Genomic DNA, 45,067 nt, shown 5'->3' with positions numbered 1-45,067 from the left:
CTCCCAGCGGGTGGCTGCTCCAGTGGAGTAAAAGCAGAATCCGGGCACCCCGAGCTGCTTCTACTCCACTGGGAATTCGGAGCCGGTAGATGCAAGCGCCGGGGCCGCGAGCGGCGTCGTCGTCAGGGCAGCGCGAGCCGGCACACCTTGCGCCACGCCTGGAAGACCTGCCGGGGCAGGGGGCCGGAGGTGTAGCGGATCCCGTACTTACGGCAGATCTCCCGCACGCGGGGTGCGATGCGCGCCAGGTGGTTGGACGGCATGTCCGGAAAGAGGTGGTGTTCGATCTGGAAGGAGAGGTGCCCGCTCATGAAGTGCATGAGGCGTGAACCGTCGATGTTCGCCGAGCCCATGGCCTGGCGGCGGTACCAGTGCCCCCGAGTCTCGTCGCGCACGTCCTCCTCCGTGAAGGTCTCCGCGCCGTCCGGGAAGTGGCCGCAGAAGATGACCGTGTGCGCCCAGACGTTGCGGATCACGTTCGCCGCCAGGAACCCCTTAAGCGACGCCTTCCCCGAACCCGTGAGGGACGCCAGCAGCGGAGAGACCACGAAGTCCTTGGCGGACTGGCGGCCCAGCTTCTTCATCACGCGCTTGAAGTCCTCGAACGTGGCCCGCCCGGACTTCTTGCCGGTCAGGAACTGGTCCAGTTCGATGTCGTAGATCGCGATGCCCCACTCGAATGCCGGTGCCAGGCCCAGGTTGATCACCGGGTTCAGCAGGTTCACGGGCTTCCACGGCTGATCGGGGTCCATGCGCAGCACGTTGTACCCCACGTCCCGATCCTTGCCGAGCACGTTGGTCCACGTGTGGTGCGTCTCGTTGTGGGTTCGCTGCCAGCCCGCCGACGGCGCCACGAAGTCCCACTCCCACGTGGTCGAGTGGATCTCCTTGTCGTTCATCCAGTCCCACTGCCCGTGGAGCACGTTGTGGCCGATCTCCATGTTGTTCAGGATCTTGCCCACGCTCAGGCACCCCACACCGGCCCACCACAGGGGTTTGTGACGGGAGAAGAGCAGACAGGCCCGCCCCGTCATCTCCAGGCTGCGCTGCAGTACCACCACGCGGCGGATGTACTGGGCGTCGGACTGGCCGCGGCGGGAGAAGACCTCGTCCCGCACGGCGTCGAAATCGGCCGCGAGTTCCGCGAGCTCGGCCTCCGTGAGGCGCAGCGGATCGCGGCGTGGGGAGCGGGTCGGGTCACGCACGTCTGGACGGGACCGGGTTCACGGTGCAGCTCACCGGTGCGGATGTTGGTCACGGCCCCGTCCGTCAAGGGAACCAGACAACTGTGGCAGATGCCCATACGGCATCCGTGGGGCAGCTGGTGTTGCGCGCGTTCGGCGGCCTCCAGGACGGTTTCGTCCGGGCCCACCCCCAGGGTCATCTCGGAACGGGTGAACCAAACTTCCCCGCGTTGGCCGCCGCTGAACTGCCTGGTGACATCGAAGCGTTCCACCACGGGGGGGGCCGCCGTGGCTGCGCGAGAGGTCCTCCACGGCGCTGACGAACGAGTCCGGGCCGCTCGCGTACGTCACCCGGTCCGCGTGATCGGGACACAGCTCGGCCAGGGCATCGGCGTCGGAGGCGTCGAGGCGGCCGCGTTCCTCGGTGAACCAGAAGACCGGCCGCAGACCCGGGAACTGGTCCGCGAGTTCCAGGATCTCGTCGTGGAAGATGCACGACTCCCGGCTCCGGGACACGTAGACCAGCACGACGTCGTGGTCCGGCCTGCGCGGCATGAGGGTCCGCAGCATGGACATCACCGGGGTGATCCCGGAACCGGCCACCATGAACAGCAATTCTGTGGGGGTGTCCGGGAGCAGGAACTGTCCTTCGGGGCGTTCCAGGTAGAGCACGTTGCCCGGGGCGGTGCGCTCAACGAGGTGTTCGGACACCAGGCCCTGCGCTTTGACGGTGATCGACGGGTCACCGTGTTCGGGGGCGCTGATGGAGTACGGACGCCAGATCCGCTTCCCGTCCACTTCCACGCCGATCCGCGCCCACTGCCCCGCCCGGTGCGGGATCCACCCCTCACCCGCGGTGAAGAACAGGGTCACGGTGTCGGGGGTCTCGCGCCGCACGTGCGTGATGCGGCCTCGTGTGTAATGTGCGCTCGTCAGGGAGCCGAAGACCTGCGCGAAGGACCGTGGGTCCTGGGGGTAGCTCAGGATTCCAGCGGCTGCACGAAAGAATCCCTTGATCCCGGGGTGGCCCATACCCCAGTTCTACCTATTAGTAAGTAAACGTGCAATATGCGTCCAGCATGTGGGCGCCCCCTGCACCCCTCTGCTTTTACTGAGTAGAAGCAGCATCCGAGCACCCCGAGCTGCTTTTGCTCCACTAGATATTCGAGGAGGGCGGATGTGGCGCGGAGCTGGCGTGATCTGGACAACACCCCCGCATTTGGGCACTGTGGCTACTACGCGCGCGGACCCGGGGAGCGCCGTCGTCCCCGGATCCGCGCCGACTCCGAGGACCCGACCATGAGGGGAACCCCGCCATGACCGATCCCGCACCACATACGCCGCCATCCACCGAGGACGAACCGCAGGGCGAGGCCCGCGCCGACACCGTGGGGGCTCTGCTGCAACGGGCCGTGTCGCGCAACGGCGGTGCCACCGCGTTGCTCTTCCAGGACCGGTGCTGGTCGTACCGGGAGCTGGGGGACGCGGTCCGGCGGGTCGCGCGCCGCCTGGCCGATGCGGGCCTGACCCCGGGGACGCGCGTCGCGGCGTTCGGCGTGAACTCGGACGTCTACGCGATCCTGTACCTCGCGTGCGCCCAAGCGGGGCTCGTGCACGTCCCCGTCAACTTCGCGCTGAAAGGGGACGAGCTCGCGTACGTCCTCGAGGACTCCGGGGCCACCACGGTGATTGCCGATCCCGAACTGTTGCCGCTCGTGGCGCAGGTCCGGGACTCCGGGAGAGCACGCGCCGTCGAACGCGTCCTGCCCATGCTGCCCGGCGGCGAGGACGACGACACCTCGTTTCAGGAGACCGCGTTCGATCCCCGGGCCAACGACGCTGCCGTCCGGGTGACGGTGCGCGGCCACGATCTGCTGCAGCTGCTTTACACCTCCGGCACCACGTCCGCGCCCAAGGGCGCTATGATGACGCACGCCGCTCTGTTGGCCGAGTACACGTCCGCGATCATCGCGCTGGACCTGACCGCGCAGGACCGTCCGCTCGTGGCCATGCCGCTCTACCACTCGGCGGGCATGCACGTGTTCCTGCTGCCCTACCTCGCTCTGGGGGCGGCGGTGCGATTGACCCGGAAACCGGATATCGCCGAGATCCTGCAGCTGGTCGAGGAGGAGCACGTGGGTTCGCTGTTCCTGGCGCCCACCGTATGGGTGCCGCTGAGCAATCACCCCGACCTCGAGACTCGGGACCTGTCGTCGTTGCGCAAGGCGCAGTACGGCGCGTCCATCATGCCCGTCACGGTGCTGCAACGGTTGCGCTCCCGCTATCCGGGCATCGGGTTCTACAACTGCTTCGGGCAGTCGGAACTCGGGCCCCTGTGCACCGTCCTGACACCCGCCGAGCACGACGCCCGTCCGGCGTCGTGTGGGCGTCCCGTGTTCAACGTGGAGGCGCGGGTGGTCACGTCCGAGGGTCGGGTCGCTCAACACGGGGAGCCAGGGGAGATCCAGTACCGCTCCCCGCAGCTGCTGACCGGCTACTGGAACAAGCCAGAGGCCACGGCGGACGCGTTCGTGGACGGCTGGTTCCGTTCCGGGGACCAGGTGGTGCAGGACGAACAGGGGTACATTCAGGTGGTGGACCGGATCAAGGACGTGATCAACACCGGGGGTGTCCTGGTGGCTCCTCGCGAGATCGAGGACTGCATCTACGAGCTGCCCGACGTCGCCGAGGTCGCGGTGGTGGGGCTCCCGGACGAACGGTGGATCGAGGCCGTCACGGCGGTGATCGTCCCCAAGGAGGGATCGGAGCTCACCGCGGAGTCGGTGCGCTCCCATGTGAAGGCCCGCCTGGCCGATTACAAGGTGCCCAAGCGTGTGGACTTCGTCGCGGAGCTGCCCCGCAACCAGTCCGGCAAGTTGCTCAAGCGCGAACTGCGGGCGGAACGGACGAACCCGGTATGAGGCAGGAGGACACCGTGGAACACCCCGATGCCGTCCGGGTGGAGCACAGAGCCGGCGTGGTGCGGATCGTGTGGGACCGCGCGGCCACCGGCAACGCCGTGGACCTGGACCTCGCGCGCGAGACACTGTCCGCCCTGCGACGGGCGGAAGCCGATCCCACCGTCCACGTGCTGACCCTCACGGGTTCGGGGCGGTTCTTCAGCGCGGGCGGTGACGTCAAGGGCATGGCCGGTCGTCCGGCCACCGAGCGTCCCGGGTTCCTGCGGGAACTCGCCTCCGCGGCCCGGGATCTGGCCCTGGCCATGGTGCGCTCGCGGCTGCTCATCATCGCCGGGGTCAATGGCACGGCGGCCGGGGCCGGACTGGGGCTGATCCTCAACTCCGACTGGGCGCTCATCCGGGAGGACGCCACCGTGCTCGCCGCCTACGCCGCGATCGGCCTGACGCCGGACACCGGTGTGTCCTATCTGCTGCCCCGCGCAGTGGGTCATCAACGTTCGGTGGAACTGACCCTCGGGGGTCGCCGGCTCACCGGGATGGAAGCGGTCGAGTGGGGGATTGCCGCTGAATCCGTTTCGGCGGAGGAGTTCGCCGAGCGATTGACGGAGGTGGAGGACCGTTTCGTCGCGGGAACCGCCGGTTCCTACGGGTCCACGAAGCGCTTGCTGCGCCGCGGCGTCGTCGCGGAGTACGAGACCCACCTGGCGGAGGAGATCAGCGTGATCGCCGAGCGCTCCGGGACTCCGGAGTCCGTGGCCCTCGTGGACGGCTTCGCGGGCCGGGGGTGAACCGGCTCCGGTCATGAACGAGGCCCCTGTTCCCCCGGAAATTCGGGGAGGCAGGGGCCTCGAAAATTGGCGGTGACGGTGGGATTTGAACCCACGTTGGCTTTGACACCAAACATCATTTCGAGTGATGCACCTTCGGCCGCTCGGACACGTCACCAACTCCCAGCACTTTACAGCCCGGGGCGCAACCCCTCCAAACCAGGGCTGGGCGCGGACCGGCTCAGGGGTTGCGGTGGCCCCGGAAGAACTCGTGCAGCAAGGCGGCGCACTCGGCCTCGCGAACCCCGCCCGTGACCTCCACCCAGTGGTTCAGGCGCGGATCACGCACGATGTCGAACACCGATCCGCACGCCCCCGCCTTGGGGTCCCATGCCCCGAACACCACGGTGGGCACCCGAGCCAGCACGATCGCCCCGGCGCACATGGCGCACGGTTCGAGCGTCACCACCAGGGTGCAGCCTTCCAGCCGCCAGGACCCCAGCGCGCGGGAAGCCTTCCGCAGGGCCAGGACCTCGGCGTGGGCGGTGGGATCGCCGTCGGCCTCGCGGCGGTTGTACCCGCGCCCGATGACCCGGCCGTCCGGGTCCAGGACGACGGCGCCGATCGGCACGTCCCCCGTGCCTTCCGTGGCGCGGGCCTCTGACAGAGCCAGGTCCATCCAGCCCGAGAGCTGGATGGACCTGGCGGTGTGCGGTAATGCCACGCTGTGTCAGCGCTGGACGCGGTTCTGGTTGAACCACGCGGAGGTAGGGGCGCGGAACGCGGTCACGATCCACAGGATGTCCACCACGACCTTCACGATCATCAGGATGGCCATGATGATGTTCCACGGCGCGGGGTAGATGAAGACACCGAACAGGCCGAAGATTCCGCTCAGGATGGCGATGGCCGCGAGGACGGTGCCCAGGATGCGAGCCCAGTTCTTGCCCTTCTTCAGGCCGTTGTAGACCAGGAAGTACAGCGCGAGTCCGATGATCAGGCTGATGATGCTGGCGACGGGGCCGGTGGTCATGGCCATCTGGCTCGCGCTCTGATCGGCCATTTCCGTGCTCAGGCCCATGTCGCGGTACATCTGGGTGTAGTCCACGCTGCTCGCCGCGATCAGGCCGATGATGCCGTTGAGGACGTAGAGCCCCAGGGACGCCAGGGTCAGCTTGAGCAGCTTGTCCACCGTGGAGGGGCGGTCCATGGTGCCGGTGTACTGGTTGGGGTTGTACTCCGAGGTGCCGTACTTGCCGCCGGTCATGCCGTACTGCTGGCCCTGGGGCGCGCCGTTGACTGCGCCCTGCCCGCGGGGCTGGGGCGGCACGGGCTGGGTCGCGCCCGGGTCACCGTACGGAGGGTTGTGCGGGTTGTTGTTGGGGGTGTCGTTGCTCATGAGGACTGTCCTTCCTGTGCATCGTGCGAGTGATACTGCGTGAGTGTGGGGGGATTACTCGTATCGAAGGGCATTGATGGGATCCTGCCGGGCCGCCCGCATGGCGGGGATGGTCCCGGCGAGGAACGCGATGAACATCACTGCGAGGATGATGATCACGATCTTGAGCGGGTCGAACAAGAACAGACTCAGCCCGGGCAGCGAGGAAAGCAACCCGTTGGAGAGGACCCCGCTGAGGATGCTGCCGGTGGCCATGCCCACGGCGGCTCCGATCGCGGAGCCCAGGAAACCGATGAAGATGGCCTCGAGGGAGAACAGGCCGAAGACCTTGCCCCCGCTCATCCCCATGGCCTTCATGAGCCCGATCTCGCGGGTGCGTTCCTGGACGGACATGAGCAGCGTGTTCACGATGCCGAATCCGGCCGCGAGCAGCGCGATGATCGCGAAGGAGTTGAGGATCCACACGATCCCGTTGATCACGGCCCGGAACATCCCGAGCTGGTCCTCGACCGTTACGCCCAGCATGTCGTCGTCCGCGAGCTGGGACTTGATGGGGCCCACCTCGGTGTTGTCGCTCAGGTTGGCCGTGGCGGTGAAGTACGTGTTGGGCATCTCCCGGGGTGAGCCCGAGGTCTGGTACTCGTACAGCTTCCTGTTCAGCTCCGACGAGGGAATGGGGCTGGTGGACGCGCCCGCGAGGGAGGCCTGGCTGATGCCGGAGACCCGGACGTCGAAGGCTCGGGTCTCGCCGGCGGCGTTGCGCATGGCGATCGTCACGGTTTTGCCCACGGCGTCCTCGTTGGAGTCGAAGCCCAGGGGCGCCACCCAGGAGGCGGGCAGCAGGATCTCGTCCGCGGACCGGTCCGGGGTCTCACCGGCCTCCAGCTGCAGCCCTTCCGCTTCCGCCGGGGAGCCCAGGCTCAGCTGGAACTTCTTGCCGTCGGGGGCCTCCAGGTAGGTGGGCGTGACCATGTACATGGGGTCCACGGACTCCACGCCGTCGATATCCCTGATCTTGTCGATGTCGGCGTCCGTGAGCCCTGCGATCGAACCGAACCCCGTCTGCACATTGGCCCGCTCGGGGTCGTACTCGGTGGGCCCGTCCTCCTGGCCGGAGCCGGGGGTGGAGCGCTCGGACACTTTCTGGACGTACAGGGCGTTCTGGTTACCGAACGCGGCCACGGTCTTGTCGATGTAGTCGTTGACGCCGGTGCCGATGCCCGAGGTCAGCGTGAGCGTGAAGGAACCGATGAAGATGGCGATCACGGTCAGGATGGTGCGGGCCTTGGACCGGAACGTGTTGGCGATCGCCGTGCGCAGCAGATCGAGGAATTTCACGCGGTGGCTCCTGGCTGGTCGGTCGGGCGGTGTGGGGTGTTGGTGGCCCAAGGGGCGGCGTGCTTGCCCGGCCGCACGGGTTCCTGGGCGGCGCGGGTGAGCTCGGCGGCGTCGGCCTCGCTGAGGGTGATCATCTCGCCGGTCGTGGGCTCGGTGATCCGGACGGTCCCGGTGGCGTCGTCGGCGCCCGCCGGGTGCGCGGCGCGGCGCGGCTGCCGATCGACGACGTCGTTCGTGGCCGCCTCCGGGGTCGGTACGATCTGCCCGTCCACGAGGTAGATCTGCCGGGAGCACCGCTGCGCGAGGTCCAGATCATGGGTCACGATCACCAGGGTGATGCCCTTGTCCCGGTTGAGCCCGAAGAGGATGTCCTCCACAACCCGGGACGTTGCCGAGTCCAGGTTCCCGGTGGGCTCGTCCGCGAAGATCACGGAGGGTTCGTTGATCAGGGCTCGCGCGATCACCACGCGCTGTTTCTGACCACCCGAAAGATCGGTGGCCTTGTTCTCGGCCTTGTCCGCCATGTCCAGTTGGTCGAGGACTTCCATGCCGCGGCGTTTGCGCTCACCGGCCGGAACACCCGCGATCTTCAGAGGGAGCGTGACGTTTTCCAACACGCTCTGATTGGGGGTCAGGAAGAACTGCTGGAACACGAAACCGAACGCGGAATTGCGCAGTTCGTTGAGTTCTTTGGCATTCAGATCCCCGGTGGGCTTGCCCTCCAGGGCCACGACGCCGTGCGTGGGGGCGTCCAGCAACGCCAGCAGGTGCATGAGAGTGGATTTGCCCGAACCGGATTTTCCCACCACCGCAACGGACTCGCCCTTGCCGATCTCCAGGTTGATGCCCTTGAGGGCGTCGAAGCGGGTTTCTCCTCTGCCGTAGATCTTGACCAAATTCTCCGTTTCGAGAACCGGAGCCGTCATATTCAGGTGTCCCTTCCGAGGATTGCCGTGCGCAGAACCATGTCGAGTCTCCCGTATGACCCTATGGCACGTCCTCGTCCCCTCGGCTGATCTTCCCCGGCGTGTGATGAATCCGTGACGTCCGCGGGCCCTGCGGCGGCTGCTAGATTCTGAGGTATGCGAGTCACTGTCTTGGATCACCCCCTGGTCGCCCACAAACTGAGTGTGCTGCGCGACAAGGACACCTCCTCCCCGGTGTTCCGGTTGTTGGTGGAGGAACTGGTCACCCTGCTGGCGTACGAGGCGACCCGGGACGTGCGCGTGGAGCCGGTCACGGTACGGACCCCGGTGGCCGAGACCCAGGGGATCGCGCTCGCGTACCCGCGGCCGCTCGTGGTGCCCATCCTGCGCGCGGGGCTGGGCATGCTCGAGGGGATGACCCGGTTGATCCCCACCGCGGAGGTCGGGTTCCTGGGGATGGCGCGTGACGACACCACGCTGGACATCATCACGTACGCCGAACGGCTGCCGGACGATCTCACGGGCCGTCAGGTGTACGTGCTCGATCCCATGCTCGCCACGGGTGGCACGCTGAGCGAGGCCATCAAGTTCCTCTACCGCCGCGGTGCCGAACAGATCACGTGCGTGTGCTTGCTGGCGGCGCCCGAGGGCCTCGACCGGTTGACCCGGGAACTGGACGACAGCGAGGTCAATGTGGTGCTGGCGTCCGTGGACGAACGACTGGACGAGAACGCGTACATCGTTCCCGGCCTCGGGGATGCGGGCGACCGCCTGTACGGCGTCGCGCACTGAGGCCCCGCTCGTCGGCTCTCGGAAAGCATCTCGAGCGGGGAAGTAGCCCCTCATCTCGGCGAGAATGCAATCCATTTCGCCATGGGATCGCGTGAATCAAGAGTAGGTCTCACTATGTGAGAAAAAAACCCATATATTACTTGCCAGTCCAGCCGCGCGTCGCAGAACATGATGATAATGCCGTTTTCCAGGGAATTCATGGGAGCGGGGGCATCACGAGGCAGGGGTTCGAATGTCAGGCGCACCGGGTTACGTCCACATCTCGCAGCGACACCGACTGGGTGGAGCCCAGTCCACGGCCCGACCCCGCGGGGCGCATCGCATGGTGGGGACCGCTGAGGATTTCCGACACCTGCGTTCCGTCGCCGCCGAACACGGTGCCGATTCACGCCTGGAACGTCAACCGGGCGCGGGGCAGCAGCCCACTGAGGCCCGCGGCTTCGTGATCTACGTGGGCGTGGACGAGCAAGCCGCCGCCGACCGCGGGATCAACCTCGTGCAGCTCGTGCAGGACGTCCGCCAGTTCATCAGCTCCGCGGTCCCCGAGTCCGATTCCTACGCCGCCGTGGCCCTCGCCCCGGTGCACGCGGAAGGCACGGATCTCGAAGTCGTGCGCAGCGCGTTGGGTGACCCCACGTTCTCGGACCCGGTGATCGAACCCATTGCGCCGCTGCCCGCGGCCGGTGCCGGGAGTGCGATTGACCGTCAGCGGGTGGGCGTGCTGATCGACCTCTCCCGCCGCGAAGTGTTCCTGGACGGGGAGCTGCTGAACCTGACCCACCGCGAGTTCGAACTGCTCAACTACCTCGTGGAGAACGGCACCCGCACCGTGGGTCGCACCGAGCTGCTCGACAGCCTGTGGGGTGACGCCGAGGAGGTCCCCTCCGAGCGCACGATCGACGTGCACGTGCGGCGGTTGCGTTCCAAGCTGGGTCGCTTGGCCAACACCGTGCGCACCGTTCGCGGTCAGGGGTACCGGTTCTACGACCACCCCGAGGTCGTCGTGTGGGCCGCGCCCGAGTACTCCATCTAATCCTCCTCAGTCGCGAGACCGCGCTCACCCGGGAGCGCGCCGTCGCGTTGCTTCCGTGACCGGGCTGCACCCCGCCGTGACACACTGGGGCCCATGGCACCCCACGACCTCAAGCACCTGGTGATCATGCGGCACGGGGAAGCGGACTTCCCGCGGGACGTCCCTGACCACGACCGCCCCCTGGCGCCGCGCGGTGCCCGTGAGGCCGCGGACGTGGGACGGTGGCTGGCCGAACATGCCGCGCCGGACATGATCCTGGTGTCCCCGGCGCTGCGCACCCGCCAGACCATCACGTGGGTATGCCATGAACTCGGGGAGAGGGCCCCCACGCCGCAGTTGTGGGACGGGCTCTACGACGCCACGGACGCGCAGATCATCGCGGCCGTGAACCACGCCCCGGAAACCGTGCGCACCCTCATGGTGGTCGCCCACATGCCCGGGGTGCTGGACACCGTCCTGCGCCTGGCCTCTCGTGACTCGGACCAGGACGCCATGATGGATGCCGCCACGGGTTTCCCGACCGGGGGCACCGCGGTGCTCGAGGTCCCCGGGGACTGGGCCGTGCTCGACGGCGCCGACGCCCGCCTCACGCGCTTCCACACCCCGGGGGTCTAGAACCCGCACGGTTCCATGCGCCGCGGGCATGGGGGTCATGCGGAGCCCCCTCGGGTGTGGAGTTCACCCCGAGCCGGTGCTCAGCTCCTGGACTCGCAGGCCACGCCGTCGCCGTCGCCGTCCAAGCCGGGACGGTACCCCGGCGTGCCGGCGTAGAGCGGGGCCATCCCCGCCGTGCGCGCCTCGGCGCACCGCGAGAAATAGACGTCCGCACCCGGAACGCCCGGAACGCCCGGAGCTCCCGCACCGGGCGCCTCGGCCTCCGCGACGGCAGCGTCCGCAGGATCGGATCCCGCGCCCGCACCGGGTGCGGCCGGAGCGGGTGCCACAGGGGCCGGTGCCTCCGCCTCCGGAGTCGAGGGCGCCTCGGCGGCTGCCGCTTGCGCAGCCGGCGCCTCGGTCACGGGAGCCACGGGTGAGTCCGCGGGATCCGGGATGGGACGCGCTTCGGGCAGCGACTGCTCGGGGCACGTGTCGAGCACGCGCACCATGGCGTTCTTCTCGGCGTCGGTGACCCACAACTCGTAGCGCTGCTTGACCGCGATCTGGGTGGCCACGTACTCGCAGCGCTCGCCGGTGCGCGGCGGCAGCCACGTGGCGGCGTCCGCGTCCGACTTGGTGTTGTTGCTCTGACCGTCCACGGCGAGCAGGTTGAGCGGGTCGTTCGCGAGTTCGGTGCGCCGCGCGGCGTCGAGCTGCTGCGCGCCCTTCTGCCACGCGTCCGACAGTGCGACCACGTGATCGATCTGCACCTGTGAGCTCGTGGCCTGCCCGGCCACGAAGTCGATCGTCTCTCCGATGTACGGGCTCTCGAGCGCCCCGGAGCTCACGTTGCACCCGTGCGTCCCCGGCTTGACGGCGATCCCCGTGAGGTCCCGGCGCAGGATGTCGTTGCGAGTGTCGCAGCCGTTGTGATCGGTGTCCGCCCAGCGCGGGCCGAACTGGTCCCGCGAGTAGTCGGTCTTGGGCGCGCGCCCCTTCACGGGCAGGTCCCCGAGCGCGGCCAGCGCGGTCCCGGCCGCCGCGTGATCGGTGGCGTCCTGCGGGGACGCCGCCGCCGCGGGGGACGTCGCGTCTTCCGTGCCCCGGGTGGGGGACGGTGACTGCGCGGCGGGCGTCGTCGTCGGGGCCGCAGCGCTCGTGGTCGCGGAGGCGGATGGGGAGGGTGCCGCCGAATCGGTGGGAGCCGCGCACCCCGTGAGAGCCAGCGCGAGCGCCGCGGCGCCCAGGGCGAGACGACGAACAGGGGTCGTGAGAGGGGACACGGCGGTACCTCGATCCTGGAGCCGATCCTGATACCGAGGCGCGGCGGTGAATGAGAAGGACCCCGCATCCTGGGGGATGCGGGGTCCGACAAGAAGTGCGCCCGATAGGATTCGAACCTACAACCTTCTGATCCGTAGTCAGATGCTCTATCCGTTGAGCTACAGGCGCTCCTGAAGCAACGGCCAAGGCCCTTGCAACGGGTAATAACTTACACCCGCCGGTGCCCGGCGACAAATCGCGCCGGAGCGGTGCCCTCGCGGTGCCGGGGCGGCTGGGCGGTGCGAGCCGTGTGGTCGGGGCCGCGATGTGGTGTAACTCGCGTTCCGGAAGGCCACCCCCGCGATAGACTCCAGGCACACCCGCGCGCAACCCCCTGCGAGGTCGGCCCCCGGAACCGTTCCACAGTGACGTGGCAAGCATGAACGGGCGGCGCACCTCGGCGGGAAGCGGCACGTACGACGGCCTCAACGAGGAGACATGTCAATGGCTGACAACGGCACAGCAACCACCGGGACCACCGCCCTAAACCGCGAGGTCCAGCAGTCCCTGGACAATCCCCCCACGGATTACCGGGAGCTCGTGGACTGGGTGCGTGGGATCGCCGAGCTGGCCCAGCCGGATCACATCCACTGGGCAGACGGTTCGGAAGCCGAGTGGACCCGGCTCACCGACCTCATGGTGGAGGCGGGCACCCTGGTCCGGCTCTCGGACGAGAAGCTCCCCAATTCCTTCGCGGCGTTCTCGGACCCCGAGGACGTGGCCCGCGTGGAGGAGCGCACGTTCATCTGCACCAAGACCGAGAAGGGTGCCGGTCCCACCAACAACTGGGAAGACCCCACGGCCATGAAGGAGACGCTGACCAAGCGTTTCAACGGGGCCATGCGCGGTCGCACCATGTACGTGATCCCGTTCGTGATGGGTTCCCTGGACGCCCAGAAGCCCCAGTACGGCGTGGAGATCACGGACTCGCCCTACGTGGTGTGCTCCATGCGGATCATGGCCACGATCGGCACGCCCGTCCTCGAGAGGATGTCCCGCGACAAGGCGGAGTTCGTGGAGTGCGTCCACTCCCTGGGTGCCCCGCTGCGGCCCGGCGAGCAGGACGTGCCGTGGCCGTGCAACCCCGCCAAGTACATCGTGCAGTTCCCCGAGGACCGGGCCATCTGGTCCTTCGGCTCCGGTTACGGCGGCAACGCACTGCTGGGCAAGAAGTGCTACGCGCTGCGCATCGCCTCGGCGATCGCCCATGACGAGGGCTGGCTGGCTGAGCACATGCTCATCCTCAAGATCACCGACCCGCAGGGGGAGTCCCACTACATCGCGGGGGCGTTCCCCTCCGCGTGCGGCAAGACCAACTTCGCGATGCTCGAGCCCACCATCGAGGGTTGGAAGGCCGAGATGGTCGGGGACGACATCGCCTGGATCCGCTTCGGCAAGGACCACACCCCGCGCGTGGTCAACCCCGAGGCCGGCCTGTTCGGTGTGGCACCCGGCACCGGGTGGTCCACCAACCCCAACGCCATGCGGGCGATCGAACGCGGCAACACCATCTTCACCAACGTGGCGCTGACCGACGACGGCGGCGTGTGGTGGGAGGGTATGACCGACGACATCCCCGAGCACCTCACGGACTGGAAGGGCAACGACTGGACCCCCGAGTCCGGCCGCCCCGCCGCGCACCCCAACTCCCGGTTCTGCACCCCCATCAAGCAGGTCGAGATCCTGGCCCCCGAGTACGACGACCCCGAAGGTGTGCCGCTGTCCGCGATCATCTTCGGTGGCCGCCGCAAGACGACCGTGCCCCTGGTCTCCGAGTCCTTCGGGTGGGAACACGGCGTCTTCCAGGGAGCCACGCTGTCCTCCGAGACCACCGCGGCCGCCAAGGGCGCCGTGGGCGTGGTGCGCCGTGACCCCATGGCCATGCTCCCGTTCATCGGCTACAACGCCAATGACTACCTGGAGCACTGGCTGGACACCGGAGCCCGCGTGGGCGAGGAGAACATGCCGCGGATCTACTACGTCAACTGGTTCCGCCGCACCCCGGAGGGCGGTTTCGCGTGGCCCGGCTTCGGGGAGAACTCCCGCGTGGTCAAGTGGATCGTCGAACGCCTCAAGGGCACCGCGGAGGGACACGAGACCCCCGTGGGTGTGGTCCCGGGCAAGGAGGACCTGGACCTGACCGGCCTGGACATCTCCGACGCCGATCTCGAGGCCGCGCTGCGCGTGGACAAGGACGAGTGGCTCAACGAACTGCCCGGGATCGACGAGTGGTTCGCGCGCCTCGGCGACGTGCCCGAGGTGATCCTCGAACAGCGCGCCGGGCTCGAGGACCGGTTGCGCAACAGCTGACGCCGGTCTCCCGATCCGCGTTGTCACGCGGTCGGGGCCATCCTGTATGATCACGCCGCGCGGCCAGACCGGCCGCGCGGCGTCGTCATCGGTGGGCTGAGGGCGGGCCGGTGACGAAGGGACAACTGTGCGGCTGACAGCTTTTTCTGACATCGCGCTGCGGGTGCTGCTGCTCATGGGGGGGCTGCCCCCGGACACCATGATGTCCACGCAGCGCATCGCGGACGGCGTGGGGGCGCCGTACAACCACGTGGCCAAGACGGTGGCCAAACTGCGCGGGATGTCCCTGTTGTGCTCGCAACGCGGGCGCGCTGGCGGGGTCATGCTCACGGACGAGGGCCGGGAGGCCAGTGTGGGCCAGGTGCTGCGGATCCTGGAGGCGGACACCGCGATCGTGGAGTGCGAGGCGGACGAGGCCGCGTGCCCGCTCAACCACGGCTGCCGGCTGCGCCGGGCCCTGGCCGGGGCGCGTGAGGCCTTCTACCGGGAACTGGACGGCATCACCATCGCGGACCTCGTGAACCCCCGCCAGGTGGGCCCCATCGCGGTGCAACTGGGGCTGCGTCCCCCGAGCGTGCGAACCCCCGCCACCAGGGGTGGAGCGTCGGTTCTTTAACGTGCATTTCAAATGCTAAATTGACTCTCGTCACACCGCGATGAGAGGAAATCATCATGCTGTCCCAGAAGTCCCGCCCGGTCATCGAGCAAACCATCGGCGTGATCGCCGAGCGGATCCCCGCGATCACCCCCGAGTTCTACAAGTCCATGTTCAACGCCCGCCCCGATCTGCTGGACGGCATGTTCAGCCGTTCCAACCAGAAGAACGGCACCCAGCCGCAGGCGCTTGCCGGTTCCATCGCGGCCTTCGCCTCGCACCTGCTCAACCACCCGGACTCCTACCCGGACGAGGTGCTCTCGCGCGTGGCCCACAAGCACGCGTCCCTGGGATTGCTGCCCGAGGAGTACCCCACCGTCCATGAGCACCTGTTCGGGGCCATCGCCGCGGACCTGGGTGACGCCGCGACCCCCGAGGTCGTGGCCGCATGGGACGAGGTCTACTGGCTCATGGCGGATGCGCTGATCAAGCTCGAGAAGGGCCTCTACGGTCAGCAGGCCAATGACGTCATGTTCGCGCCCTTCAAACTCGTGTCCAAGGAGGACATTGCCGAAGGCGTGGTGGCGTTCGAGTTCGAACCCGCGGACGACACCCCGCTGACCCGCTCCATCCCCGGTCAGTACGTGACCATCCAGGTCAAGGTCAAGGACGGGATCCGCCAGCCCCGCCAGTTCACACTGGTGCCCTCCCAGGAGGGCCACCGCCGCGTGGTGATCCGCAAGGATCCCCACGGCGAGGTCACGCCCATCCTGCACGAGGACATCAACGAGGGCGACGTCCTGGAGATCTCCAACCCCTACGGTGACGTGGTGTTGGACGAGGGCCACGGCTCGCTCGTGCTGGCCTCGGCCGGCATCGGCACCACACCCATCGTCGCGTTCCTGGACCGCCTGGCCAAGGAGGGTTCGCAGCGCAAGGTCACCGTGCTGCACGCGGATCATTCCAAGGAACGCTGGCCCGGCCGCCAGATCATGGAGCGTCTCGTGGACAGCCTGCCCAACGTCACGATGATCACCTGGATGGAGACCCCCGGTGAGGGCGACCACGAGGGCTTCATGAACATCGCGGACGTGGACCTGGACGTGGACGAGGACACCAACGCGTTCATGTGCGGCCCCCTGCCCTTCATGAAGGCGCTGCGCTCGCAGCTCATCGAGAAGGGTGTGCCGGGGCGCAACATTCACTACGAGATCTTCGGTCCCGACCAGTGGATGCTCCACGATGAGGCGCGCGCCGCGAACGCCTGAGCCTCCCTGACATGACGACGACGCCGCGTGGCCACCTGGGCCGCGCGGCGTCGTCGTGTTCTGCGGGCCGTCCCGGGCAGCCCGCGGCGGGTGCCCGGGGATGGCGTTTCGAGCGGGGGTGCCGCGGGTGGGACCCGCGGCGCCCGGGCGGGCTCAGTCCTGCCGGACGAGCTGCAGGACGGTGTCCCGCACCGACTCCATGGCGGCGGCGTCCGGGGCCTCCACGTTGAGCCGCAGGAACGGCTCGGTGTTGGACGGACGCAGGTTGAACCACCAGCCCTGCTCGGGGTGGGTGAACGTGGTGCCGTCCATGTCCTCGACCTGCACGGCGGGGTCCGTGGCTGCGAAGTGTGCCCGGACGCGGTCCACCGCGGCGGCCTTGTCCTCGATCTCGGAGTTGATCTCGCCGGAGGCCACGTAGGGGTCGTACATGCGCATGAGATCGCTCAGCGGCGCGTCCTGTTCACCCAGCGCGGCCAGCACGTGCATCGCGGCGAGCATGCCCGTGTCCGCGTTGAAGAAGTCCTTGAAGTAGTAGTGCGCGGAGTGCTCACCGCCGAAGACGGCGCGCTCGGAGGCCATGACCGCCTTGATGAAGGAGTGGCCCACGCGCGTGCGCACGGCACGCCCGCCCGAGGCCTCGATCCGCTCGGGGACCGCCTTGGACGTGATGAGGTTGTGGATCACCACGGGCCGGTCCTCACCCGCGGCGCGGGCCCGGGTGATCTCGCGCTCGGCGACGATCGCGGCCACCGCGGACGGGGAGACGGGATCACCGTTCTGGTCCACCACGAAGCAGCGGTCGGCGTCGCCGTCGAACGCGAGCCCGATGTCCGCACCGTGCTCGCGCACGGCCCGCTGCAGGTCCTCGAGGTTGGCGGGCTCGAGTGGGTTGGCGGGGTGGTTGGGGAACGTGCCGTCCAGCTCGAAGTACAGCGGGACGATCTCGAGCGGCAGCGGGTCCAACAGTGCGTCCCCGAGCACCGCCGGAGTGGTCAGCCCGGCCATCCCGTTGCCCGCGTCCACCACGACCTTGAGGGGGCGGATCCCGGAGAGGTCCACCAGGCTGCGCAGGTAATGGGCGTAGTCACCCAGTACGTCCCGGCGCGAGACCTGGCCGCGGTGCTCGGAGGCCGGGATCTCCCCGGCGTCCAGGTAGCGCTGTGCGACGTCGCGGATCTCGTACAGGCCGGTGTCCGAGGAGACGGGGACGGCCCCGGCCTTGGCCATCTTGATGCCGTTGTACTCGGCCGGGTTGTGGCTCGCGGTGAAGGTGACGCCGGCGCTGTCCAGGGTGCCGCACGCGAAGTACAGCTCGTCCGTGGAGATGCTGCCGATCACCGTGACGTCCGCACCGCGGCGGGTGGCGCCGGCCGCGAACGCCTCCACGAACTCGGGGGAAGAGGGGCGCATGTCGCCGCCCACGACCACCCCGGAGCCGACCAGGCCCAGGACGTCCACGAACGCGGCACCGGTGGCGCGCACGCTGTCCGCGGTGATGCTCTCGCCCACGATGCCGCGGACGTCGTACGCCTTGAATGATGAGGAAAGATCTGTGGTCACCGTCCCGATTCTACGTGAGCGGGATCGGTGAACCCCGGTAGTCCGGCGTTTTCCGGGGCGCTGTGGTTACATGTTCGACATGGCCGAGTTCTTGAGGATGACCAATCCGATCCAGCACTACGCGTGGGGATCGCGATCGGTCCTCGCCGGCATGCAGGGGCGCTCCGCACCCACCGAGGAACCCGAGGCCGAGCTGTGGATGGGTGCCCACGCGAGCGCTCCGTCCCGGGTGACCCTCGACGGGGTCCAGCGCGGCCTGGACGAAGTGGCCCCCGACCTGCCGTTCCTCCTGAAGATCCTCGCGATCGCGGCGCCGCTGTCCATCCAGGTGCACCCGTCCGAGGAACAGGCCCGTGAGGGGTTCGCGCGGGAGAACGCCGCGGGCGTCGCGCGGGACTCCGCGCACCGTAATTACAAGGACGAGCGCGCCAAACCGGAGACGGTCGTGGCGCTGTCACCCATGTGGTTGCTCGCGGGTCAGCAGGACCGGGCCGACCTGAAGCGCCTCGCCCGGGAACTGAACCTCCCGTGGCTCGCGGACGCCGCGGCGTCCGAGTGTCCCGTGCAGTATGCGCTCGAGCTCGACGACGACGCCGCTGCCGCCGCCGTGCGCGCGTGCGTCACCGCTGCGGATACCACCCCGGCCACCTCGCCCCGCGGCGAGGACGCGGACAAACCCCGGTTGTCCGCGGAGGCGGATCCCGTGGAACGCGCGACGCACCTGATCCGGTTGTTGACCCACCACTACCCGGGTGACCGGGGTCTACTCGTGGCCCTGTGTATGAACATGGTGCACCTGGCCCCCGGCCAGGCCCTGCTCACCCCGGACCGACAGGTGCACGCGTACCTCAGCGGCACCGCGGTGGAGATCATGGGGTGCTCGGACAACGTGCTGCGCGCTGGTCTGACCGCCAAGCACGTGGACGTCCCGGAACTGCTGAGGGTCATGGCCACCGCCCAGCAACCCGTGAGCGTCCTGGAACCGCGCGAGGCCGAGGACGGCATGGTGCGGTACCCGCTGTGGGACCCCGCCCTCTCCCTGGCCGCGGTACGCGTGAGCCCGCAGCGCCCCGTCACCCGGGAGCTCGCGGGGGTGTGCATGGTGCTCGTGACCGAGGGGGACGTGGAGGTCTCCGCGCGCTCTGCTGGTGACGCGGACGCGGAGGGTGCGCGAGCGACGTCGGGCGAGTCCCTGATCTGCTTGGAAACCCCGAGCACGGTGACCCTGAGCGGGGACGGGTGCGTGTTCCTCGTGGAGGCGGTTACGCCCGCGCGCTGAGGGTTTCAGGCCTCACCCTTTAGGTTGTCGCGTAATTTCCTGTTTAAGCGTTCAATGGATGGGCACCCTTTCTACGACCCTGACATTGGAGCGCACATGGACCGGCGGATCGAACGCACCCGTGCGGCCGTGGTGGAAGCCGCCGTCGAACTGGTCGCGCGTCGGGGCTCCCAGGTGGGGATGACCGAGATCGCGCAGGCCGCGGGGGTCAGCCGCAAGGCGGTGTACGAGAACTTCGGCTCGCGGGACCAGGTACTGCTCGACGCCACGCAATCCTTGCTGGCCCGCGTCCCCCTGGACCCGAGCGCCCTGCAGAACCGCGAGGCCAGTCCGCTGGACCTGGTCCTGCCCCCGCTCGTGGCGCACCTGGGCGAGCACCAGGAGTTCTACCGGGCCATGCTGTGCGGGCCCGGTCCCTCCCTGGCACGTGGGGCGGTCGCGGAACACGCCATGACGGGTCTGCGCAGCCTCCGGGAGGATCGCGAGAGCGGGGAGGACCGCGGCGTCGTCGAGATCCGGGACCGGTTCGTGGTCCACGGCCTACTGGGCGTGCTCGCGGACGCACTCGCCGAACAGCAGGACGCAGACCTGGTGACCCTCGCCCGGGTGCTCAACGCGAGCCTGGCCACCGGCGGCCTCGAGAACTGAGGTCCCGCAGGGTGTGACGGCCCCGTGAGGCCGGGGCGTTCCGGCCCCACCGGGCGCGGCGGACCCCCGTATCGCGCGGCGGCAGGGGTACCGGGTGGGCCCCGGGGGTTCGGAATAATCCGCCGCTGACGCATGCTGTACCGGATGTCGGGGGCACGCGCTGTCCCCGCGACACCCGTTCCGACAGGAAGGACCCGCAATGTCCGAGATCACGATCATCGGTGGCCACGGCAAGGTGGCGCTGCAGCTGAGCCGATTGCTGTCCACGCAGGGGGACACCGTCAACGCGGTGATCCGCAAGCGGGAGCAGAGCCAGGACGTGGAGAACACCGGGGCAACCCCGGTCGTCGCGGACGTCCAGGAGTTGGACGTTGAGGCCATGACGGAGATGTTCTCCGGCCAGGACGCCGTCGTGTGGTCCGCGGGCGCGGGCGGGGGCGACCCCGAGCGCACGTACGCCGTGGACCGGGACGCCGCGATCCGTTCCATGGATGCCGCACAGGCCGCCGGCGTCACGCACTACGTCATGGTGTCCTACATGGGCGCCGGTCAGGACCACGGGGTCCCCGAGGACAACGACTTCTACCCCTACGCGCAGTCCAAGGCGGACGCGGACGACCACCTGCGCGCGAGTTCCCTCGAATGGACCATCCTGGGCCCCGGGGCGCTCACCGACGACGACCCCTCGGGCGAGATCACGCTGGGCCGCGCCGGCAGCGACGACGAGCGGAAGACGGCGCGCGGCAACGTGGCCCTCGTGGCCGCCCGGGCGCTCGCCGATCCGCGTGGCACCGCGGGGAAGTTCATCGAGTTCTCCGACGGTGACACACCGATTGCACAGGCGCTCGAGAACCTGAGCTGACCTGCGGCGTTCGTCAGTCGTGATCGCCCGGTCCGTGGCGGGCCCCACCGGGGTCCGCGTGGACCGGGCGATTTTTCACGCCCGGTCGTGGCGGATCGGGCCCCGCGAATCAGGCCCGGATGGGTCGGGCTCCGGCGGCTGGCCCTAACAGCCGACCCCGGTAGCCGGTCCTGATAGCCGCCCCTGACCTGCGTGCCCTGTCTGCCGGGTCGCTCCGACCGGGGTCTTCCACGCTGGGGTCTTCTAGGGTGGGGTCATGGAGATGCCGTCGATTCATCCCGCCGCGTCAGCCGGCCGCAATCAGGACAAGCTGGACCTGAACGAGACCATCGCCCTCACCGCCGTGGTGCACGGGACCGTGCAGGGCGTGGGGTTCCGCTACTGGTGCTGGCGCCAGGCCGAGAAACTGGGACTCGTGGGGAGTGCCACCAACAACCCGGACGGCACCGTGACCGTCGTGGCCGAGGGGCCGCGCTGGGCCGTGGGTGAGCTGCTGCAGGCGCTCATCTCCCGGGATACCCCCGGTGCGGTGATCACCGTGGACGAGCACTTCGGCCCGCCCACGGGGTCGTTCACCGACTTCAGCACGCACTGACCCGCGGGCGGAGTTCACCTGCCGTTGATCTGCGCTTCGTACGGTGGAGGCCACGGAGCAGACCGCCGCAGCGGGAGGAACCATGAGCACCGGCCAGCAGGACAACCGCGAACGCAGCGAACGGGCGGGCGAGTGCCTGACCCGGGTGCTCGAGCTGTTCGAGCGGATGCGCGCCGCGCGTGAGGCCCGGCTCGAGGACATCAACGGGGTCAATCCTCGCCACCGCTTCTCCGCCGCGAACCTCGTGGACTACGCCGCCGTGCGCGCGCAGGACGTTCGTGATCTGCAGGCCGAGCTCTCGTCCCTGGGTCTGTCCTCGCTGGGCCGGATGGAGTCCGACGTCGCGCAGCACCTGAGCGCCGTGGCCCACACGCTCGCTGCGGTCGCGGGGCAGGAGCCGCCCCGGTTGCCGGACCTGGACGCCGGCATTCTCCCGGGGGAGGATCCCCGCCCCGGACCGCTCACGCTGGCTCGCAACACCGTGCGGTTGCTCGGTCAGGCACCCGAGGACCGTGACACCCGGATCATGGTCACCATGCCATCCGAGGCGGCGGACGATCCCGCTCTGGTCGCCCGCATGGTGGGCGCCGGGATGGACGTGGCACGGATCAACTGTGCGCACGACGGACCGGATGAGTGGTCCCGGATGATCGAGCACCTGCGTAATGCGGCCGCCGAGTTCGGTCGTGACCTGCGGATCGCGATGGACCTGGCCGGGCCCAAGGTCCGCACGGGTCCGCTGGCCCCCGGTCCGCGCGTGGAGAAGATCAAGCCGGACCGGGACGCGACCGGTCACGTCGTTCGTCCCGCGCGGCTGTGGCTCGGCGCGTCCCACTCGGACGACGACGTCCCCTCCGTTCCCGTGATGCCCGCGGCCTGGCTCGCCGAGCGCACCGAGGGGGAGCGGATCCATGTGCGGGACGCCCGCGATTCCGGCCGGACCCTGCGCGTGGTCGAGGCGCACGACGACGGCGTCCTGGTCGAGTTCTCCAAGACGGTCTACTTCGCCACGGGGATCGTGCTGCGCTCCCGCGACGGCGCCGAGGCCATCCTGGGGGAACTGCCCGAGACCGAGCAGTACCTGCGCATCGGGATCGGGGACACCCTGCGCCTGCTCGACTCCACCGAGCCCGTGGCCGTGACGGACGAGTCCCCGGCGCGGATCGGGTGCACCCTGCCGGAAGCGTTCCGGGACGTCCGCGAGGGCCAGCGGGTGTGGTTGGACGAGGGCAAACTGGGCGGCGTGATCCGCTCCACCGGACCCGAGCACATGGACCTCGAGATCACCCACGCGGGGCCCGCGGGGACCAAGCTCAAGGCGGAGAAGGGCATCAACTTTCCGGACACGGACCTCAGCATCCGCTCCCTGACCGAGCGGGACCGGGAGGACCTGCGCTTCGTGGCGCGGCACGCGGACATCGTGAACATGTCCTTCGTGCACAGCGCGGACGATGTCGCGGATCTGCTGGAACAGCTGTCCGAGCTCAATGCCACGTCCATGGACGTGACACTGAAGATCGAGACGGTGGGCGGTTTCGAGCAGCTGCCCATGATGTTGCTCGCGGCCATGCGGTGGCAGGACTCCGGTGTGATGATCGCCCGCGGGGACCTGGCCGTGGAGACCGGGTTCGAAAGGATGGCCGAGGTCCAACAGGAGATCCTGTGGTTGTGCGAGGCCGGCCACGTCCCGGTCATCTGGGCCACCCAGGTGCTCGAGGGTCTCGCCAAGAAGGGCGTTCCCTCACGGGCGGAGATCACCGACGCCGCCCAGGGCCAGCGCGCGGAGTGCGTGATGCTCAACAAGGGCCCGTTCGTGGTGGAGGCCATCCAAACCCTCTCGTCCGTGCTGCAGCGAATGGCCGGGCACGCTGCCAAGAAGACGGACCTCATGCGCAAGCTCCACGCGTGGTCCGAGTTCGTGCGCTGAGCCCGGGGGAGGGCCGGGCCTGGGCACGCGGTCCGTCATGCGGTACCGGGGTGAGCCGCGCGTGGGACGGGGCCGTGGCGGCGTCGTCGGCCGCGCGCATGATGCGCGGGGGGTCGGGCACACCGAAATCGCTGCGCGCTGTGGAATAGTGGTGCTGATGTCTTCGGCGGTACCCGCCGAACACCCCCAACCCGTTTCGAGGAGTGGTCGTTGATGGGCTTGAACCCCCTGAACAAGGCGTTCGACGAGAACGGCAAACCCAAGCCCGGTGTCAACAAGTTCCTGGACCATGTGCTGCGCATCCAGCAGCCGTGGGTGGTCAAGGCGCTCAAGCGGGAGCGTGCGCAGCACCCCAAGGAGACGCCCGCCCAGATCGCCAAGCGCGCCGAGAAGCTCTACCTGCGCTCCGTGACCGTGGGCGGCGGCACCGTGGGTGCCACCGCGGCGGTCCCCGGGATCGGAACCATCGCGTCCCTCGGGCTGTCCTCCGCCGCCGTGGCGGGCTACCTGGAGGCCACGGCCCTGTATGCGCAGGCCATGGCCGAACTGCACGGGGTGGAGCCCAAGGACGAGCAGCAGAACCGGACCATGATCATGGCACTCATGCTCGGCGAGGACGGGAGCGCGCTCATGGGCCAGTTGCTGTCCAGCTCGTCCGCGAGCAAGAGCCTCACGAGCAAGTGGGGCCTGATGCTCGGCAAGTCCCCGGACAGCTCCAAGCGCTTCGACGTGGGCCGCTCGATCCGCAACATGTTCGTCAAGCGGTTCCTGGCCCGCCAGTCCGGCGCGGTGCGGGGCCGCGCGCTGCCGTTCGGCCTGGGCGCCGTGGTGGGGGGCGGCGCCAACCTGGCCATGGCCCGCCAGGTCATCAAGGCCTCACGCGAGGCCTTCGGGGAGTTCCCGGAGGAGTTCCCGCCCAACCTGGCCCTGGGTGAGCGCGCGGAGAAGTTCGAGGACGGTTCCCCCAACGGTGATCGGAAGAAACTGGAGTCCGACACGAAGGGCCGGAAGAAGCGCAAGTAGGGAACATGACCCCGGGCGGGGACCGCTCCGGGCCCCCGTGAGACCCCCGAGAACATCTGTGTCCCGGAACAGCACGTGATCACGCATGAAGCGTGCTGTTCCGGGACACAGATGTTTGGTGCTGCGTCGGCCCTGCCCGGAGCCGCTCTGGGGGCAGGACCGGGCGGGGTCGGGCCGGGACCGGGTGGCCAGGTGGTGCCCGGGCGGGGACCGGCGGTTCAGTCCAGGTAACGGTCCACGAGCTGCTCGGCCAGGCCCGTGTACTGCCCGGGGCCCAGGTCGCTCAAGCGCCGGGCGGTGTCCTTGGAGAGACCGAGGCCCGCGATGAACTCGCGCATCCGGTCGGCGTCCACGCGGTGGCCGCGGGTGAGTTCCTTGAGCCGCTCGTAGGGGTTGTCCATGCCCTCGCGGCCCGCAATGGCCTCGGCGCGCATGGCGGTCTGCACGGCCTCGCCCAGGACCTCCCAGTTCTGGTCCAGGTCCTCGGCCAGCACCTCCTGCGCCACGTCCAGGCGGTCGAGGCCCTTGAGCACGTTGGACACCGCCAGCAACGAGTGGCCGAACGCCACCCCGATGTTGCGCTGGGACGAGGAGTCCGTGAGGTCCCGCTGCCACCGCGAGGTCACGAGGGTTGCGGCGAGCGTGTCCAACAGCGAGCACGAGATCTCCGCGTTGGCCTCCGCGTTCTCGAAACGGATGGGGTTGACCTTGTGCGGCATGGTCGAGGAGCCTGTGGCACCTTCCACCGGGATCTGGTGGAAGTACCCGATCGAGATGTAGGACCACACGTCCGTGCAGAGGTTGTGCAGGATCCGGTTGAACCGGGCCATGTCCGCGTAGAGCTCGGCCTGCCAGTCGTGGGACTCGATCTGGGTGGTCAGCGGGTTCCACGTGAGCCCCAGGTGGCTCACGAAGGACCGGGAGATCTCGGGCCAGTCCGTGTCCGGGGCCGCGGCGGTGTGCGCTGCGAACGTCCCGGTGGCGCCGTTGAGCTTGCCCAGGAACTCGGTGTCCGCCACGCGCTGCACCTGGCGGCCCAGGCGGTGCGCGAACACCGCGAGTTCCTTGCCCAGGGTCGTGGGCGTGGCCGGCTGGCCGTGGGTGTGGGACAGCATGGGGGTGGCCTTCGCGTCCCGCGCCATCGTGGCCACCGCCGCGACCAGTTCGCGCGCCGCGGGCAACCACACGTGGTTGATCGCATCGCGGATGCCGAGCGCGTAGGAGAGGTTGTTGATGTCCTCGGACGTGCACGCGAAGTGCACGAGCGGCGTCAGGTGCTCGAGGCCGAGCTCCGGCAACCTGCGCCCGATGTAGTACTCCACCGCCTTGACATCGTGCACCGTGACGGCCTCGATCTCGGCCAGTTCCGCAACCGACGCGGCGTCGAAGTCCGCGACGATCGCGCGCAGACCGCTCTTTTGCTCATCCGAGAGGGGTTCCAGACCCGTGAGCGCTCGCTGCTCGCACAGGTGGATGAACCACTCGACCTCCACGTGCACCCGTTCGCGGTTCAGCGCCGCTTCCGAGAGGTAGTCCACCAGCACGGCGGTCTGGGGGCGGTAACGGCCGTCCAGCGGTCCCAGCGCGATGGCGGGTGACTGCTGGCTCAGGGCCACACGTCCGGAGGGGAGGGTCTGCGCGGTGTTCGACATGGCCCTCATTCTTTCACGCGCCGGGCCGCCCCTCGCCGCGGTGAACGTCCTGCACCGCGGTCCTCGGGATGGCCGAACAGGGCGCGGACACACATGCTTCCGGGGCCGCCCGAGCACAGGATCGCCGCTCCCTAGCCTGGTCGCGTGGCGCCCGCGTGGTGGGGCGCGGGAAGGAACCGGTCATGTCACAACTCGCGAGCTCGGTGTTCCCGGGAACGTCCCCGTCGGCGGTCTCGGCGCTGGTCCACGAACGGCTCTGCCTCCTGGCACGTCATTACGACGACGCCGCGGAGCACCTCGCGGGGCTCGCCTCCCGGATCGCGTCCCTCGCGGAGACCCACGGATCGTGGGAGGGCCCGGGCGCCAGGTCCTTCCGGGCCCGCGCCGATCGCCACGAACAGGAACTGCGAGACGCTTCGCACCGCTGTCGTGAAACCGCTCAGCTCGTGCGAACGGGGGCGGCCGCGCTCGCGGAACGGGTCGCGGCGGTGGAGAGCATCGCCCAGGTGGGGGCTCCCATGGCCGCGGCACTGAGCACGGTGCTGGGCGTGGGACTCGCGGTGGGCCATGCTGCGAGCGCGTCGTGGGGCGGGACGCCGTGACCGCGGCGGCGCGGACGGTGCTGGGCTCGAGCACCGGATCCTCGGAGGACGCAGCTGTGCCGGCCGCGGGTGAGGAACAGGCCGGGAGGCCGACCGTGCCGGTGGAGGGAAGTGGCCCCGCCGCCGTACCGGACGCGGAAGATGTGGGCGCCTCGTCCCCGCGGGACACCGCCGTGAGCATGGAACACGGCGTGACCGAGGTCCACGGGCGGGCCGAGGACCTCCAGAGCGAGCTGTTCACCCCGGGTTCCGGGGAGCGCCCCGCGCCGGACGGGTACGGGGATCCCGAGCGGGTCGCGGCCGCTGCGGAGGGCGCGAGAACCAGCATGGAGGTCTCGGGTGGCGTCCCGGGCGGCGGCGCGTTCAGCGTGAACACGGACGTCATCTCGGGGATCGAGGGCTCGCTCACCGCGGTGGCCGAGACCGTGGGCGGCGCCCTCGCCGGGCTCGTCCCGGTCACCGCCGAACTGCACCTGTGGTCCCTCACGGGTCAACCGTCCCTGGCGGGTGCGGGGGCGCTCGCCGATCTCGTGAGCCGCGACCTACTCGGGCAGATGGCCGGGCTGAAGGCCTCTGCCGCACGACTGGTTCTCGCGCGGCAGAACTACGAGACCGTGGAGAGGGCGTTGATGTCCCTGCTGGCGGGGCCGGTGTGGGGCTCACGCCTGTACGGTGTGACCCGCCCTCTGGCCCGGGATTGCGGTCGGGCCCTGGGGGACTTGGACGTCGCACTGGCTCGCGCGGGGATCGACTCACCGCACGAATTCCTCCAGAGGGTCCAGCCGTGGCAGTACGGGGTCATCATCCGGGGAGGTGGTCCGCGCGGGACCGACGCCCTCATCCGTGGGCCTGGCCTGGACGATCTCATGGAGGGGCTGCTTCAGTACCCCGTCGTGCCCGGCCGGAATGCCTCCGGGTCCCACACCGCCCCGGGAGCCGGTGCGGACGCACCAGTGCCCGGTGCCGTCGCGGCGGAGCCGGGCGGGAGAACCGGCGGTGCGGCGTCGTCGGCGCCGAGGCCCTTAACGCTGGGCCAGCACGCGCGAGCGCTGGCCGTGGGGTTGCTCACCGCGTACGGCAGGTCCGAGAAGACCACTGGGGGCGCGGGCGACCCGTGGCGGGATGCAGCGGGGGAGGAACCCGGGGTGCTCGGGGCCATGCTCGCGCCCGCCTCGGCCGCCGTGCTGTCGGTTTCTCTGGCGGGCATCGCGTGGTACACGCCGTATCGCAAGGGGCGCCGGTTGACCCCGGCAGAGGCCTTCGACCGCGGTGTACCGGCTGCCCTGCGACCGGTGCTCGCCCCGCGCGCGTTACGCGAGGCACGCCGGGAGGTGTTCACCGGGGTGACCGCCGCGAACGCGGCCCGCCACCACATGACGGGCATGCCCGAGCGACCGCTTCCGGCGGGGGTGCGGCACGCGGGAGCCGTGCCCACCACGATCGCGGGGACCGCCGCGGCGCTCAAGGACGCCAAGAACATCGTCTCGGGCGCGGGCCCGGACGGGGCGCAGGTCGAGAACAGCACGGTCATGGTGCAGAAGGCCACGGACGGGAACGGGAGGACGGCGTACTCCGTGGTGCTGACCGGGACCGAGAAGTGGGAGGACAGTCCCGGCGTGCATGATCTGAAGGGGATCGGGCAGGGCATCACGGCGCAACCGGACGCTGCACTCACCGAGCTGCCCCAGGCGCAGCGCATGGCCGTGCAGGCGCTGCAGGACGCGGGCATCCGCTCCGGGGACACCGTGGTGCTCACGGGCCACAGCCTGGGCGGGATCGACGCCGCTGGGCTGGCTGCCAACCGTGCGTTCCGTGAGCGTTATGACGTCGCCGCGGTCACCACGTTCGGTTCGCCCGTGGGGGACTTCGAGATCCCCGAGGGCACGTCCGTGATGGCGGTGGAACACGTGGACGACGTCGTGCCCACCCTGGACGGCGTGCCCAACCCGGATGCCGACCACCGATCCACGGTGCGCGTGAACACCCCCTATCAGGATGCGCTGACCCTGAAGCAGGGGTTCAGGGGGATCGGGGCGCATGAGATGTACGTGTACACGGTGGGCGCCCAGGGGATCACCGATTCGCGGCACCCGGTCGTGGTGGCCCATGAGCAGCGGCTCGCGGACGCGGTGCCCCATGGGCCCGGGACGCGCACCGAAACGTACGTCTACGAGGGACGGGAGGAACACTGAGGCACCGACGAAGTGGGGCGGTCCCTGGCGTTAGCATGGCAGCTATGGAAACTTCCACGCCCGCTCCCGGATCGCAGGGGTCACCGCAGCGGACCACGCGCGTTACGCCGCGGGCGGTACTCGGCAAGCTCCCCGCGTACGCCGCGGGCAAGTCGGCCGCCGGGATCCCCGGTCTCGTGGCCTACAAGTTGGCATCCAACGAGAACCCCTTCGGTCCCGTTCCGGCCGTGCGGGAGGCGCTCGCGTCCTTCGACGCCTACAACCGCTATCCGGATCCCGCCGCGAGCGCCCTGCGTGAGGCCCTGGCGCAGTACCTGGACGTCCCCGCGCAGGACGTCGTGGCCGGTGCGGGCAGCCTGGGCGCACTCAACCAACTGCTCGCGGCCTTCGCCGGTTCCGGGGAGGACGGTCGCCCGGACGAGGTGATCCACGCGTGGCGCTCGTTCGAGGCGTATCCGATCTCGGTGGGTCTGGCCGGCGCGCTCGGCGTGCAGGTGCCCAACCTCCCGGACGGCTCGCACGATCTCGACGCGATGGCCCGCGCCGTCACCGACCGCACGCGGGTCATCCTGCTGTGCACCCCCAACAACCCCACGGGCCCCAGCCTGCGTGACGACGCCGTGCGCGAGTTCCTGAAGCGGGTCCCGTCCCACGTGGTGGTCGTCGTGGACGAGGCGTACTGGGAGTTCCAGCGCGCCGAGGGCCTGGCCGACGGCATCGAGCTCTACCGTGATCACCCCAATGTGGTCTCCCTGCGCACGTTCTCCAAGGCCCACGGTCTGGCCGGGCTGCGGGTGGGTTACACCGTGGCCCAGCAAGAGGTCACGCAGTACCTGCGCCAGAGCGCGCCGGTGTTCAGTGTCACAGAGGTGGCCCAGCTCGCTGCGATCGCGTCCCTCACGAACATCGACCAGGTCGAGGAACGGGTCCAGCGGGTCGTGGACGAACGGGAGCGCGTGCTGCGCGGACTCGACGACCTGGGGTGGCAGTACCCGCCCACCCAGGCGAACTTCGTGTGGCTGCCCCTCGGGGAGCACGGCGAAGCGTTCTCCCAGCTGTGCGATCAGCACGCCCTGTCCGTGCGGCGTTTCGGTGCGGAAGGGGTGCGCGTGAGTTTCGGGGAGCCCGAGGCGAACACCCGGTTCCTGGAACTGTGCGCCGCGTTCCCGCACCCCAGCACCATGCCCTTGCCTGGGCAGCCCTGAGACCGTTACGAGTACCGAGACCCCCGCGCACGCCCGGATCGCCGTGACGGTGGCGAGACGGCAGGCGAGGACAGCGGAAGGACCGACACCACCCATGGCATCACGCACCCACGCAGGCGCCGTGCCCAGCACGCTCCCGCGTCACCAGATCCTGGACGAACAGGGGGCGATCGCGGACGATGCCCTGTTGTCCCCGTACGTCGCGGACGTCACGGTCGAACAGTTGCAGCACCTCTACCGTTCCATGACCGGGGCGCGGCGCGTGGACGAGGAGGGTACCTCGCTGCAGCGTCAGGGCCAGCTCGTGCTGTGGGTGCCCCTGCGGGGTCAGGAGGCCGCCCAGGTCGGTTCTGTGTGGCCCACGCTGCCCACCGACCGGATCTTCCCGTCCTACCGCGAACACGCCGTGGCCTTAGAACGCGGTGTGGCGCCGTCCGATCTGATGCGGTTGTTCCGCGGCATCACGGCCGGGGGCTGGGACCCGGAGAAACACAACCTGAACCTCTACACCATGGTGCTCGCCTCCCAGGTCCCGCACGCGGTGGGTTACGCCATGGGAACCGCCCTGGACCGTAAGGCTGCCCAGGATGCGGGCACTCCGCCGGAAACCGACCCGGAGGCCGTCATCGCGTACTTCGGGGACGGTGCGAGCACCGAGGGTGAGATCCACGAGTCTATGGTCTTCGCGGCGTCCTACGACGCCCCTGTGCTGTTCTTCATCCAGAACAACCAGTGGGCCATCTCGGTCCCGTTCGCGACCCAGTCCCGCGTGCCCCTGGCCACGCGCGCGGCCGGTTACGGCTTCGAGGGGTTGCGCGTGGACGGCAACGACATCCTGGGCGTCGTCGCGGCCACGCGGTACGCGCTCGAGAAGATCCGCGCGGGAGAGGGTCCCGTGCTGATCGAGGCGGAGACCTACCGCATGGGGGCCCACACCACGGCGGACGATCCCACCAAGTACCGCGAACGGGACGAGGAAGAGCAGTGGGGCCACCTGGATCCCGTGGACCGGCTGCGGGCCCACTTGCGGGACGCCCACGGGGTCGAGGACGAGTTCTTCGAGGCCGTGGCGCGCGAGAACGACGAGATCGCGCAGCGCATGCGCGCGGACGTCCTGGCCATGACCCCGCCCCGGTTCGAGGACTCCTTCGCCAAGGCGTACGCCGAGCAGCATTCACTGGTGGACGCCGAACGCGCCGAGTACTTGGACTACCAGGCGGGCTTCGCGCCCCAGGACGAGATGGACGACCACGACACCCGAGGAGCCGGCGCGTGACACAGCTGACCGTGGCCAAGGCCATCAATGCCGGGCTCGCACGGGCCATGGAGGAGAACCCCAAGGTCATGCTCATGGGGGAAGACATCGGCTCCCTGGGCGGCGTGTACCGCGTGACCGAGGGGCTAAAATCCAGGTTCGGTGCGCACCGCGTGCTGGACACACCCCTCGGTGAGGCGGGGATCGTGGGCACCGCGGTGGGCCTCGCCGAACGCGGGTACCGGCCCGTGTGCGAGATCCAATTCGACGGGTTCACGTTCCCGGCGTTCAACCAGATCACGACCCAGCTGGCCAAGATCCACGCCCGCTCGGACGGGCAGCTCACGGTTCCCGTGACGATCCGCATCCCGTACGGAGGTGTGATCGGCTCCGTGGAACACCACTCGGAATCCCCGGAGGCGCTGTTCGCCCACACGGCGGGACTGCGCTTGCTCGCGCCGTCGAACGCGCAGGACGCCTACTGGATGTCGCAGCAGGCCATCGCGTGCGACGACCCCGTCATCATCTTCGAACCCAAGCGCCGGTACTGGCTCAAGGGCGAGGTGGACGAGAAGACTTCCCCGGGGGACCCGTTCAAGGCCTCCGTGATCCGCGAGGGTGAGGAAGCCACGATCGTGGCGTGGGGACCGCTCGTGCCGGTGGCGCTCGCCGCCGCCGAGGCCGCCCGGGAGGACGGGCGCAGCGTGGAGGTCATCGACCTGCGCAGCCTGTCACCCATTGACTTCGACACCGTCACGGCGTCCGTGCGCAAGACGGGTCGCCTGGTGATCGCCCACGAGGCCCCCACGTTCGGTGGTCTGGGCGGGGAGATCGCCGCGCGCGTCACCGAGCGTGCGTTCTACTCGCTCGAGGCTCCCGTGCTGCGCGTGGGCGCCTACCATCTGCCCTATCCTCCCGCAGCCGTGGAGGAGAACTACGTCCCGGATCTGGACCGGGTGCTCGAAGCACTCGACCGGTCCTTCGCCTACTAGAGCATCCACCCCACCGTGATCCGGCGCGGACACGGTGGCCCGGAGGGAGAAGTCATGTCCCAGGTATTCACACTGCCCGACGTGGGTGAGGGTCTGACCGAGGCCGACATCGTGGCCTGGAAGGTGTCCGAGGGGGACACCGTGTCCGTCAACCAGGTGCTCGTGGAGATCGAGACCGCCAAGTCCGTGGTGGAGCTGCCCTCGCCGTTCGAGGGCACGGTCCAGGAGATCCTCGTCGCGGAGGGGGACACCGTGGAGGTGGGCACGCCCATCATCTCCGTGAGCTCCGCCGACGACGCTCCCGCCGGTGCCACTGACCCCGGCTACACGGGTTCCGCCCCGGAGGACGGTCTGGCCGACGCCACCGCGCCCGACACCGCCGCGTCGACCGGTGAGGACGCCACGTCCGGTTCGGGGCGCAGCATGGACTCCGCCCAGGGCAAGGCCCTCGTGGGCTCGGGGCCCAAGGCGGACCCGGTGCGTCGGCGGCGTCGTACCCGCGTGGGCATGCGCACGGACGCCGAGGCGCCCCAGGGTCTGAGCGCCTCGACCTCCCGCGCCGACGACGCCGCGGGGCCGGCCGACGAGCGCAAGCACGGTTGGGCGGACCGGTTGTCCCGCACGGGACTGGGAAGTGCCGCCGTGGACCTCGCGGAGAAGGCCGGGAAGATTCGGGACCGCGGGGAGTCCTGGTTGAAGTCTCGGGACGAGGGTGCCGAACAGGGGCCCGCCTCGGCGTCGATCCCGCGCCGTCCGAACCTGGCCAAGCCCCCGGTGCGCAAGGCGGCCAAGGAGATGGGCATCGATCTCGCGGACGTGCAGGCCACCGGCGACGGCGGCCAGGTCACCAAACGCGACCTGCTCGCCTACGCGGCACACCTGCGCGAGGTGGAGGACGGCCCGGACACGTTCTGGACCCACACCGGCCAGCCGGCCAACGTGCGGGAGGAACGCATCCGCGTCAAGGGCGTGCGCAAGGCCACCGCCCAGAACATGGTCAAGTCCGCCTTCAGCGCGCCCCACGTGTCGATCTTCGTGGAGGTGGACGCCTCACGGACCATGGAGTTCGTCAAGCGGCTCAAGCAGTCCCCGCACTTCGAGGGTGTGAAGGTCACGCCGCTGTTGATCCTGGCCAAGGCCGTGATCTGGGCGGCCGCCCGCAACCCGCAGGTCAACGCCACGTGGACCGACACCGAGATCATCATCAAGCGCTACATGAACCTGGGTATCGCCGCGGCCACGCCCCGGGGTCTGCTGGTTCCCAACATCAAGGACGCGCAGGACCTCAGCCTCCGGGAGCTGGCGATCGCGCTGCACGAGCTGACGCAGACCGCGCGCGCCGGGCGCACCCAGCCGGGGGACATGCAGGGTGGGACGCTGTCCATCACGAACATCGGTGCGCTGGGCATCGACACGGGAACCCCCATCATCAACCCCGGTGAAGCCGCCATCGTGGCCTTCGGGACCATCAAGCAGAAGCCGTGGGTCGTGGACGGGGACGTCATCCCGCGGTGGATCACGACCCTGGGGGGTTCCTTCGATCACCGCGTGGTGGACGGTGACCTCTCCGCGCGGTTCATGGCGGACGTGGCCCGCATCCTCGAGGAACCCGCTCTGCTGCTTGACTGATGCTCAGCCGCCGTCGCCCGGCTCCGTGCGGAAGCACCCGGCGAGGTGGCCCGGTGCCCGGCCGATGCGCTGCAACCATCGGTAGGCGGTGACCGGGCCCACCAGCACGATGCCGTGGGATCGCAGCACCTGGGACAGTCGGCGGGACTCCGTGGAACTGTCCGGGAGTTCCAGCGCGTTGTCCGGCGCCGCTTCCGGGGCGTCACCCGGGAAGGGCACCCCGGCCTCCTCGAGCAGCGCGAGCCACCGGTCCATGTCCCAGTCCCGGCACACCTCCGCGTTGTGGATCACGGCCTCGATCTTGGCGCGGTTGCGGATGAGTTCGGCGTTGACGAGGAGGTCGTCCACGTCGTCCTCGTCGAACAGGGACACGCGGGCGGGTTCGAGATCGGCCATGTGGAGGTACCACGAACCGTGGCGCGCGGACTGCGACCACCGGGCCAGCCCCGAGTCCACGAGTTCCAGGGTGAGCGTGGCGAAGTACTCGTCCGCGCTCGAGGGGGCCGTCCCCCAGTCGTGATCGTGATCCGCGAGCGCCCCGGGTGTGCTCACGGCCCACGGGCAGCGCCCCAACCCGTCCCCGCAGTGCACCACCCGGAAGGCGGTGTGGGGCGTGGAATGTGAGGTGTCCTGGGCATCTGCCGAGGTGGTCTCCGATGAAGTCGTCATGGCAGCACGCTAGGGCGGGTGGTGTCCTGTGATCCGCGCTCGCGGGCCCCCGGGTATCACCGGCGTGTGAACCCGCCCGGCGGGCGCGCTGTGCAGGGCGATTGCCGCGGGGCGGGACCGTCGTGGATGAGGCGGGTACATGGGTGTCTCGGTCCGGCCGGTGCGGGGGGGTGCTACAACTACAGCTTTTCCCAATTCGCGGTGGGTACGGACGCGAACGGGCTGACGGGCACAGCCATCTCGCAGGTGAACGCGCCGTCCGTCACGGTCACCACGAGAGTTGTCCGTGGCGGCAAAGCTGAGGCGGTGAATCCGCGCAGTGTCGGCCCGTCAACTGGGATGTACAGTTCGAAGTTCAACGGCAAGTTCGATTACCAAGGCGAGCAGAACGGCTACCCGACGAGCACAGCCCCTTATCCCATCTCCGGGCTCACCCAGGCATCTCCCGGGCTCGTGCTGAACATCGGGTACAACACGACCACCAGGGTGACGTTCGAATTCCCGGTCCCACTGACGTCGGCGAGCATCACCATCCTGGACATCACCCGGTTAAACAGCACCCTGTCGAGTGGCGCATACCAGTACACAGACACCGTGACGATCGATCAACCCTGGGTCATGACGGGGGACTTGACGTCCGCCAACGCGACGAGGGGTGCTGCGGGGGCCACCTTTTTTCGTTCGGCGGAGTACGTGAGTTCACAGACGAAAACGGTACGGAACGTCATGAGCACGAACACGACATCGCGGTTCTCGTCCCTGACCTTCACCTATACGGCGCCGGTCGCGGGCGGGTGGGAATTCCTCGCCATTCCCAGCATCAGCTTCTGCGTGGCCTGACCGGGAGACGCAGCGCCGCGGCGTCGTCATGCGGAATGCATGCTCGAGGCATCCGGGGTCAGAAAACGGAAACGGCCCCCGTGCCGTCTGCGATCTCCACGGCCACGGGATCGGCGTCCGGGTCCTGGGAGTCGTGGACGATGAACACCGCGGTGGGGTCACCCGGGGGCAGAGCCCGCACGGTCACGGCGCCGGAGCGGGCGTTCGCGAGGATCGCCGAGAGCTGCTGTGTGGTGGCTTCCAGAACCTCGGGCGACGGAGCACTGCCGCGCTCGTCCAGGATGTCCACGGTGATCCCCCGGGCACGTGCCGCGCGGGTGAGCTCCAGGATGTAGGGCGTCGCGATGGAGCGACCGCGGATACTGTCCCGCAGTTGGGCCTCGGTGAGGCGGAACTGCTGGACGTCGTAGTCGGTCACCTCGGAGGAATCCTTGGCGATCTGCTCCAGCAGCCCACCGGCCAACCGGCGGACCTCGTCCACCCGCCGGTTGGAGGCATAGCGCATCCCCTTCTCGGCCTCGTCGCGGCTGCGCGCGGTGGCCAGTAGGCGCTGGGTGTCCTGTCTGCCCCGCATGAAGAAGTCGTACTGCCGCTCGACCATCCACGTCACGAGCACCACGGCGATGCCCACCACGTGATATGCCTCGATGGGCATGATCACCCCGTTGACCACGGGCCACCGGCTCACGGACAACACCGTGACACCGAGCCACACCGCGAAGGCCCAGCCGGGGCGGCGTCGCATCCCCAGGCCGAACAACAGGGCGATAAACCCGAGATGGAACCACGGGGTCTGTCCCGCCTGCAGCGTCACGGGGGTCGCGGCGTAGCCCTGCTGGGCGGCCACCAGGAACAGGACGGACGTCAACGCGGTGGGGATCAGGGGGAATTGGGAACCGTCCCAGCGGGGTAGCGCGATGATGGACCCGGCCAGCGCGTAGTTCACCACGGACACGGCCAACTGCTCGGGTCGGATGGAATCCTGGAGGTAGCCCACGGCGGCCACGAAGGGTGCGCAGAATGCCGCCAGCAGGGTGAGGCGCATGTGGCGGTGGGCGAAGACCGCGCGCGTGGACCCGCTCATGCCGTCACGTCCTTGGGCCACACCAGCGTCACACGCGTCCCACGCCCCGGTGCGGTGTCCAGGGACACTCGTCCGCCGATGGACTCAAGGTTCTCCACGATGGACACGCGCACCCCGAGCCGCCGGTTGGGGACGTCGTAGTAGTTGAAGCCCCGGCCGTCGTCACTGATCGTGAACCGCAGGAAGAAGCCCTCGGGATTGGTCCCGCTGGCGGGGCACAGCTCACCCTCCATCGACACGGTCGTGTACTCACTGCCCGAGTGCCGGGCGCTGTTGGACACCGCTTCCGTCACGGCCTGGGTCAAACCGTGCGCCACGTCCGCGGGGACGAACACCCGCGGTTCGCCCACGGGCCGCATGGGTGCCCGCAGGTTGGTGAATCGCACACGTGCGCGCCACGGGGCGAGGGCCTCCATGAGCTCGTCCATGAGCACGTGGACCATCACGGTGTGGTTCGCGGAGGGGCGGTCGGACTCCTCGGCCAGGATGTCCAGGGCCCGTGCGGCGAGCTGGCGCGTGCGCTTGGGTAGGACACCCCGGGTGCGGGAGGCGTCCAACAGGGCGGCCATCACGTTGTCGTGGATCAACCGGTCGATTCGCTCCTGGTCGGCGGTCTCCGAACGGCTGCGCCGCAGCGCGAGCGTCTGCGACAAGGCCTCGGCGTAGGCGATGTCCATGCGCTCGACACCGTGCTTGCCGGCGGTGAGGACCACCACGAGCATGAGGCTGAACACCATGCGGGAGAGTCCCGCCGTGAGCCATGACTCCGGGATGGGCTCCGCGGTGATGAGCAGGGCGGAGATCAGGGCGTACACGCCCTCGTTCATGATCATGTACAGGATGGCGGCCGTGGGGCTCCACAGCACCGCCGCCGCTCCCACCGCCAGGATGATGAACCCCGAGATCCAGGGGTTCTGGGGCATGGGCTCACCCGTCCACGCGAGCGGCAGGGCCAGGATGGCCGCGGAGACCACGGCCGTGTAGGCCAGGAACACCCAGGGGCGCACGGAATGACGCAACCCATAGAACAGGGTGAGGCCGGTGAGCACCGCGAGCGCCAACAGGAAGATCGTGTACCACCCGTGGAGGGAGTGCTGCTGTTGCGCGAAGATGGGCAGCACCTCGATCAGGTGGGTCACTGCGAACACGCCGAAGCCGATCATCGCGAACCAGTGGGCGCGGTAGGTGTTCAGCCCGAGCTCGTCCGGGGCGGTGGTCGCGAAGAAGCGCTTCCACCGCAACCGCGTGTTGACCGTCCGGTAGGAGCGGGCCCGGCCCTCCGGTGGCCTCCCCAGCAGGATCACGGGGTGTCCGGTGGGGGAATCACAGCTTCTTCTCGGCGCTCGTCACGTCGTCCTCGGGGTCCACGAGACCGTCCTCGATCGCGCGGATCCGCAGGTCGATCTTGGTGGGGGCCGGGCGCCCGATCCGCGCGTACTTCTCACGGATCCGGTCGATGTTGGTCTTCACCGCGGACTGCTTGATCCCCATGCGGCGGGCGACCTGCACCTGGGCGAACCCGGAGGCGTACAGGCGCAGGGTCTCGCGTTCGCGCGGGGACAGGGCGGCGCGGGAGAACTCGACGTCCCCGTCGATGGCCGCGGCCAGTTCCTTGGTGATCACGGGTTTGCCGTCCGCGATCGCCCGCGCCTCCTCGATGGCGTGCTCGAGCGGGTCCGATTTGCGCACCAACCCCAGGGCGCCGGCGCGCAGCGCCTCGCGGATCAACCCGGCGTTCTCGCCGATGCTGAAGATCAGCACCTTCATCCCGGCGCTGCGCAACCGTTCCACGTTGCCCGCCGGGCGTGACTTGTCCGCCAGGGACAGGTCCAGCAGGACGACGTCGCACTCGATGCGTTTCGAGCCCTGCGCGGTGAGGGCGGGATTCTCCGGGTCCCGGCCCAACTGGTCCAACAGGGTGGACACGGAATCTGATGACCCCACGAGCTTGACGTCCGCGAGCGATGTCATGGACACCAGACGCACGCCTTCACGGACCACTTCATGATCGTCGACTACGGCGACGAGTGTTGAAGGCATAGAAATTTCCTCCGTACTCCCCAGTGAGGACCCAGCCCAGACCCTCGACAGAACGGAAGTCTACTAGCTTATTGCATTCGAAACCGTCCAGGCGTCCACTTTACGGTGGTAGCGCATGCCCCACACCCCGCCCAGGACCGCGCCCGCGAGTCCCAGCAGCACGAGACCCGCGAGCGCGATGAGACCCATTCCCACATCGCTCCCGATCAGCTCCTGCGCGACCCAGCGGGGACCGGCCGCCGTGGCGGCGTCGGCCCACAGCAACACCGCGACCGAGGCGACGGCGCGCGCCAGCAGGGACCACAGCCACACGCTCACGCCCTGGGCGACCCCCGAGAAGCGCGCCATGCGCCCGGCCACGTACCCTCCCGCGATCATCGAGAGCAGTTCCACGACGCCCAGGACGGCGACGGCGATCCACGACTGCGCCGCCCCCGGCGCCTGCCATGCCCGGGCCAGGGTGTCGCCCGCTCCCCGGGTCACGTCGAGGCCCAGCTGGGGTCCCAGCAGCCCGGCGAGCGTGAGCAACAGGCCACCCAGTGAGATGGCCGTGAGCAGTCCCAACACCCCGGGGATCAGTTGCATACCGCCGAAGTGCTGGCGCTGCCGCCGCCGCAGTTCCTCCACTGTGGGCCGGGCCGCGGCGGTGGAGCCCTCCGGGCGCACCGCGGGGCGCATGGAGTCCCACGCGGCCTCGGCCGAGATCCGCTCGCTCGGGGGTGTGAGGTGGTCGTCGCCCACGGGGTCCGTGTTGCCGGAGCGCTCGTCCCGCGGGTGCAGGCGTCCGGAGGCGACGCCGGTGCGTCCCGTGCGCGGTGCCGTGTCCCGGGCGGGGGAGCGGACGTCGTCGTACGGGGAGACCGACGGCAGGGTGGCGGTGTCGCCGGCCGCGGCGTCGTCGTGCCGGACCCCGGGACGGGGGAGGGGGCGCGTGGCCTGGGCATCGCCGGCGGGGCTCACCCGGGAGGTCGGCTCGGTCCAGGGTGCGTTGCCGTCATCGAGAGGATCGCGAGCGGTGGAGGGGGACATGGAGGGCCTCGATTCGGCGGGGATTCCGGTGGCGGGTCCCCAGAAGTCTATCGAGACCGGGACCGTGGGACGGGTCCGGGACGCCGGGTGCGACGTCGTCGTGGGACGCGGGCGAATGTCCCACGGCGGGACGGGCGGGACGGTAGCCTCGCTGACATGGCTGAGACGAATTCCCGAGACTTCCTGGCGACCCGCCCGTGGACGGCGAGCTACGACCCCGGCGTTCCCCGAGACCTGGAGCTGCCCGAGACCTCCCTGGTGCACATGCTCGAGAAATCGGTGGCCCGCCACGGCGCGAAGACGGCGGTCGAGTTCTTCGGCGCGGGAATGACGTACGCGCAGCTCGGTGACCAGGTGCGACGGGTCGCGGAAGGACTGCGGCTGCTGGGCGTGCAGGCCGGGGACCGCGTGGCCATCGTGCTGCCCAACTGCCCCCAGCACATCGTGGCCTTCTACGCCGCCCTGCGGCTCGGGGCCATCGTGGTGGAACACAACCCGCTGTACACGACCCCGGAACTGCGCCACCAGTTCGAGGACCACGGTGCGCGCGTGGTGATCGCGTGGGACAAGATCGCCGCGAGGATCACCGGGATGCCCAAGGACCTGGCCGTCGAGCACGTCGTGGCCGTGGACATCACCGCGAGCATGCCCACGATGATGCGCGTGGGACTGCGCCTGCCCCTCAAGAAGCTCGCCGAGCAGCGCCGAGAGCTCACCCAGCCGGCCCCGGGGACCATCGCGTGGAAGTCCCTCGTGGACTCCGACCCGATCCGTGAGGACCACCCCCGGCCCGCGGCCACGGACATCGCCCTGCTGCAGTACACGTCCGGGACCACGGGCCTGCCCAAGGGCGCCATGCTGAGCCACCGCAATCTGGAGTCCAACGCCGTGATGGGCCAGCACTGGTTGGACAGCTCGTCCGACGAGGTCGTCTACGGCGTGCTGCCCCTGTTCCACGCCTTCGGGCTGACCCTGGGTGTCACGTTCGCGATGTCCCTGGGCGCTAAGCTCGTCCTGTTCCCCACCGTGCGCGCGGACCTCATCCTGCGGGCCATGAAGAAGAGCATGCCCACGGTGCTGCCGGCCGTCCCGCCCGTGTACCAGAAGGTGCTCGACGCCGCCGCTGAGCAGGGGAAGGATCTCACCGGCATCCGGGTGGCGGTGTCCGGAGCCATGACCTTGCCCGTGCCCCTGGTCGAGACGTGGGAGGACGCCACGGGCGGGGTGCTGATTGAAGGCTACGGCCTCACCGAGTGCTCCCCGTTGGTCGCGTGCAACCCCCTCAACGAGCACCGCCGTTCGGGTTCGATCGGCATCCCCTTCCCCAGCACGGACGTGCGCATGGTGGATCCGGAGACAGGTGAGGACGTTCCCGTGGACGCGGAGGGTGAGCTGCTGGTCAAGGGCCCCCAGGTCACGCAGGGCTACTGGAAGCGCCCCGAGGAGACCGCGAAACTGTTCACGGAGGACGGCTGGTTGCGCACCGGTGACATCGTGACGGTGGACCAGGACGGCTTCCTGCGCGTGGTGGACCGGATCAAGGAAGTGGTGATCACGGGCGGCTTCAACGTGGCCCCCTCCGAGGTGGAGACCGCCCTGAAACTGCACGACAGTGTCGCGGACGCGGCCGTGGTGGGCATCCCCAACGACGACGGCAACGAGACCGTGGTTGCGGCGGTCGTGCTGGAACCCGGGGTCACCCTAGATGAGGACGCCCTGCGCAAGCACTGCTACGACAAGGTCACCCGCTACAAGGTGCCGCGCCGGATCGTGGCCATGGACGACCTGCCCCGCACGATGCTCGGTAAGACCCTGCGGCGAGCGGTCAAGCAGGACATCATCAAGAACAACCTGTTGGACTCCTGACACCTCATCGGCCGGGATCAGCTCGGTCGGAACAACTCCTGCCGAACGGGCGTGCGCCACGGGGGCCGGGGGGCCTACATGGGGCTCAACCACCCCGCCCTGCTGGAGACGTTCTTCGCCGCGGGGTCGATCGGGGCGGCCGCAGTCCTGGTGAACCCCCAACTGCGGCAGGCGGAAGTGGAGTACATTCTGGGCGACTGCGGTGCCACCACCGTGGTCTTCGGGCAGGACCAACGCGAGAATGCTGCGGGTCTGGAGGCCGAACTGACCGGCGTGCGCTCCTGGGTGAGTGTGGACGGCGGCGGACCCGGGGAGGAGTACGAGCGGTTCCTGGCCTCCGGTTCCGAGGAGCTCGTGGACGAACCGGTGGAGCAGGACGACCTGGCCCTGATCATGTACACGTCCGGGACCACGGGCCGGCCCGAGGGTGCCACGCTCACGCACCAGGCAACCTCTTCTACCAGTACGTCAACACCCTGATCGGTCAGGACCCGCGCCAGGACGAGGACCACCTGGCCGTGGCGCCCCTGTTCCACATTGCCGGGCTGACCATGATGACGCTGCCCACATTCATGCTGGGCGGGACCATTATCATCCACCGTCAGTTCCGCACCCCGGACGTGGTGACTCCGGGGACATCGCCGTGGAGGACGAGGACGGGTACCTCTACACCAAGGACCGCATGAAGGACATGTACATCTCGGGCGGGGAGAACGTGTACCCCGCGGAGGTGGAGAAAGCCCTGCCGGGTCTCGAGGAGATCCAGGAAGCGGCCGTGATCGGTGTGCCGGACGGGCGTTGGGGCGAGACCGGCCGCGCGTTCGTCGTGCTGTTCGAGGACGCCCCCGAGCTGAGCGGGAACGAGATCCTCACCCGGCTGCGCGAGGGGCTGGCCACCTACAAGCTTCCCACCCGGGTGGAGGTCGTGGCCGAACTGCCGCGCACCACCACGGGCAAGATCCAGAAGAACGTCTTGCGCGAACGTGCCTGATCCCGAGGAATCACCATGTCATCAACCACCGCCCCGGGGACCGAGCTGCGGTCCATGGATCGCAGGCCGCAGGACAGGGAAGCGCACCGCGTGATCCTCTCCAGGTACCTGGGCTCCACCATCGAATACTACGACTTCCTGCTCTACGCCTCCGCCTCCGCGCTGGTGTTCCCGCACGTGTTCTTCCAGGACCTGGACCCGGTGGCCGGTGTGATCGCCTCCTGCGGGACGTTCGCCGCGGGCTACCTCGCGCGGCCCCTGGGCGGTGCGATCTTCGGTCACTTCGGGGACAAACTGGGCCGGAAGAAGATGTTCATCCTGCCCATGTTCGTCATGGGTATCGGCTCCACGCTGATCGGGCTGATCCCGTCCTCCGCGAGCATCGGTTCGTGGGGTGCGATCCTGCTCATCCTGCTGCGCGTATTTCAGGGCATCCCGGCTTCCGCCGGTGTGCACTTCGACGACGACGACGCCCGCTCGGGCCCGCGCGCACCCACCCTGCCCGGGGAGGTGCGTACGGAGCTGGGCGGGCGTCGTCGAATTCTGACAATATCTATTTCTAATCCCTGTGATTATGGCTAAAATCCATATCAAGGTGGCGGACGCGGACCGGGGAGAACCATGGAGCTTCGACAACTCAACTACTTCATCGCAGTGGCGGAGGAGCGGCACTTCGGCCGTGCCGCCAAACGCTTGCACATGGCGCAACCGCCGTTGTCGCAACAGATCCGTCAGCTCGAGGAACAGCTCGGCGTCAAACTGCTGGACCGCACGACCCGGCGCGTGGACCTGACTCCGGCCGGACAGGAGCTGCTGGACCGCGGACGTCAGATCATCAACGAGGTGGAGACGCTCAAGGCGGACGTCTACCAGGTGGGCAACGGCGCCACCGGGGTGCTGCGCGTGGGCTTCTCGGGCTCGGCCACCTACAGCGTCATGCCGCGGCTCGTGCGCCACGCCAAGGAGCAGCTGCCCGGGGTCTCCCTCACCCTGCAGGGCGAGATGCTGACGCCAGCCATGGAGGCAGGACTGCGGGACCACACGCTCGACGCCGCGATCCTGCGCCCTCCCGTGGCATCCCAGGACATCGAGTACCGGATCGTGGGCCGGGAGAAGCTCGTGGTGGCCATGCCCAGCGACAGCCCCCTGGCGTCCGGGCGGCCCGTGGCGGCGAACGAACTGCAGGAGCAGAACTTCGTGTCCTACCCGCCGGAATCGGCCGTGTACCGCACCGTGTCCGAGATGTGCCGCCGGGCGGGCTTCCAGCTGCGCATCGCGCAGGTCACCCACGAGACCTCCACCATGCTCTCGTTTGTCGCGGCCAGCAGCGGGATCGCCGTGGTCCCCGAGTCCGTGCGAGCGCTGCAGCTCGAGGGCGTGCTCTACGCGGGCCTTGAGGATTCCCCCGTGACCGAGATGGCCGTGGCCTGGCGGCGGGACGACCGCTCGGCCCTGCTGGGCAATTTCCTGAACCTCGTCATGGACGTCACCGACCACGACTGACCCGAGCACCACCCGCTCAAGAAAGGCGACCATGAACATCACCCGCATCGAGGCGATCCCCTACTCGATCCCCTACGTGCACCCCCTGCACTTCGCCTCGGGTTCCGTGACGGAAGCGGACCACGTCCTCGTGCGGGTGCACACGGACGAGGGCATCGTGGGCACCGCGGACACCCCGCCCCGGCCGTACACCTACGGTGAGACCCAGAAGTCCATCGTGGCGGTGATCGAGGACATCTTCTCCCCGCAGCTCAGCGGTCTGGACGCCTTCGCCCGGGAGCGGATGCAGACCGTCATGGACCGCACCTTCCACAACCAGACCGCCAAGGGCGCGGTGGACATCGCCGTGTGGGACGCGATCGGCCAGCTGCTCGGACAACCCGTGTCCACGCTGCTGGGCGGGTACACCGACCACATGAGCGTCTCCCACATGCTGGGGTTCAAGCCCGCGGAACAGCTGCTCGAGATCGCCCTGGAGTTCCGGGAGACCTACGGGATCACCACCTTCAAGCTCAAGACGGGGCGCCACCCCGTCTCGCTCGACGTCGAGGCCGCCCGCGTGCTGCGCGAGGGCCTGGGTCCCGAGGCGCGGATCTACATGGATGCCAACCGCGGGTGGAGCGCCAACGAGGCCTCCGAGGTCCTGCGCCTCACCGCGGACCTCGGCATGGAGTTCCTCGAGGAGCCCGACGACGCTCGGGAAGTCATGGGCCGACGTCGCCTCGTGAGCACCTCGCCCATCCCGATTGCCGCGGACGAGTCCGCCCCAAACCTGGGCACGGCGGCCAAGGAGCTGCTGAGCGGGGGAGCGAACCTGCTCGCGATCAAGACCGCGCGCTCGGGCTTCACTGAGGCCACCAAGATAGTGGGTCTCGCGGAGGGCCTGGGCGTGGACGTCTACGTGGGCAACCAGATCGACACCCAGGTGGGGACCATCGCGTCCGTGACCTTCGGCGCGGCCTTCTCCCACACGTCCAAGCGCGCGGGGGAGCTGTCCAACTTCCTGGACATGGCGGACGACCTGTTGGCCGAGCCCCTGCGGATCGTGGACGGGAAGATCCACGTGCGGGACGTCCCCGGGGTCGGCACCGTGATCGACGAGGACAAACTCGCCTACTACCGGGCCCGCTGAGGCGGGCCCACCCCGTCCCTCGCGCGGGGCGGGGTG

Annotated in this window: 39 protein-coding genes, 2 tRNA genes and 3 pseudogenes; 27 read left to right on the top strand and 17 right to left on the bottom strand. The window is 69.0% G+C overall.

What is annotated here, in order from left to right; translation table 11 throughout:
- Nucleotides 1-122: 122 nt before the first annotated feature.
- From J1M36_RS08585 to J1M36_RS12800, 3 genes and pseudogenes are all read right to left on the bottom strand, one after another.
- A complete protein-coding gene (locus J1M36_RS08585) occupies nt 123-1,205 on the bottom strand; it encodes an acyl-CoA desaturase (RefSeq protein ID WP_064845184.1) in 1,083 nt (360 codons plus the stop codon).
- Nucleotides 1,206-1,249: 44 nt separating this feature from the next.
- Nucleotides 1,250-1,384 (bottom strand): annotated as a pseudogene (locus tag J1M36_RS12805) (2Fe-2S iron-sulfur cluster-binding protein); the annotation flags it as partial.
- Nucleotides 1,385-1,553: 169 nt separating this feature from the next.
- Nucleotides 1,554-2,216 (bottom strand): annotated as a pseudogene (locus tag J1M36_RS12800) (FAD-binding oxidoreductase); the annotation flags it as partial.
- A gap of 284 nt (nt 2,217-2,500) precedes the next feature.
- Here J1M36_RS12800 and J1M36_RS08575 point away from each other — a divergent pair.
- Nucleotides 2,501-4,105 (top strand): fatty acyl-CoA synthetase, encoded by a 1,605-nt coding sequence (locus J1M36_RS08575; protein WP_206479048.1) that lies wholly within the window; start codon nt 2,501-2,503, stop codon nt 4,103-4,105.
- Nucleotides 4,106-4,119: 14 nt separating this feature from the next.
- Nucleotides 4,120-4,893, top strand: a complete 774-nt coding sequence (locus J1M36_RS08570) for an enoyl-CoA hydratase/isomerase family protein (protein WP_286738771.1) — start codon at nt 4,120-4,122, stop codon at nt 4,891-4,893.
- Nucleotides 4,894-4,960: 67 nt separating this feature from the next.
- Here J1M36_RS08570 and J1M36_RS08565 read toward each other — a convergent pair.
- From J1M36_RS08565 to J1M36_RS08545, 5 genes are all read right to left on the bottom strand, one after another.
- Nucleotides 4,961-5,050 (bottom strand) — tRNA-Ser (locus tag J1M36_RS08565).
- Between the two features lie 63 nt (nt 5,051-5,113).
- A complete protein-coding gene (gene tadA / locus J1M36_RS08560; protein WP_064845140.1) occupies nt 5,114-5,551 on the bottom strand; it encodes a tRNA adenosine(34) deaminase TadA in 438 nt (145 codons plus the stop codon).
- 51 nt (nt 5,552-5,602) lie between these two features.
- On the bottom strand, nt 5,603-6,271 hold the full coding sequence (locus tag J1M36_RS08555) for a hypothetical protein (RefSeq protein ID WP_131332260.1): 669 nt from the start codon (nt 6,269-6,271) through the stop codon (nt 5,603-5,605).
- Between the two features lie 54 nt (nt 6,272-6,325).
- On the bottom strand, nt 6,326-7,609 hold the full coding sequence (locus tag J1M36_RS08550; RefSeq protein ID WP_206479046.1) for an ABC transporter permease: 1,284 nt from the start codon (nt 7,607-7,609) through the stop codon (nt 6,326-6,328).
- Complete coding sequence (locus tag J1M36_RS08545) at nt 7,606-8,535, bottom strand: ABC transporter ATP-binding protein (protein WP_064845137.1); 930 nt, start codon at nt 8,533-8,535, stop codon at nt 7,606-7,608. The genes J1M36_RS08550 and J1M36_RS08545 overlap by 4 nt, the downstream gene beginning before the upstream one ends.
- 156 nt (nt 8,536-8,691) lie before the next feature.
- Between J1M36_RS08545 and upp the strand changes: the two genes are divergently transcribed.
- The 3 genes from upp (at nt 8,692) to J1M36_RS08530 (ending at nt 10,975) form a co-directional block, all read left to right on the top strand.
- Entirely contained in the window at nt 8,692-9,327 is a 636-nt protein-coding gene (gene upp, locus J1M36_RS08540) for a uracil phosphoribosyltransferase (RefSeq protein ID WP_064845136.1), read from the top strand.
- A 232-nt stretch (nt 9,328-9,559) separates the two neighbouring features.
- Nucleotides 9,560-10,360: a winged helix-turn-helix domain-containing protein gene (locus tag J1M36_RS08535; protein ID WP_085106103.1), complete on the top strand. Its 801-nt coding sequence runs from the start codon at nt 9,560-9,562 to the stop codon at nt 10,358-10,360.
- 93 nt (nt 10,361-10,453) lie between these two features.
- Nucleotides 10,454-10,975 (top strand): histidine phosphatase family protein, encoded by a 522-nt coding sequence (locus tag J1M36_RS08530; RefSeq protein WP_085106104.1) that lies wholly within the window; start codon nt 10,454-10,456, stop codon nt 10,973-10,975.
- 80 nt (nt 10,976-11,055) lie between these two features.
- Here J1M36_RS08530 and J1M36_RS08525 read toward each other — a convergent pair whose 3' ends face one another.
- Entirely contained in the window at nt 11,056-12,240 is a 1,185-nt protein-coding gene (locus tag J1M36_RS08525; RefSeq protein WP_206479045.1) for a DUF1524 domain-containing protein, read from the bottom strand.
- 96 nt (nt 12,241-12,336) lie between these two features.
- Nucleotides 12,337-12,409, bottom strand: a tRNA-Arg gene (locus J1M36_RS08520).
- A 315-nt stretch (nt 12,410-12,724) separates the two neighbouring features.
- On the opposite strand from J1M36_RS08520, the gene J1M36_RS08515 reads away from it, so the two are divergent.
- From J1M36_RS08515 to J1M36_RS08505, 3 genes are all read left to right on the top strand, one after another.
- A complete protein-coding gene (locus J1M36_RS08515; protein ID WP_206479081.1) occupies nt 12,725-14,590 on the top strand; it encodes a phosphoenolpyruvate carboxykinase (GTP) in 1,866 nt (621 codons plus the stop codon).
- 127 nt (nt 14,591-14,717) lie between these two features.
- A complete protein-coding gene (locus tag J1M36_RS08510) occupies nt 14,718-15,206 on the top strand; it encodes an Rrf2 family transcriptional regulator (RefSeq protein ID WP_064845131.1) in 489 nt (162 codons plus the stop codon).
- A 56-nt stretch (nt 15,207-15,262) separates the two neighbouring features.
- Complete coding sequence (locus J1M36_RS08505) at nt 15,263-16,453, top strand: globin domain-containing protein (RefSeq protein ID WP_206479044.1); 1,191 nt, start codon at nt 15,263-15,265, stop codon at nt 16,451-16,453.
- A gap of 153 nt (nt 16,454-16,606) precedes the next feature.
- On the opposite strand, the gene J1M36_RS08500 is transcribed toward J1M36_RS08505, so the two are convergent.
- Nucleotides 16,607-18,016 (bottom strand): phosphomannomutase/phosphoglucomutase, encoded by a 1,410-nt coding sequence (locus J1M36_RS08500; protein ID WP_064847432.1) that lies wholly within the window; start codon nt 18,014-18,016, stop codon nt 16,607-16,609.
- Between the two features lie 79 nt (nt 18,017-18,095).
- On the opposite strand from J1M36_RS08500, the gene manA reads away from it, so the two are divergent.
- The 6 genes from manA to J1M36_RS08470 all read left to right on the top strand — a co-directional run bounded on the left by manA (nt 18,096) and on the right by J1M36_RS08470 (nt 24,350).
- Nucleotides 18,096-19,295, top strand: coding sequence for a mannose-6-phosphate isomerase, class I (manA, locus tag J1M36_RS08495; RefSeq protein ID WP_206479043.1), 1,200 nt, complete (start codon nt 18,096-18,098; stop codon nt 19,293-19,295).
- Between the two features lie 96 nt (nt 19,296-19,391).
- Nucleotides 19,392-19,943, top strand: coding sequence for a TetR/AcrR family transcriptional regulator (locus J1M36_RS08490; protein WP_145003562.1), 552 nt, complete (start codon nt 19,392-19,394; stop codon nt 19,941-19,943).
- A 199-nt stretch (nt 19,944-20,142) separates the two neighbouring features.
- Nucleotides 20,143-20,805, top strand: coding sequence for an SDR family oxidoreductase (locus J1M36_RS08485; RefSeq protein WP_193519038.1), 663 nt, complete (start codon nt 20,143-20,145; stop codon nt 20,803-20,805).
- Between the two features lie 256 nt (nt 20,806-21,061).
- The gene (locus J1M36_RS08480; RefSeq protein ID WP_145003557.1) at nt 21,062-21,400 is read left to right on the top strand and encodes an acylphosphatase; all 339 of its coding nucleotides are present in this window, start codon (nt 21,062-21,064) and stop codon (nt 21,398-21,400) included.
- A gap of 82 nt (nt 21,401-21,482) precedes the next feature.
- On the top strand, nt 21,483-23,327 hold the full coding sequence (locus J1M36_RS08475) for a pyruvate kinase (protein WP_193519037.1): 1,845 nt from the start codon (nt 21,483-21,485) through the stop codon (nt 23,325-23,327).
- Nucleotides 23,328-23,540: 213 nt separating this feature from the next.
- A complete protein-coding gene (locus tag J1M36_RS08470) occupies nt 23,541-24,350 on the top strand; it encodes a di- and tripeptidase (protein WP_193519036.1) in 810 nt (269 codons plus the stop codon).
- Nucleotides 24,351-24,568: 218 nt separating this feature from the next.
- On the opposite strand, the gene purB is transcribed toward J1M36_RS08470, so the two are convergent.
- Nucleotides 24,569-26,011 carry an adenylosuccinate lyase gene (gene purB, locus J1M36_RS08465; RefSeq protein WP_193519035.1) on the bottom strand — a complete coding sequence of 481 codons (1,443 nt, stop codon included), beginning with the start codon at nt 26,009-26,011 and terminating at the stop codon, nt 24,569-24,571.
- Between the two features lie 173 nt (nt 26,012-26,184).
- Here purB and J1M36_RS08460 point away from each other — a divergent pair, with 173 nt between their 5' ends.
- From J1M36_RS08460 to J1M36_RS08435, 6 genes are all read left to right on the top strand, one after another.
- Complete coding sequence (locus J1M36_RS08460; protein WP_193519034.1) at nt 26,185-26,604, top strand: hypothetical protein; 420 nt, start codon at nt 26,185-26,187, stop codon at nt 26,602-26,604.
- Nucleotides 26,605-26,783: 179 nt separating this feature from the next.
- Complete coding sequence (locus tag J1M36_RS08455; RefSeq protein ID WP_193519320.1) at nt 26,784-28,796, top strand: hypothetical protein; 2,013 nt, start codon at nt 26,784-26,786, stop codon at nt 28,794-28,796.
- Nucleotides 28,797-28,840: 44 nt separating this feature from the next.
- Complete coding sequence (locus tag J1M36_RS08450) at nt 28,841-30,001, top strand: histidinol-phosphate transaminase (RefSeq protein ID WP_206479042.1); 1,161 nt, start codon at nt 28,841-28,843, stop codon at nt 29,999-30,001.
- Nucleotides 30,002-30,095: 94 nt separating this feature from the next.
- The gene (locus tag J1M36_RS08445) at nt 30,096-31,277 is read left to right on the top strand and encodes a thiamine pyrophosphate-dependent enzyme (protein ID WP_193519033.1); all 1,182 of its coding nucleotides are present in this window, start codon (nt 30,096-30,098) and stop codon (nt 31,275-31,277) included.
- The gene (locus J1M36_RS08440; RefSeq protein WP_064847424.1) at nt 31,274-32,248 is read left to right on the top strand and encodes an alpha-ketoacid dehydrogenase subunit beta; all 975 of its coding nucleotides are present in this window, start codon (nt 31,274-31,276) and stop codon (nt 32,246-32,248) included. The genes J1M36_RS08445 and J1M36_RS08440 overlap by 4 nt, the downstream gene beginning before the upstream one ends.
- 54 nt (nt 32,249-32,302) lie before the next feature.
- Complete coding sequence (locus J1M36_RS08435) at nt 32,303-33,877, top strand: dihydrolipoamide acetyltransferase family protein (protein WP_193519032.1); 1,575 nt, start codon at nt 32,303-32,305, stop codon at nt 33,875-33,877.
- Nucleotides 33,878-33,880: 3 nt separating this feature from the next.
- Here the strand turns inward: J1M36_RS08435 and J1M36_RS08430 are convergent, their stop codons facing one another.
- A complete protein-coding gene (locus J1M36_RS08430) occupies nt 33,881-34,546 on the bottom strand; it encodes a DNA-3-methyladenine glycosylase I (RefSeq protein WP_082943480.1) in 666 nt (221 codons plus the stop codon).
- 201 nt (nt 34,547-34,747) lie between these two features.
- On the opposite strand from J1M36_RS08430, the gene J1M36_RS08425 reads away from it, so the two are divergent.
- Nucleotides 34,748-35,386: a hypothetical protein gene (locus J1M36_RS08425; RefSeq protein WP_193519031.1), complete on the top strand. Its 639-nt coding sequence runs from the start codon at nt 34,748-34,750 to the stop codon at nt 35,384-35,386.
- A gap of 58 nt (nt 35,387-35,444) precedes the next feature.
- Here the strand turns inward: J1M36_RS08425 and J1M36_RS08420 are convergent, their stop codons facing one another.
- The 4 genes from J1M36_RS08420 to J1M36_RS13005 all read right to left on the bottom strand — a co-directional run bounded on the left by J1M36_RS08420 (nt 35,445) and on the right by J1M36_RS13005 (nt 39,539).
- Nucleotides 35,445-36,470, bottom strand: coding sequence for a hypothetical protein (locus J1M36_RS08420; protein ID WP_064847421.1), 1,026 nt, complete (start codon nt 36,468-36,470; stop codon nt 35,445-35,447).
- The gene (locus J1M36_RS08415; protein ID WP_342358313.1) at nt 36,467-37,774 is read right to left on the bottom strand and encodes an ATP-binding protein; all 1,308 of its coding nucleotides are present in this window, start codon (nt 37,772-37,774) and stop codon (nt 36,467-36,469) included. The genes J1M36_RS08420 and J1M36_RS08415 overlap by 4 nt, the downstream gene beginning before the upstream one ends.
- 19 nt (nt 37,775-37,793) lie before the next feature.
- Complete coding sequence (locus J1M36_RS08410; protein ID WP_085106122.1) at nt 37,794-38,510, bottom strand: response regulator transcription factor; 717 nt, start codon at nt 38,508-38,510, stop codon at nt 37,794-37,796.
- 63 nt (nt 38,511-38,573) lie between these two features.
- Nucleotides 38,574-39,539, bottom strand: coding sequence for a hypothetical protein (locus J1M36_RS13005; RefSeq protein WP_098055077.1), 966 nt, complete (start codon nt 39,537-39,539; stop codon nt 38,574-38,576).
- A gap of 156 nt (nt 39,540-39,695) precedes the next feature.
- Here J1M36_RS13005 and J1M36_RS08400 point away from each other — a divergent pair, with 156 nt between their 5' ends.
- The 6 genes and pseudogenes from J1M36_RS08400 to J1M36_RS08375 all read left to right on the top strand — a co-directional run bounded on the left by J1M36_RS08400 (nt 39,696) and on the right by J1M36_RS08375 (nt 45,031).
- Nucleotides 39,696-41,405: a long-chain-fatty-acid--CoA ligase gene (locus tag J1M36_RS08400; protein WP_193519030.1), complete on the top strand. Its 1,710-nt coding sequence runs from the start codon at nt 39,696-39,698 to the stop codon at nt 41,403-41,405.
- A gap of 78 nt (nt 41,406-41,483) precedes the next feature.
- Nucleotides 41,484-41,885, top strand: coding sequence for an AMP-binding protein (locus J1M36_RS08395; protein ID WP_064847417.1), 402 nt, complete (start codon nt 41,484-41,486; stop codon nt 41,883-41,885).
- Nucleotides 41,886-42,048: 163 nt separating this feature from the next.
- Nucleotides 42,049-42,396, top strand: coding sequence for a hypothetical protein (locus J1M36_RS08390; protein WP_206479041.1), 348 nt, complete (start codon nt 42,049-42,051; stop codon nt 42,394-42,396).
- Nucleotides 42,397-42,411: 15 nt separating this feature from the next.
- Nucleotides 42,412-42,831, top strand: a pseudogene (locus J1M36_RS08385) (MFS transporter); the annotation flags it as partial.
- 186 nt (nt 42,832-43,017) lie between these two features.
- Nucleotides 43,018-43,899, top strand: a complete 882-nt coding sequence (locus tag J1M36_RS08380; protein WP_098055071.1) for a LysR family transcriptional regulator — start codon at nt 43,018-43,020, stop codon at nt 43,897-43,899.
- A 31-nt stretch (nt 43,900-43,930) separates the two neighbouring features.
- Nucleotides 43,931-45,031, top strand: coding sequence for a mandelate racemase/muconate lactonizing enzyme family protein (locus J1M36_RS08375; RefSeq protein WP_035964038.1), 1,101 nt, complete (start codon nt 43,931-43,933; stop codon nt 45,029-45,031).
- Nucleotides 45,032-45,067: the final 36 nt, after the last annotated feature.

Origin of the sequence: Kocuria sp. KRD140 (assembly GCF_017168375.1) — a bacterium.
GTDB lineage: Bacteria > Actinomycetota > Actinomycetes > Actinomycetales > Micrococcaceae > Kocuria > Kocuria marina.
This window is presented reverse-complemented; position numbering and strand designations above follow the sequence as displayed.

Coding starts and splice junctions, on each gene's coding strand:
- J1M36_RS08450 (WP_206479042.1), top strand. CDS start 28,841: ATGGAAACTTCCACGCCCGCTCCCGGATCGCAGGGGTCACCGCAGCGG.
- J1M36_RS08395 (WP_064847417.1), top strand. CDS start 41,484: ATGGGGCTCAACCACCCCGCCCTGCTGGAGACGTTCTTCGCCGCGGGG.
- J1M36_RS08435 (WP_193519032.1), top strand. CDS start 32,303: ATGTCCCAGGTATTCACACTGCCCGACGTGGGTGAGGGTCTGACCGAG.
- J1M36_RS08380 (WP_098055071.1), top strand. CDS start 43,018: ATGGAGCTTCGACAACTCAACTACTTCATCGCAGTGGCGGAGGAGCGG.
- upp (WP_064845136.1), top strand. CDS start 8,692: ATGCGAGTCACTGTCTTGGATCACCCCCTGGTCGCCCACAAACTGAGT.
- J1M36_RS08455 (WP_193519320.1), top strand. CDS start 26,784: ATGGAACACGGCGTGACCGAGGTCCACGGGCGGGCCGAGGACCTCCAG.
- J1M36_RS08575 (WP_206479048.1), top strand. CDS start 2,501: ATGACCGATCCCGCACCACATACGCCGCCATCCACCGAGGACGAACCG.
- J1M36_RS13005 (WP_098055077.1), bottom strand. CDS start 39,539: ATGTCCCCCTCCACCGCTCGCGATCCTCTCGATGACGGCAACGCACCC.
- J1M36_RS08490 (WP_145003562.1), top strand. CDS start 19,392: ATGGACCGGCGGATCGAACGCACCCGTGCGGCCGTGGTGGAAGCCGCC.
- J1M36_RS08515 (WP_206479081.1), top strand. CDS start 12,725: ATGGCTGACAACGGCACAGCAACCACCGGGACCACCGCCCTAAACCGC.
- J1M36_RS08480 (WP_145003557.1), top strand. CDS start 21,062: ATGGAGATGCCGTCGATTCATCCCGCCGCGTCAGCCGGCCGCAATCAG.
- J1M36_RS08445 (WP_193519033.1), top strand. CDS start 30,096: ATGGCATCACGCACCCACGCAGGCGCCGTGCCCAGCACGCTCCCGCGT.
- J1M36_RS08545 (WP_064845137.1), bottom strand. CDS start 8,535: ATGACGGCTCCGGTTCTCGAAACGGAGAATTTGGTCAAGATCTACGGC.
- J1M36_RS08505 (WP_206479044.1), top strand. CDS start 15,263: ATGCTGTCCCAGAAGTCCCGCCCGGTCATCGAGCAAACCATCGGCGTG.
- J1M36_RS08460 (WP_193519034.1), top strand. CDS start 26,185: ATGTCACAACTCGCGAGCTCGGTGTTCCCGGGAACGTCCCCGTCGGCG.
- J1M36_RS08420 (WP_064847421.1), bottom strand. CDS start 36,470: ATGAGCGGGTCCACGCGCGCGGTCTTCGCCCACCGCCACATGCGCCTC.
- J1M36_RS08400 (WP_193519030.1), top strand. CDS start 39,696: ATGGCTGAGACGAATTCCCGAGACTTCCTGGCGACCCGCCCGTGGACG.
- manA (WP_206479043.1), top strand. CDS start 18,096: ATGGCCGAGTTCTTGAGGATGACCAATCCGATCCAGCACTACGCGTGG.
- J1M36_RS08430 (WP_082943480.1), bottom strand. CDS start 34,546: ATGACGACTTCATCGGAGACCACCTCGGCAGATGCCCAGGACACCTCA.
- J1M36_RS08410 (WP_085106122.1), bottom strand. CDS start 38,510: ATGCCTTCAACACTCGTCGCCGTAGTCGACGATCATGAAGTGGTCCGT.
- J1M36_RS08485 (WP_193519038.1), top strand. CDS start 20,143: ATGTCCGAGATCACGATCATCGGTGGCCACGGCAAGGTGGCGCTGCAG.
- J1M36_RS08555 (WP_131332260.1), bottom strand. CDS start 6,271: ATGAGCAACGACACCCCCAACAACAACCCGCACAACCCTCCGTACGGT.
- J1M36_RS08470 (WP_193519036.1), top strand. CDS start 23,541: ATGGGCTTGAACCCCCTGAACAAGGCGTTCGACGAGAACGGCAAACCC.
- J1M36_RS08475 (WP_193519037.1), top strand. CDS start 21,483: ATGAGCACCGGCCAGCAGGACAACCGCGAACGCAGCGAACGGGCGGGC.
- purB (WP_193519035.1), bottom strand. CDS start 26,011: ATGAGGGCCATGTCGAACACCGCGCAGACCCTCCCCTCCGGACGTGTG.
- J1M36_RS08375 (WP_035964038.1), top strand. CDS start 43,931: ATGAACATCACCCGCATCGAGGCGATCCCCTACTCGATCCCCTACGTG.
- J1M36_RS08535 (WP_085106103.1), top strand. CDS start 9,560: ATGTCAGGCGCACCGGGTTACGTCCACATCTCGCAGCGACACCGACTG.
- J1M36_RS08530 (WP_085106104.1), top strand. CDS start 10,454: ATGGCACCCCACGACCTCAAGCACCTGGTGATCATGCGGCACGGGGAA.
- tadA (WP_064845140.1), bottom strand. CDS start 5,551: ATGGACCTGGCTCTGTCAGAGGCCCGCGCCACGGAAGGCACGGGGGAC.